Source organism: Paenibacillus aestuarii, assembly GCF_027789125.1.
Classification (GTDB): Bacteria; Bacillota; Bacilli; order Paenibacillales; family NBRC-103111; genus Paenibacillus_E; species Paenibacillus_E aestuarii.
Genome location: NZ_JAQFVF010000083.1, coordinates 1 through 57,671 on the forward strand (window position 1 = coordinate 1; position 57,671 = coordinate 57,671).

Consider the following 57,671-nt stretch of genomic DNA (forward strand, 5'->3'; position numbering starts at 1 on the left):
GTGACGCAAGTAATTTATTACTTCACTTTTACTAACATATCCCTTTTGTTTGCAATCTCCTGGTTGTACCTCAACCCCCAGTCTCTCATGAGATTAATAATGGGTTCTAAGGTACGACCGAACTCCGTCAACGAATATTCAACCTTTGGCGGAACCTCTTTATAAACCTCCCTGTGTACTACTCCACCATCTTCTAATTCACGAAGCTGAAGGGTCAACATTCGCTGTGTGATATCTGGCATTAACCTGCGAAATTCATTAAAGCGCCTTGTCTCCGACAGTAAATGATATAAAATAACGCCCTTCCATTTACCTCCAACCACCTCTAATGTGGTTTCTACTGGACATCCGCGGGGGTCAGGACAAGATGGATACTCAGTATTAATACTTTTCATTTGTATGCCTCCATTCAAGTCTTAGTATAAAAAAGTACACTATACAACAAAAATGTGCGTACTTACATAAAGTAGCTAACTGCATTATTATAACAGAAGTCGGAACATAAACGGTAACCAACTCCCATTTTTATACCGTTAAAAAAACTCTAAAGACTTAGACGAGAGGATGAAATGTACTATGGAAACAATGAAGGCCGTTGGATTGCATCGTTATTTGCCTATTGAAAACCCAGAAAGTTTGTTGGATCTAAAAATTGAAAAGCCAGTTGCTACTGGCCGAGATCTACTCGTTCGTGTAAAAGCTGTGGCCGTTAATCCAGTTGATTACAAGGTTCGATCACCTAAAGAAAAGGTTGAAGAAAACCCCAAAGTTTTAGGCTGGGACGTGGCGGGTATTGTTGAAGAAGTTGGCCCGGATTGCACGTTGTTCCGTCCAGGTGATGAGGTTTATTACGCTGGTGACATTACTCGGCAAGGGGGTAATAGTGAATTCCATCTTATTGACGAGAGAATTGTAGGGAAAAAGCCAAAATCTTTGGACTTTGCACAAGCTGCTGCCCTGCCGTTAACGACGCTGACTGCTTACGAGGCATTGTTTGAACGAATGAACATTAGTCGTGAACCCAACGAAAATAAGAATAAAGCGATTCTTATCATTGGAGCAGCAGGCGGAGTCGGATCTATAGCTGTCCAATTAGCAAAATGGGCTGGACTGACCGTTATTGGAACTGCCTCCAGACCTGATTCCGTTGCTTGGGCAAAAGAGCAAGGGGCTGACTACACCATCAACCACTTCGAGGAGTTCGTCCCCCAATTAAAGCAGTTAGGATATGAAACCGTTCCGTACATTCTTTGTCTTAACGCAACAGCTAAGCATTGGAAAAACATGGCGAACGCGATTGCACCTCAAGGAACCATTTGCTCAATCGTTGCAGACGGGCCGCTTGATATGCTCTCGCTAGTAAACAAAAGTGCAACCTTTGTTTGGGAGTGGATGTTTACAAGAGCCATGTTTCAAACGGAAGACATGATTCAACAACACATGCTCTTGAACGAAGTAGCTGATTTAATTGATAGTAAAAAGATAAAAACTACCCTGAGCGAACGACTTTCCCCTATCCATGCTGAGAATTTACGAAAAGCTCATTCATTGCTGGAAACGGGCAGAGTTATTGGTAAAATTGCCATTGAAAATTTTTAATGCACTCAAAAACGATATCAGAAATTCCAAACCCTACTAAAAGGAAGTGCTTATCATGAACCTGATTCAACTCTCAGAACATGTATATAAATGTGAATCTGTAGTCACTGAACCTATCCATATCCCTGTCAATACTTGGTTAATTAAAGATCATGATGATGTTTATATCATCGATACAGGTCTAGAAGGATTAGTAGATGCTCAAATGAGGGCAGCCACAGCTATTGGTACTCCCAAAGCCATTCTACTTACCCATGGCCACAGTGATCATATTCAAGGTGCTGCGAAGTGGTTAGAGAAGTTCAATATTCCTATATATGCCCATGAGAAAGAACTTATATATATCAATGGAGAAGCACCTTATCCGAACTTCAATACCCTTGAGAATACAGGGGTAGCCAATAGGGTTCTGCCATTAACAGAGCAAACACTTGCAAACCTGCCTATCCAATACTATCTAACACCTGGGCACTCTCCTGGGCATGTCATCTACCATCATGAAACGGACAATGTACTTCTAACAGGAGATCTCTTTATTACAAGTAAGGAGGATTTACATCCACCCATTAGAAGTTTTAGCATCGATATCAACGAGAACATCGATAGCGCCGTTATTATTGATGAAATCAAACCCGCACTACTCAGCTCATCACATGGACATGAACTTCTCTACAATGATGAATTGTATGCAAATCATGTGCTACGGTATCGAGACTAAAAAAGTCAATATATCCAATGAAGAGGGGATTCAGAATGATACATGAATGGCGTGAATATACAATAGCTCCAGGTAAATCTGCTGATTTACACAAGCGGTTTGAGGAAGTAACAGAGCCCCTATTTAAAAAACATGGGATAAAAGCGCTTGGATACTGGAATGTCGTAGTCGGTGAAAATCCAAAACTGGTTTATCTTTGTGAATTCGAAGATCTCTCCCATCGAGAACGAGCGTGGGCTTCCTTTTTTAGCGATCCCGAATGGATTGCCGGTCGTGCGGCGTCAGAGAAGAATGGGCCTCTAACACTAAAAGTCGTCAATTCTATTTTATCGCCGACGAAATATTCAGCGATACAATAATCGGAGCTGTTAACTCTAATCCCGATTTAAATGACTGAATAATCTGATAACTTAAAATGTCTTCCCTCTGACTGCTGCTGTGTGCAGCGGTTCGGGTGATCGATGAGGAAGACAGCCATCCTATGTTGAGATCATATAGCCTATTCAGTTTAAGCAACAGAAATTTTCCATGCTTGTTCTTTCAAAAATAAGGATTCGGTAAGCCGTTTCCTCAATTTGATATGCTTTCTTCGCCCTTGGTAAGCAGGCTAATGGCCTTCGCGATAGCTTCCCTTGTCTCGTTTGGCGTTTTCAATGCATCAGGATCGTACGATGGGCCAAAAGGATTTGTTGGCGTCCAGGCAGTAGCTAAGACCATGATAGCAGTTAAAAGAAAACCAGGGGTGAAGGTCATTCCTACCTGACCGGCGCTTTGCGCATTCATCAGCTGATTTATTTTCTTTTGTTGGACGGACGCACGGTCAGTTAAGTTAACGGCCTTCTGTTCTAACGCGTACCATGCCATTAATCGAAATAAATCGGGATTTGACATCGCAAAATCGAAAACCCTTGCTGCATAACCGGGAAGATCATCAGGTGTGAAGGGTTCTTCATAAACGCGTGTCAGGTTATTCAGAAGAACGGTTGTAAAGAGCGTCTCTTTATTTTCAAAATAAATATAGATCATATTCTTATTGCATCCGGCATTTTTGGCAATGCGATCAACACGTGCGCCCGCAATCCCATAGGAGGAGAACTCCTCCATAGCTGCCTCTAAAATCCGGGCTTTTGTTGCTTCTGCGTTTTTCAAAATTCGTCCCTCCATGTTCAAGCATCAGTATTTAAAATATATCATACGGTTAATATTATTGACAAACCATTTAGTTAGATGTAATTTATAACTAACTAGATGGTTATATACATCTGGAAACCTAATGGAAGGAGGAATTCTCGATGTCACAAGCTACCACAAAGAATACCTTTGTTACAGGAGGAAGTCGCGGCATTGGCCGAAGCACTGTACTAAGCCTTGCAAAACGCGGTGTTGATTTGATTTTCACATACAAGTCGAATCAGGAAGAAGCAGAAAAAGTCGTCTCCTTGGCGCATGACAGTGCGGGCTAGCATTATCACAGTCTCCATTGCTAGGTTCAAGCATTCTGGCGAATGGTCGCTTAATTCTATTTGCTTCAAATAACACTGTCTAGACACTTTACTTTAAAAGTTAATGGGTGACTTAGACTAGATACATTAAATTATAAAAGGAGGTAACTCTGATGAAACTTTCAGGGAACACGATACTAATCACTGGTGGAGGTTCTGGAATTGGTTTAGCTTTTGCAGAGCGGTTTATTAAAGCTGGCAATACGGTTATTGTCTGCGGACGACGCGAAAGTGTTCTGCAGGAGGCTAAGGAGAAGTTCCCAAGTCTCATTACTCGAGTCAGTGATCTTGGGCTTGAATCTGAGCGTACAGCGTTGTTTGACTGGGTGACCACGAATTATCCAGACGTCAACGTACTGGTGAACAATGCGGGGATTGGGGACCAGTTTCATGTGTTGAAAGAAAAAGAGAATTGGAGCTATTACAACAGTGAAATTGCGATCAACTTTGAAGCCCCTGTCCATCTTTCTCTGCTGTTCGCACCATTTTTTTCAACAAAACAAGATACGGCTATTGTGAATGTTACATCTGGGTTGGCTTTCACCCCCCTAGCAATTAGCCCAATTTATTCAGCAACAAAGGCGGCACTACATTCCTTTACGATGAGTCTAAGACACCAACTTTCCGATGCATCTGTAGAAGTCATTGAAGTGGCTCCGCCGGCAGTTCAAACGGCCTTCACCCGTAATAATGGAGAGCCTTTAGATGCTTTCGCGGATGGAATTTTCCAGGGATTTGAAGAAGGTAAACAGGAGATTGGCTATGGCTCTTCCATGAATCGCCTGCGCATGTCACGTGACGAAATCGACATATACGTAGAGAAAATGTATCAAGCGATGAAAGGTGCCATTGAATAATTTTGTTACAATAGGGGCTGCCTTATCAGCGGATTTAACCGCTCTAAGGACAGCCCCTTGAGGTTTCGTGCTTCCATGCTCCTATCCTTCAAAAATCTAAATATAAATCGGCTCTATACCGCCATTTGCGGATTCCTAAAGCCCGTAAGAGGGCGGGAACTAGGGGAATATACGACTTGAAAATGAGGACTGGATTAAGCTAACGAGCAGTCATGTTCAATAACATGTGTGTACAAATTAAATAGAGATTAGTAATATGGTGAGGATGTGTTTTGACCAAGTGAGACAAGAAATGGGGCGGAACTCGATGATTCAATCGATTATATAAGGGCGGCTAAGGATAATGGTTTAGTTGCAATAAGATGTAATTTATTATTTTATTAAGAAGACGAATTATCTCAAGCTGATATCATTATAGATGACTTAATTGAACTAAAGCATTAATATCATAATTTGCAAACGGTAGATGTTAGCGAACTGCAAATAGTGGTAAAACGGAGAATGGAATTAAGGTAAGTATGAAAAGGTATATTGATAAGACGGGAGCGCAGTATGTACACTAAATCCGGTCTTATTTTTGTAATCATCATTCAGATACCTTTTGGTATCCGCTCGTGTATATCTAAATCAAACGGAGAGGAGTGATGTGAGATGTCATATACATATATTGGGAAAATTACGCATTTAACGCGCTATCCGGTTAAGTCGATGGCGGGCGAGGCGATGAAGCGTGCACCGATTGCGCCCTACGGCTTGTACGGCGACCGAAGCCACGCGTTGATCGATAACGACAAGGAAGGCTGGGATAGCTTCATTACAGCGCGGCGGTATCCACAGATGCTGGGCTATACCGCTTCGCTGCCAGACAGCGGCGGAACGAAAGAAGCATTTCCAGAGGTGCAGATCGCTGCACCAGACGGACGTCTGCTGCATTGGACGGACGATTTGCTAGAAGAGCTCGGGGGATTCCCAAACCGCTCAATTTCACTGAAGCGGCATCGCCCGGACAGCAAGGAGCTGCTCGCTGTCGATGCCGGAGGGCTGCTGCTCATTACGGATCGCTCGTTGCGGAAGATCGAGGAGCGGATGGGCGCCCCGGTTGATCCGCGCCGATTCCGTGCGAACATCATGATTGAGCTGGATGAAGACGCTGCCGAAGATGAGTATGCATGGGTTGGATCGCGGCTCCATCTAGAGGACGGTACGGTATTGGAGGTCGTCGAGCCATGTGAGCGATGCATGCTCGTGACGCTCGATCCCGATACGCGTGAGCGAAACAACGCAGTGCTGCTGGCGGTGAAGGATGTGATGAACCTGCAGTTCGGTGTGTATGCATCCGTCATCCGTACGGGCGAAGTGGCGGTCGGGGACAAGCTGTACATGGAGAAAATCGATACCGCTTCATCATAATGTACGGCTAGGCAAATCCTGCCACGCTCGACGAGGGAGACAGGCTACTTCGGTAGCCTGTCTTTTTTAACATATGGTAATGGATTAAAAAACTATAGAAAAGGCAGCAGTTCTATAAATCGTTCAACGAACGGGACACTATAATTTAATCATTACATGATGGCAGCCGGAATACGATCGGCTGCCTATCTCTGTTGAAAAAAAGAAGAGGTCACCCTCTTCTTGACGATTTTGATATTAATTAAATTAAACTTCCACAAGCTCTGGTCTTTTGATTTGTAGAGGAGGAGGAATTAACCATCCTTTCTCCTTGCTCATCTTTAGTATTTTTAACCCAATCGCTGCTTTGGTTGTATGATACTTAGTGAATAGGGCTCCAATGTCTTCACGTGTTACCTTACCCATAATTTGACTACAAGCAATTAAACTAACTGAAGTAGCAGCACCAAGCATAGCAGCTATTTCTTGATCAGAGAATCTAACACCTACTGGGATATCTTCTAATTTGGTTTCAGGTCTATCGGGTAATGCTGGAGGAGGCATGATACCATTATCGATTAAAATAGAATCGCACTCGCTGATTTCAAGCTCAGCCTGGTTAATGATATCGCCAATTATTTTCTTGAGATCTTTATCACCTGCATGATATTGACATGCTCGGTTGGCAGAAACACAACCTTTTGCAGCCATCGAGAACTGCCATATATCATAGATCTCTCCGTAATGTAATGGTTCATCTTTTTGATTGCCGGATAAAATACCCATATAGTCGCAACTCCTACTTTTTAGATTTTATAGCGATCAAGTTTCTCAGTGAGTAAGTGACTTAGAATGATTACATTCTAACTCTGCTGAGAATAAATGATGGCACAAATGAAGCAAATATGCTTTGAACCCTTTCTTTGTCTCGTATTTTCACAACAGACACATTTCATGGTGTCGTTCACCTCCGAGTGTATTATGTCCGATGGTTAATTACGGATATTCATGGTACAAAAAATTGAATACGGATAGCCATGAGCGAATATAAAGAATCCCTTCAGACGCGAAGTCATTTACTCAGTTGCTGAATCGGTTGGTTCAGTAACAGCGGTGACCCATGGTGCTAGTTAAAAGAGGATTTTGAAACACTTGGCGATGGTCTACGATGCCTACCGCAATTGACGCAAGTTTGGAAGGGGATTTATCCCAACTGGGCGAAAGGTATTGTGAGCGGAGTACTCGGAAGAATGATATCGGAAGGAGACAATGAAGGAAGTATGGCTAGCGACCAAATCTATACGATTGGGCACGTCTCGCGGATCTGTGGGATCTCCATCCAAACGTTGAGATATTACGATAAACTCGGGTTAATTTGTCCCAGCCGGACAGATCCCTTCACCCAATATCGATCGATACTATTCGAATATGGATATACTATTAGTCAAAATCGTACAAGATTTAAAAAGCTACCGTTTCTCATTAGAGGAGATCGGGAACATTTTGAAACAGAAAGGGATCGAAGGGCTATCGGAAGCCTTGGAAGGTAAAAAGCTAGAGACACTGGCAGAAATCAAGCGGCTTCAAGTATCAGTAGCCTCCATGGAATGGCGACTGGAACATGGATAGTCTGAGAGGCTTAAACAAAAAGCTTAGCTATGAAGGGTTATTGATTGAATTGAAGCAAATGGTGGATCGTACTGTCGCTTTCGAAAGGAGGCTCCCGATCACCCATTCGTACGAACATTGCCAGCAGGCGCTTATATAACAGCAACTTACAGCGGCCCACCAACGAGAATTTTTGCTTATGTTGCGAACCCAAACATACCTTGCCACATTTCAATACTTCATGTCTTGCTATTCCTGCAACAATTAAATCAGTTTTCTAGGACCCATGTTGACTTTCTTGCGTAATTTGGAAAATAAGCATAAATGGATTAGTTAGATAACGAGATGCCAGAGAAAAACCAAGGCAAAGCATAAAGAGAAAATAAAATTAAGTATGAAATTATTTTTGATGTCTGTAATGATTTGGCGGCATGCCGACAAGCTTTTTAAACGCTTTTGAAAATGTGAATACATCAGGGTATCCGATGGATTGAGCGATTTCCGCCAAATTATTTTCCGTTTCGGTGAGCATGGATTTGGCTGTTTTCATTTTCAATTGCTGCAAATATTGGACAGGTGTAACGCCGAACGATTTACGAAATGATTTACTGAAATGGGTTCGGTCAACTCCTACATATTTTGATATTTCGTTAACTGTAATTCCTTCTGCAAAATGCATATTCATATAAGAAATTCCTTTTTCCAACCACGACTCCGAACCCTGATCTTTGTATCCTGGTTGGTCTGCCCTTTCAATTAACTCGCCTATAATGCCTAAAAATTCACTTGATTTCAACAAATCTGAACCAGGAGTTTCGCCCTTGCGTACCAAATGGAAAAATGCTTCCAGACTTTTTTCAATTTCCATGTCAAATGCATGTGCTAAGAAGGGATAACTGGGCCTAAGACCAATCTTATCCAAAACATCAAGAGCCAATTTGCCGTCGAAGGCAATCCAAGCGAGCTTAAGCGGCCAATCGGCTGATGTGTAATATTCATGAGTTAATTGAGGGAAAAGACAAAATAGATCGCCTCTATTTAAAATGTAGCTTTGACCTTCATGAAAGAAGAGCCCAGTCCCGTCCAGGACGAAGTGCAGGCTGTAATAGGTGGTGGTACGAGGACCGACGTGGTAGTTCGGTTTTGTATGATTTCTCCCTAGCCGGATTGGCCAAATGGCGTTTGCCTGTTCGAAGGCCGATGGCGTAAATAAATGAATTTCAATCAATTGGATGTCATCTGCCTGCCAATAAGGGTTAGTCAGCTCTTTAGTGCTCACCTTCATACATCCTCCATTGTTTGCAATTTCTTTATCCTAGTATAAGAATGCAAAGATGTAAAAACAAGAGATATACCGCAAAATGACAAATATTTATGCCGCTTTATGACATTTACCTCATATCTATTAACTGATATATTCAAATAACAGACAATTCATATATAAATAGTCGGTTTTGTCGTCCGGACAACTGGAGACATGTGTGATGCGCATATTAGGCATCGCCATGTCTTTTTGCATTTTTCTGAAGCGAAAAGTCATTTGCGAGAAGGGATGAGAGAGTTTGGGAACAGTTGAGTTTGGTTGGTTCATTCCCACAACAGGAGATGGCCCGCATATCGGTGTGAAACCAGAGAGGGAATCAACGTCAGAATATATGGTGAAAGTGGCACAAGAGGCGGAAAAAGCAGGCTATGAATTCGCCCTGATTCCGACGGGAGGCGATTGTTTAGATGCGTGGATTGTCGGTTCTTGGATCGCTTCACAAACGAAGAACTTCAAGTCGCTCGTGGCCATGCGGCCAGGGCTGATGTCTCCGATCCTAGCTGCCCGAATGGGGGCAACCTTGGATCGAGTCAGCCGCGGCCGAGCTCTCTTTAATATCGTTACCGGCCATTATCCCGACGACCTGCGCGCAACCGGAGATCTCGTTCATATCAGTCATGATGAGCGATATGATCGGACTCGGGAATTCGTTGAGATCGTAAAGAGTGTCTGGAACGATGAGGAACAAGCCGGCTTCAATTACAAAGGAGAATATTATGAAATCCAAGGCGGACTCAGCCGTCCTATGCCGCAGCAGCAGCCTTATCCGCCGCTTTACTTTGGTGGTAGCTCCCCTGCTGGAAAGCGCGTTGCAGCGGAGATGGCGGATGTGTATCTCATGTGGGCAGAACCTCTTTCTTGGATAAAAGAGCAAATCGTAGAGATGGAGGGGCACCTGCAGGAGTTGAAGCAGTCCAAAGGCATCCAGCGCAAATTACGCTACGGGTTAAGGGCGCAAATTGTGGTAAGAGAAACGGAGGAGGAAGCGTGGAAAGCGGCTTGGGATATTATCAGCAAGGCTGATCCGAAGCTGCGAAATTCAGCCGAAAAACTTCATGCTCGTACAGACGCCACCAACCAAAAGCGTCAGATGGATTTATGGAATCAGTCGAAAGAGCAGGATTATGTGATCGGGCCCAATTTATGGTCCGGCTTGTCGGCTATCCGTGGTGGTGGTGCGGTCGCATTTGTTGGCACTCCAGATCAAATTGCCGAGCGCATCCTGGAATTTGTCGATATTGGAATCAGTACGTTCATTTTATCGGGTTATCCTCATTTGGAGGAAGCTCGCAGGTCGGGGGAAGCAGTTCTACCGCTAGTCAAGAGCCGATTGCAGGCAAGAAACGCGGCTTATGGCGGATAAACGACACTCATTATTATTGGGGGCATAAAGATGGGAAAAAGATACCGAATTGCTGTCATCGGGGCAGGAGATATGGGCGGAAATCACGTGAGGGGATGGGTCGCAGCCGGACATCATGTCATTTCCGTAACGGACGTGGACCAACCGCGAGCTGAGCAGCTTGCGAAGCGTTATAATGTTCCGCATGTATATGCAGATTATCGTGAAGCGCTTGAGGATGCAACTGTGGACATCGTTTCCGTTTGCCTGCCGCTAAAGTTTCATGCTTCGGTCACTATCGATGCAGCGGCAAAAGGAAAACATGTATTTTGTGAAAAGCCACTTGCCAGTTCCTTTGTAGATGCACAAAATATGGAGGAAGCTGTCAAACGTGCGGGCGTGCAATTCGGCATCGGTTTTCAACGTAACCTTGCCAAAGGTGTTACGACGATTAAACAATGGGCGGAAGAGGGGAAATTCGGACATCCCCTTGTTTTCAGCTCCGATTTGATGCAGGAAGTTCGGCCTAAGATTGCCATGCATGACAAGAATGGCAATAAAGGCCCGTTTGTCGATGCTTGTTGCCATTACTTTTACATGTGGAATACGGTCTTTCAATCAAAACCGCAACGTCTGTATGCACGGGGCGGAATTTTCGGTAAGGACAGGCCCGAAATCGCTCACTTTAACGAGCTTGCAGTCGATACCGGCGTCGTCATCGTCGAATATGAATCGGGCGATATCGCGACGATGTCCGTTTCTTGGGGATTGGCGAAAAACACCCGAATGAAGAGTCGGCCGGATCGCATCTTTGGACCCAGCGGTGGCGCTGAGGGAGCATTCAATGAGTTTGGCAGCGAAGTCCATATCGATCTGTTCTCTGGAGACGGCAAAGAGACGATCGTGATCGAAAAAGAAGATCTCTTTGAGAGGCAATTGAGGTTATTTGCGGATGTGATTACGGAAGGACGTCCCGCACCGATCGGGTTTGCTGAAGGCAACGAACTGCTTGCGTTATCGTTCGCCGTTCTCGAGTCCATCGAAACAGGAAAAATTATCGAATTACATAGCAAAACCGGAGGTGGAGGAAGTCAGTGAACCGTTTTGCAGCGCATCTGGAAATGAACTTTGGAAATGAGCGTTCCTTCGGCGAACGGTGGCAAACAGCTGCCGCAAATCACTTTGCAGGCTGTGAATTTGTATGGAGGCTGCATGATGTGACCGAAGTCTTGGAACTTCAGGAAAAATATAAGATGCGAGTAGCCTGCTTGGGCGGAACGACGGGTTTCGCAAGCGGGGGCGAACGTCCTGTTCTAACTCGGCCGGAGGACCGGGAGTGGCTCGTGGAAGATGTTCAGAAGGCAATCGGCTACGCTCAGATGACAAGTAGTCCTTATCTTGTTTTTGTGCCTGGAAACCTGAACCCGGATTGGAGTTTGGAACGGCATAGGGAGGAAGCGTTACAATCATTTGCTGCAGTCGTTCCCTATTTAGAGAAGGCGGGAGTCACTGCAGTTCTGGAGCCGCTTAACAGCAAGGTGGATCATCCGGGAATTTATTGCGATACCTTTTCCGAAGCCGCCCGCTTGATAGAGCAAATTGGGAGTCCCAACGTCAAGATTTTGTATGACATCTACCATATGCAAATGATGGGGGAGCAGCTGGTAGACTCTATTGAGACACATCATTCATTGATTGGCCATTATCATGCGGCACGAGTACCTGGGCGGAACGAGCCTCTTGGCGGGGATGAGAGCTTGCAGGCGGCATTGCAGGCGATCGAGAAAACCGGGTATGAGGGATTTATCGGATTGGAATACAAGCCGACCGGACTTGCCGAGGAATCTTACAGGGAGCTTCGAGTGCAATATCCATCTTTTTTTCATGATTGAATGATGCTGATGCGTCTTAGTCTTATATCGCAATTGATGATCTCAATAAGGAGGATTGTTAGTTTTGAGAAAAATGATCATGAGTATAGCGGCACTAGCTTTGTTTAGTGGTGTTGCTCTTGCGGGCTGCTCCCAACGTACAGGAGTAGGCGTCAATACGCCCCCGGATAAAACCGCCAACAGTCAAACTATTGTGAGCGGTGTGGCAAAAAGCGGAGACGGGGAGAAAATTAAACTTTCCTTTTATAGCACCATTGCGTTGCCTTCGGCGCAGGAAGTCGTGAGAAGTATCACAAGCGACTTTATGAATGAAAACCCCAACATTCAAGTTGAGCTTCAATTTCCCGGTTCCGAATATGAAAATATGTTGAAAGTTAAAATGGGAGCAAACGATTTGCCGGATGTTTTTGATACGCATGGTTGGGCGGTCACCCGTTACGGCAAGTTTTTGGCCGACCTGAAAGACCAGCCTTGGGCTGAACATTTGACCGATACCATAAAGCCGGTTGTGACCGATAAGGACGGTAAAGTGTATGCCCTTGTTTTGAGTGAAGCGAAAGTGGGGATATCCTACAATGCGGAAATTCTAGAAAAGTATCAAATCAAACCTCCCAAGACTTATGACGAATTGATGGCAGCGGCTGAAACGATCAAAACCCAAAGTAAAGGGGATGTAACGCCGTTCTTTGTATCCGGTGTCGACGGCATGACCGGACAATTCCAGGATTTGTTTGCAGTCCCTCTCTTTCTCAGCCAAGAGAAAAACGACGCACAAAGTTTGCTGGACGGCAGCTTTGATTGGAACAAATATACCAAACTTGCGCAAATGATGCTGGACTTGAAAAAGAAAGGTTATATCAACGAGGATGTGAGTACTGCGAAAAAAAGTGACATTGCCCAGCGCATGGCTCAAGGAAAAATCGCTTTTGTAACGGGTGAGCCTACTTGGGCGGACGACGCCAGAAAGATCAATCCCAACATAAAAATCGGCTTGATCCCCGTTCCTTCCGTTCAGCCCGGCGACACACCGACATTTACGGGCGGGGAGCGTTATACGATGGGGGTATGGAAGGATGGCAAACACTTGGCGGAATCGAAGAAATTGCTTGCCTTCTTTGCAAAGCCTGATAATATGGCGAAGCTCGCCAATGTGACCAAGGTGCCTCCGGGTTTGAAAGGGATTGAAGCCAAGCATGAATTCTCGGATTTCTATAAGCAGTATGCCGATATTCGCGTTTTCCCATTTTTTGACCGGGTTTATCTCCCGAACGGCATGTGGGACGTCATGACCCGTGACGGTACTTCACTGATTTCCGAGAAAGTAACGACGAATCAATACACCGAAAAAATGAAACAGGAATACGAACGTCTTCGCAACAAATAAATAGCGGGATGGGGGAGGGGCTTCCTCCCTTGTCCCATACTTATGACTGGAGTGGCGGCAATGGAGAAAGCAAACACGAAACTGAAGCTGGACGATCAGGAATGGCGGCCTCGAACAACGCAGATCGGGCGATGGATCCAAAGCGGCATTTTGATGAATCTGCTGTATTTGCCGGCGCTCATTTTGTTCATCGTATTTATTTTTTATCCGTTTCTCAAAGGAATTCAAATATCATTCACCAATTGGAACGGATATGACCAGGATTACAAATGGATTGGTGCTCAAAACTATGCAAAATTATTGAAAGACCCGGATTTCGGGAGAGTCGTCTTAAATACGCTAATTTATGGCTTAGGAAGCACCTTGTTTCAGAATTTGCTCGGTTTGCTCTATGCCTTGTTTCTCAATATGAATATTCGCTTGCGCGGCGTAGTAAGAACGGTTGTCTACTTGCCGGTCATCATCAGTTCTTTGATTATGGGTTATATTTGGTATTTTTTCTTTCAGTTTCAGAATGGGGCGATTAATGACATCTTGCTCCTCTTCATGGATAAGCCTGTAAATTTACTGGGTAATCCCCAAATTAACGTTTGGATTATTACCTTTGTCAATACGTATCAATATCTCGGCATTGCTATGGTGCTGTTTTTGGCCGGCTTGCAGTCCATTCCGAAATCATATGTAGAAGCTGCCACGATTGACGGGGCTGGAGCATTTTCGCGTTTTATACACATTACCTGGCCGCTAATCGCACCGGCGTTTACGGTTAGCATCGTGCTGAATCTGATTGGAGGATTAAAGCTGTTCGACGTGATCGCGGCGTTGACGAACAGTGGTCCGGGATATGCTTCTGCATCGATGTCCACGTTTATGTATTTGCTCTATTTTGGAAGAGAGGACGCAGGGTACGCCGCTACCATAGGCATCGTGATGTTTGTCTTGATTTCCTTCACCAGCATCTTTACGCTCGTTTTGTTAAGAAGAAGAGAGGTCGAGGCATGAAAAGTAAAAAATACATCTTCCTCTCGCTGTTCATCTGTCTGATTCATATTTTACCTTTCTATATTTTATTAACTACATCGTTTAAAGCAATGGATGACTTAAGCTCTAAATGGATACTGCCGGGCTATGCGTATTTGGACAATTTCGCCAATGCATGGCAGAGAGCGAATCTGGGAATAGCCTTCAAGAACAATATGTTGATTACTGTGATTTCCATTGTCCTGGTTGTAATCTTGGGCTCCATCGCTGGATTTCCTTTGTCCAGACGGCAAACGATATGGAACAAGTTCGTTTATATTCTATTTGTTTCTGCTTTAATCGTACCGCCGTTAACTAGTCTGGTTCCGCTTTATAAATTCATGGTCGATCTTGGCGGGATGAACCAGTATTGGGGTATTATTCTTTTGCATACGACATTTCATTTGCCCATGACCATATTTCTATATACGGGCTTCATTTCGACAATTCCGAGGGAGCTGGACGAGGCGGCTATGATTGACGGTGCCGGAAGGCTATTACTGTTTTACCGGATTATTATGCCTCTATTGAAACCGATTACTGCATCGGTCGTCATTTTACACGGTGTATCGATATGGAACGATTTTCAGTTCTCGGTATTTTTCTTGCAGAAAACGGAGTTAATGACGATCACGGTATCGTTATCGAGATTCTTTGCAGAGGATGGGAATCAAGTCGGATGGGTGGCTGCTGGCGCGTTATTGGGCGCATTGCCGGTAATTGTGGCTTATTTGTTCTTGCAGAAGTATTTTATCTCAGGGCTTTCAGCAGGTGCAGTGAAAGGATGATATTTCAATCAAAGGCGGGAATCTCCATGAAGATCGGGTTTTATCATTCTTGTTTCGGTGAATGGCCGCTAGACAAAACATTCGCCTGGGCTAAACAAAACGGGTTTTACGGAATTGAACTGCACGGCGGGAACCGCTATAGATTCATTGATTGGAAAGCCTTATCAGAAGGTCGGAATACTTCGGAATTCATGAACCTGCAGGAGAAATACGAAATGCCGATTACGGGCATTATGCACGGGGCTCTTCCCTACCTTTCGCCTGATCCTGCGAAGAGGGAGCACGCAATCGAAACGCTCATCACATTGATCCGGGCTGCTGCGAATACAGGAGTGAAAATCGTTTCGACCTTCACCGGCAGAGATTCGGACAAGACGGTAGAGGAAAATCTGGATCTGTTCGGACAAGTGTTTCCAAGGATCGCAGAAATCGCCGAGAAACATGACGTGACAGTCGCATTTGAAAACTGCCCAATGTATGAATTCTGGCCGCCGGTGTACAACATTGCCGTCTCCCCGTATTTGTGGAATGAACTGTTCGCGAGGGTACCATCCAAAGCATTCGGTTTGAATATCGATCCATCCCATCTCGTATGGCAGGGCATCGACTACGTGCAGGCGGTATACGACTTCAAGGACCGTATCGTACTTGCCCAGGCCAAGGATACGGAAGTACTCCCGAACGTTCTCCGGACGCAGGGCATGCTGACCATGAAATGGTGGCGGCACCGTATTCCGGGGCAGGGAGACGTGGATTGGAATAAATTTATAACAGCTTTACATGAAATCGGTTATGACGGCGTTCTGAGCATCGAGCATGAAGATCCGATCTGGACGGGAACCGATAAGAAGGTGCAACAAGGACTACTGCTGGCGAAGCGCCATCTTGAACAATTCATTTGGGACGTTGAAGAACATAATAGTGTCCGATATTATTGATGGGATTTGTCGTCCGGATAACTGGAGACACGAGTGATGCACATTAGGAGCATCATCGTGTCTTTTTATGTTCCAAGGAAAGCTTCAATTTGAGTAGGGACGTTGGTTATGAGTTTATGCATCATTATTTGTTTGATGGTCTGGCCGGTGGCGCGATCAAAGGTTGAATTGACCTGAAGCAACTATATGAACAAGAGAGGCGGTAAAATATTGAAGACGAGATGGAACAAAAAAGCTTCAGTATTCTTAGGGAGCATATTCATTCTTTCGCAAATTTTTTACGGACTGCCCACTTCCGTGAACGGGAGCGGGACCAAAGACAGCACTGCGGTGGAAGTTACGTCATCGGCGTCTGCTTCCGAGGACAACAGTCTTCCTTTAGCGGATCCCGAAAGGATTGGTTTCGTAGGGCCATTGACCGGCGTTAGCGAGCCGCAATTGGAAGCACGGGCGAGAAGCTCATTTGATTTCGACTGGAAGTTTCAATTAGGCGGTGGAGAAAATCTCCAGAGTTCCGATGTGAACGATTCGGGCTGGAGAACCCTCAACCTTCCCCATGATTGGAGTATTGAAGGGGAGTACTCGGACCAAAATGCTACGGGCGCTGCCGGAGGCTATTTACCGTCCGGTGTAGGCTGGTACAGGAAGACATTTGAAGGATCGCTAGCCTGGGAAGGGAAAAAGGTTTCGATTGAATTCGACGGTGTTTATATGAACAGCGACGTTTGGCTTAACGGTCAAAAACTCGGCAACAGGCCGTACGGATACAGCAGCTTTGCCTACGACCTAACACCTTACTTGAAACCTGGGAAAAATGTAATAGCCGTTAGAGTAGACAACTCGAAAGCCCCAAGCGGCCGTTGGTATACAGGCGCGGGGATTTACAGACATACTTGGCTGACTGTAACGAATACTGAGCATATCGCGCATTGGGGGACGTATGTAACAACTCCGGAAATTACTGATAGCAGCGCTTTAGTAAACATTAAGACTACCGTGCAAAACGATAGATCTTCTTCTGCGAATGCTACAGTGTTATCGAAAATCATCGATGCCGCAGGCAACGAAGTGGGACGTGCTGAGTCAACCCTACAGCCCCAGTCTGCAGGAGGAAGCACTGAAGTTGAACAGAGCGTTTCGATTTCCAATCCGCATTTATGGTCAACCGATGATCCGTACCTTTATAGTGTAAAATCTTACTTGGAAGAAAATGGGGAAATCTTGGATGACTATTCCACTAGCTTTGGCGTGCGTTATTTAAAATTTGATGCGAATACCGGCTTTTCACTCAATGGAATTCCTATGAAAATTCAAGGTATGGCTCTTCATCATGATGCCGGACCCGTTGGAGCGGCAGTGCCCGACAAGGTACTGGAAAGGCGCCTCAAGCTTCTTAAAGAAATGGGTGTCAATGCCATTCGCACTAGTCATAATCCGATGGCTCCGGAATTTTACAGCCTGTGCGATCGTCTAGGTTTGATGGTATTGGATGAGGCCTTTGACGGGTGGGAAACGCCGAAAGCTTCTTACGACTACGGTCTTTATTTTAATGCATGGTGGGACAAGGATTTGGGGGACATGATTCGAAGAGACAGGAATCATCCCAGTGTGATTCTATGGAGTATAGGTAATGAAGTGGCGGGATCCACAGTGGCGACTGCGACAAAACTTCGGGATCTGGTTCACCAACTGGATCCTACTCGGCCTGTAACCCAAGCGGTTATAGGGGATAATACGATACGGGCGGTATCGGATGTAGCCGGCTTTAATAATGGTTCCAGTTTCACAACGGGAGCAGTTGACAGCTACCACCAGGCACATCCCAGCCAGCCGCTCCTTGCTACTGAGTATCCACATACTTACCAGACGAGGGGCGAATACCATACGCGCGGTCAAATCAATTTAACGCCGAACGAACTGTTTCCCGACGTGCCGCAACAATACGATTCTTCGTATGACATTGTTACTAACGGAGAGCTTTCGAATAGGGATGCTTGGCAATTTGTCAAAGACCGTCCCTATCTAATGGGCTTCTTTAAATGGACCGGTTTTGACTATATCGGAGAATCAAATTACAAGTGGCCTGCCCGGTTTCGGGGGAAAGGGGAGTTCGATTTGGCGGGATTCCCTAAGGATATCTACTACTTTTACAAGAGCCAGTGGACGAATGAGCCGGTTATTCATATTCTTCCTGATTGGACCCATCCGGGAATGGAAGGGAAGACACTGCCTGTGTGGGTGTATACCAATAGCGATAGCGTCGAGCTTTTCTTAAACGGCAAATCGCTTGGCGAAAAGCAAATGACGGACGCTATGTATCTGTCCTGGGACGTACCTTACACCCCGGGAGAGCTTAGAGCGGTAGGGAAGAAAAAAGCGAGCGACGGCAGCACGCAAACTTTAACGGATACGGTCGTAACTGCATCTAATCCCGCGAGAATTAACCTGTATGCGGATAACACATCCTTAGCTCCGGATGGCCGGGATGTAAGCCATCTTGCATTTGAGGTTACCGATGATAATGGCAATTTTGTACCGAACGACAATGATATGATTAAGTTTTCATTCGTCGGTCCTGTAACAAACATGGGGATGGAGAACGGTGATCCTCTTGACCTTACTCCACATAAGGTGAATTATCGGAAAGCTTTTAATGGCCTTGGGCTTGGAATTATGCAGTCTACACAAGAAACCGGCGATATTGAGGTCATTGCCGGAGGGATTTTAAGCAACAGTCGAGATAAGGATCAGCCTACGGTGACTATCGATGTGCAGAGAATTGCTTTAAGGGGGAGCCTGAAGGAAAGAAACCTGAAAATTTATTACACCACCGATGGATCTGAGCCCAGCAATCGATCACAGCCCTATACCGGAGCGATAACAGTCAATAAAGGCGCCATAGTACAAGCGGCAGTATTTGACGCTGATGCGAAATTATTGACGCTGGGTGACGATAAGACGTCATTGGTGCAGGCGATAACCGATGCACATAACCTTGACCCGAATGACTTTGCGTCAAGTGCATGGGCAGTCATACAAGCGTCGCTGCGGCAGGCTGCTAGTGTCAATGAAAATTCGAACGCCACTCAGGAATTGATCGATCAAGCGACTGAGGCTTTACAGTCAGCCATGGATACGAATCTAAGGTGGATACGAATTGAGGATTCGGAAACAACATTAACGGAAGGATCCCCACTCCATAAATTTTTCTATTACTCAACGAATAATTCGTGGGTAAACGACGGTCAACACACCTACGACAATCCGAAAAGAACAGCAAATGATTATGTAACTATTACGTTTATTGGTACTGAAATTGAACTATTTTCCGATAGCAGCAGAAATGAAGGACTTGCCAAGGTTTCTATTGACGGCGGAGCTGAAGTGGATGTAGACGAATATTACGATATAGCCGGCTCTCCCGGACTTACGGGAAGACTCGTCTATACGAGCCCGGACCTGCCGTACGGACCACACACCTTAAAAATAAGATGTGCTAATCAGTCGACGGGAAATTCAAATAATCGCAGTATCAATGTCGACTATGTTAAAGTTAGAAAGTTTGACCCGAATGATCAAACTCCGCCAGGGGAAGTAAGTAACTTGACGGCTGCTCCTGGAGATGGTCAGGTTACTTTGAATTGGACTGATCCTGCTGACCAAGATGTTAAAGGGATCAACATTTCAGAAGGAACCGGCAGCGTCAATTCTGTCCGTATACAGCCTGGACAACAGACAGTTACTATTACAGGTTTAACCAACGGGAGATCGTATAGTTTTAAAGTTTCCTCCGTGGACGCTTCAGGCAATGAATCAGCGGGCATAACGGTTCAAGCGACTCCTTATATCGATTCAACAGCACCCGTTACCATTGCATCTCTGGAGCCGCTGGAACCGAATGGATCGAACGGTTGGTACACTACAGACGTTACGATCACGCTGACGGCCTCCGACGATCTATCTGGCGTTGCCAATACACAATATAGCATTGACAACGGGCAGAATTGGATCAGTTTCATAAACCCTATTTCCATTACACAAGATGGCTTAAATACGATCGAGTACCGCAGTAAGGACAGGGTTGGAAATATAGAGGCGGCAAAAACGCTTATTTTACCGATCGATAAAACGGTCCCTACAGTTTCGTTCTCGGTATATGAAGGGAAGGAATACTGGATAGATCAAACAATAACGATTTCTTGTGAAGCAACCGACACAGGTTCGGGCATAGCAACCTCTACCTGCAAAAACATTGCGGCTCCTGCCTACTCGTTTACTCTCGGCGCTAATTCTGTTTCTGCATCGGCGACGGATGCAGCAGGAAATCCGAGCAGCGCCACGCTTCGTTTTGCAGTCAAAGTATCATTAGAAAGCTTGAAAGGCTTAGTCAATCAGTTCTTGTCGGATAATCACACTGGTATTGCGAATTCTTTGACGGAAAAGCTGGACAATGCGATGATGGAGGAGGGGCCCTCGCGGGAAGGAAAGCTTCGTGCATTCGCAAACGAAGTATCCGCCCAAAGTGGTAAAGCCTTGAAGGCCGAATATGCAGAAGCTCTCATCCGTTTGGCTGATTCATTAATCTCATCATGAAAATATAAATTATCGTAATATTGGTATTTTTCCCCCTTCAGGGAAAATAGGTAAGCTCCACTCACTGGCCTATTAACCTGGAGGGGATTTTTCATTCGGGTTCGAACGTTTCGGTTTGTTGAGATCCGTGTCCCTGAGTAAAGATTTAAAGTCTTTCATCTTCAATTGCTGCAATTAGGTAATTGGGGTCATATACCGAACGCTCTGCGAAATGATTTGCTGAATTGGGCAGGTCCACACCGACTTCTGAGAAGAGCAACACTCCTGCTCAATCGCTCTCGCTTGGGTGCTCGCCCAAAAGCCGTGGATTGTTCCGATACCTGGAACACGCAAATTAGACCGCTTAGAGGAAAATCTTGCAGCAGTTAATGTTGAATTGACTTCTGCAAAGAGAGCCGGTAAATAAGAGGGTAATAGGCCATACGCTGCGAAACGGCGATGCTTTTCTAGGAGGGATGGACTCGGAACGACTTTGGACGAAGACTTCATTCTGGTTAAAAGACCGGGGCTGCAGCCGCAACCTCCCAATAAATAATAAACAATATGTATTAATTTGTTTAATAATCAACAATTCGCTTTCTTTTAACCATTGAAAACTGCTTGGTTCCATTTATAATTTTAAACAGATGTTGATTAAACATAACGCGTTAAATAAATTGCCCCCTTTCATGCTAACGAAGTGAGTGATGCTCTTTTTGCCTTCGGTATCGCTACCTTAGTTGGTTCCAAGCTCGGCGGAATCAAAGACAAATGAAGTCAACGAGGTTTTCAAAGCAAGAAAAATTGCATTGCCGCTTGAGAGCCAAACACAAACTGAAGAAAATACTCAGTTTGATAAGGGGCTTGCTGTACAGGTAGAGATCTTTGGTGATCATACAACAATGCGTGAAAATGCTCCGAAAAACCAAAAACACATACAGGATTATCTTTCTTATTTCTGTTTTGGGGACTTCTGTACGCGCGGAGGACTGGGTTTGCAAACACGGGAACTATTGACACTCTGTATCGTAAGTAGTTTGGGTGGTGCAGAAGGTCAAGTGAAGGCGCACGTACTAGCTAACAAAATGTGGGCAATGACAAAGAAACCTTGATTACGGCTATCACCCACTGCCTCCCGTATATAGGCTTTCCGAGAACGCTGAACGCATTAGCATGCGTGAATGAAATTATTCCTGAAATTGAAGAAAAGAAATAAATATCACAGTGCAAAGGAGACAAAAAACATGTTTAACGAAACATACAAACTTTCAAATGGTTTAGAAATTCCAAAATTAGGTCTTGGTACTTGGCTTATTAAAGATGAGCAGGCATCACAGGCAGTGCGTGATGCGGTATTTATCGGATATCGCCATATTGATACTGCGCAGGCTTATATGAATGAAGCTAGTGTAGGTGAAGGAATTCGTTCTTGCGGTGTCGCAAGAGAAGAACTTTTCATCACGACAAAGGTTGCTGCAGAAGTAAAGAATTACGATGCTGTTACCCAGTCCATTAATGAGTCTTTAGCAAAAATGGGACTGGATTACATTGACCTATTGATTATCCACAGTCCACAGCCTTGGAAGGAGTTCCGTGCGGAGAACCGTTACTTCGAGGAAAACAAAGTAGCATGGAAAGCCATGGAGGAAGCTTATAAGACAGGCAAAGTAAAGGCAATCGGCCTTTCTAACTTCCTTCAGGATGATGTAGAGAATATTCTAGCAAGCTGTGAGATCAAGCCTATGGTCAATCAGATACTGGCACATGTGAGCAACACTCCTTTGGAGCTTATTGAATTCTGCCAGAAGAATGACATCCTGGTAGAGGCATATTCACCAATTGCACACGGTGCAGTCCTTGATCATGCAGAAGTTAAGGTAGTAGCTGATAAGTATGGAGTCTCTGTTGCTCAGCTTTGCCTACGTTATGATATACAGCTTGGTCTTGTAGTCATTCCTAAGACGGCAAATCCAGATCACATGAGAATCAATGCAGAACTTGATTTTGTTATCAGCGATGCAGATATGGAAACTTTAAAGAATGTAGATCACATCCAAAATTATGGTGAGCATAGCTTCTTCCCGGTATTCGGCGGAACATTAAAGTAAACAACAGATGAGGAATATAACAAATTAAAATAATAGTTGAGTATACGAAAAGCCCTTTTATACAGGGCTTTTTTTCGCTTTACGATGTGCTCTTATATAAAAAAAGAGTGAGTTTGATTTGATTGTTGTTACTTAAACGAATCCACATAAATTTGGCTGATCCAGCGATCGAATCGCTAATGGGCAGAGCGAGGTGAAGATGAAAAGCCATCCGCATGGGGAGTATCCTCCCAACATGCTGGAACTCCTAACCAACCATCAATCCCTTGCCATCGAGCGCTGATAAAATGCTCGATCAGTATTTTCATTAATTAATATACAAGTTAAAGGGTACGCTAAGTAGCAAAAGGAGCGTGCGAACATGAATATCATGGAAGTACTTAATGATGCGATAAAGCCGTTTCTCGATGGTGAAAAGCCCCCTTTGAACGTCGGGGAAGTCATGAATCTATGGTTTTATTTGACTGCAACGGAGCAGACAATGCGCGGCGAACAAGTCTCTTTTAATATTGTTCAAGACGAGGAGCTTAGGGATAAGCTGCAAGTTGTTATCAACGATGTGCATCGGCCGATATTTTTGGAGTTAACTGAGTTTTTAAAAGCAGAAGGTGTCCCGCTGCCGGAAGCATCGCCGGATAAACCGATAGGGGATTTCCGGAGTGGCCCGGAGGGCTCCAAATTATCGGATGAGGAAGTAGCTAACCTTCTCAGCTTCAATATTGTGCTCGGCATTAATTATGCTTGCCGTGGAATGACGGAGTCTGTCAGGCCGGATGTGGCTGCCATGTTTGCCAGGTTTCAGATGAAGAAGTTAACGTTCTCCCTCCTGTTAAAGGATATGATGATGAAAAAAGGGTGGTTAAAAGCACCTCCGTATTATAGGCCCTAGGTCGTTGGAGGCTAGGCTTATCGTCCGCATATTTGTGTCGTTAAATGTCCGATGAAACAAAAGTGCCTACATAATCCTTCATGAGAAAGCTTGAGCAATCAATTTTTAGGATTCACGGAATGGTTAGGAGCATGATCAAAGTCGTTACAGCACCAGATTATTTTGGAAGTAGAAACCTTAGCGAAGGCGCGGGGAGCGTTCTTTTTTTTAAACTACCCATGAAAGAACGATTTAACTTTGAAGCTCTTTGATGCAAAACGGCTGGCATACAGCTAAATTTAACACCGAAGGGGAACCAAACCATCTATATCGTATTCAAGGGATCGTTATATCGGGAACCTGGATAAAATAATTTACTCGAATAGTGGTAAATGTGAAAAGCGGCCTCTGAGAGCTATCTCTCGGAGACCGCTTTTTTATTTGGGCACAAACCATGTATCCTCATAATCATCGAAGAGTCGGCTTGCTCCCTGACGGAATGCTTTAGCTTCAGGATTATCGGCTGTTTCTCGTGACAGTGCTTGGATCCAGTACCAATAACCGCGTGACACCAGCAATCGCTCCAAGTACTCCGTGAAGCTATAGCGCGTGTTGACGGAAGCTTCTCCGAAATAATGAAAATAGACCGTTGATTCAGCAGGCTTCTGAGGCCTCACCTTAAACGCTGCGCATGCCTCCGTTACAAAATGATCAAATGGTTTCACCGCTTGGTATTTTGTATCCGGGCGGGGTTCCGGAAACCAGGTCGCCCCTTGCCAACTGCCAAATACCTGGCGAATCGGCAAGATGCGAATAGTCCCCCTATCGTTGCTTATGGGATTGGGTTCGTTCATATGCCACTCAATGGTGAGTCCATTCATTGCTTCGTAGAACGATTGGCAGCCTTCTGGAAGAACACCATGGCATTGTTCCTTGGCAAACTCCATATCCTCCAGGGGAGCAGGCGGATTGAACACAGCCTGGGTTACCCTAATTCGGGGGTCAGCTTGCAATTTGTCAACCATTGTCATGAAGCCTTCTTTCCATTTGCGCTGATGCATGCTAGGACCTCAGTTCATATTTTTCTTCTTTTATTTTGCCAATACCTTAATACACGTGCTTGCAGCTTGGCGAGTAAGGCCTTCGACACATTATCTTCAAAAAATGATTCCGCTTCATCGTCGGAATTATTGCCACGGGATCTCGCCCAATTCTCAAATAAATTATTATCAATTCTCGCTAAGAACAGGTTGTCAATTTCATCTTCATCCATGGAATCAAGCGTGTTATACTTTTCCTCTTCAGAAAGAATCGCGAAATATCTCCTTTCCGCCTTAATTAATTCCGTTCCATAATCCTCCAAGTCAAAAAGGAGCTGCTCACCGACATAGGTAACTATTCTATATTGTAGGTCAGCAGAAAATTTCTTAAACACGTCTTGCAATAACGTGGTATCATCTAATAAATTATTTAACACGTAAAAATTAATGGCAATGTGATCGTCCGAATAACCTAACATGTTAATTAGAGCTATGACTTCGTTTTCATCTAACGTCGACAGCGCCGTTTCACGGTCTTCGTCAAGCATACCAAGAAAGATGGTATCATAATTGAGCAGCATATACTTCTGCAGATCAGGGATAACCAAATTATAGGCTTGAGCAATTTCTTGGTTAGATGCGGTTGATAACTTGTCATCCAGATCTTCTTCATCATCTAATTCCCTATATTCATCCTTCTGATCGTCGGTGAGCGCTCCAGCAGGCTGATCAATCGTTTCACTCCAAGTCACTTCTGCGGCTCCTCTGTTATTTCCGTTCATATACCCCCAATCCATTGAAATTTCATTGGGGACGACAGAGGTGAAATCATTCGCCTGAACGTTATCATTTTGATACGAAACTTCCGTTTCGAGCCAGATCTTACCTCTTTGATCGACCGCCTCCTTAGCACTCTGCTCAGGACCGGCGGACATTAAACTATTTATTTGCGCTGGACCAGGTGCCAGATTCAGTTCTTCATCTCCCGGACCATCTAACCTGCCATTCCATAAATGCATGCGCACGGCATTATAGCCCGTCGAATCCGGATGTGCAAGTGTGTGCCCGCCATCATGCAGCTCCCTCCAGCCGATAGGCTCTACCCGGGGGGCATTTGCTCCCGGCCCAAGGGATGTACCCCGGATGTTTTCCACGGAAACTTTTCCCGCCCGACCGTTCTTGTCTTCATAGTTAGGAGCATCATGGTCTATTCTGCGCTGCAGCATCTGCGAAACAGCTCTATTTCCAATTGTGCGTTGCAATTGCATAATGTGCGATAACTGAGGATTGTTCGCAGCACCTGATCTTGAAGCGGGTTGCTGCTTCTCATCACCGTTGACAGGTGATTTCTTTTCGCTGGATTCGGGTGTATGGTTCAGCATAGAAAACTTCCAACCTTCCGTTGCTACATCTTTTTGTCATGATACGGATGATTCATTAATAGAAGACAGTACGGCTCATCTACATGTCACTCCAACTCTATGATAACATAGGTTTATCTAGTCAGATGAGGTGTGCACATGGTTTGCCATGCCGATAGGCCTCGCCACCCGATCTTGTAGTACAATAAATCTATTAAAATTGCAGATAGACTCATCAGGAGGATTATGACGGTTCAAGGGTATGTGCATGCATGGGAGCATTATCAAGACGAGCTTGCGTTGCTGGATCGAAAGCTGGAGCTACTCTACAAACGGCGTCAGAAGCTGACGCCGGATCCGCAAACAGATTCGTTTCGCGGAATGTTTGTGTCCGAAGACGAGTTCATTCGGTTAATTGGGATGCTAGGCAGGCTGGAAGAACCAGACGAAGAAGAACTTGATCTGCTGGCGGCGATTCAAGGGGCTGCTGCTGCGATCGAGGAGCGGCTTGCGCAGAGCAAACAAGAGGGCGTATTCATTCCGTTAAGCTACCTGTCATCGGTGTTCGGATTAACTGCGGTGGAGAAGCGTTTTGTGCTATTGGGACTGGCTGTAGAGCTGGATCGCAAATATGAACGGATTTTTGGTTTTTTGCAGGATGATCTGACGAATAAAAGACCGAATGTCAGCTTGGCCTTGCAAATTGCCTGCAGCCATCCGGAGGAGATGCGTGCAGCGAGAACGACATTTATGGCGCCTTCGGGCAGAATGGCTCGGTACTTGCTCACGCAGGAAGAATCGGGGGAACAATCGCTGCTCTCCAAACCGCTGATCCTCGATAAAAGAATCGTTACTTTCTTGCTGGATTCCGGCGAAATGGATCCAAAGCTTAAACCGATGGCCGAGATGGCTTATCCGGATGAGGAGCTGCCTGAGCTGCTCGTTCAGCAGGATTTCCAAATCAAGCTGCAGCGCTTCATTCGCGACGCGCTTGGGGAGCCGGCTGCACGGCGCAAGCGGCTTGCCTTTCATCTATGGGGCAATACGGGCGCAGGTAAGAAGCTGCAGGTGAAGCACGTATGCCGCCACTTCGGCAAGCCTGTGCTGTTTGTTGATCTAGCGAATGTGCTGCTGTATGCGGCGGCTCAGTTTGAAGAGCAGCTCGGGGCGCTGATTCGCGAAGCGATTTTGCATCAAGCGGTGTTGGTCTTCACACGGCTGGAGGCGCTCTATCCGGAGGAGCCGGATTTGCTCGCGCAGCAGCGGCTGGGGCAGTTCCATGACCTGCTTGACGGCTACGGCGGCATGGTCTTCTTGCTGGCAGGGAGCTTCAATCGGCTGAGTTGGAAGCCGAAGGAGCGGATCCTGCTGGAGCATGAGCTGCAGGTGCCGGACGAGAGCGAGCGCACGCGTATTTGGCAGGCTTTCGCGAATGAGCTCGAGATGGCGGCGGACGTGGACTGGCGCATCATGAGCGGCAAGTTTCGCTTCACGGCCGGGCAGATCCGCCGTGCGCTGACGCTGGCGCGCGGGTACTCCGCCTGGCAGCGCGAGCCCCAGGCAGCGGCTGCACAGCCGGCGATGCTGCGCAGCGATGCGCTCTACAAGGCGTGCCACCAGCAGGTACAGCACAATCTGGAGCGCAAGGCTTCGCGCATCGAGCCTCGTTACCGGTGGGAGGATATCATTCTCCCGCCGGAGCAGAAGGATCAGCTGCGCAACGCGTGCAATCAGGTCAAATACCGGGGCGTCGTCTACAGCGACTGGGGGTTTGAGAAGAAGCTGGCCTACGGCAAGGGGCTGAGCATGCTGTTTGCCGGGCCGCCGGGTACGGGCAAAACGATGTCTGCCCAAGTTGTAGCCGGCGATCTACAGCTGGAGCTGTACAAGGTCGATCTGTCGCAGGTGATCAGCAAATATATTGGCGAGACGGAGAAAAACTTGCACGAAATTTTTGCGGAGGCGCAGATGAGTAATGCCGTGCTGTTTTTTGACGAAACGGACGCGTTGTTCGGGAAGCGTTCCGAGGTCAAGGATTCGCATGACAAGTATGCGAACATCGAAACCGCCTACCTGCTGCAAAAGATGGAGGAATATCAGGGCATTACCGTTCTGGCGACAAACTTGTTGAACAATATCGATGAAGCCTTTTTACGCCGGATTAATTATGTGATCAAATTTCCCTTTCCTGACAGCGATTATCGGGAGAAAATTTGGCAGTCCATGTTTCCTCCGGCAGCACCGCTCAGTGACGATGTGGACTTTAAATATTTGGCCCAGGGCTATGAAATTGCCGGGGGCAATATTAAAAACGTCGTGCTTTCCTCCGCTTTTCTGGCGGCGGAAGCGGGCGAGCCGATCCGCATGCAGCACATTGTAAAATCGATTCGCCACGAGCTTCAGAAGTCAGGCAAAATTTTGGCGCGCCAGGAGTGGGAAGACTATTAAATATGACATGTCCAGCGCATTTGAGCTGGGCATTTCTTTAGTTTAGCCAAAAAAGTCCAATAGGCTATAGTCATCTACGCATTTTGCAATTATAATAGGAAATGAAACAAAATGTGACAAATTTCTTCGGTTTCAGCATACATATTTAGGCATTAAGAGTCAGGAAGTGATTCCTATTAGCGATTATTCGGTAATTGCTGATGTAAGCGCATCATTAGTCAAGCTGCTTAGAGAAAATATGACCCCAGATCCTATTCCTCAACCAGAGATGATTGGACTTGCATCGCCCGTTGATAAGGGAGATTTCTACTTATCTCTATTTTTGTACAATGTCCGTGAAAGTGGTGACAACCGCCAAACCCACATGATTGCCAGAGGAACGACGCAGATTCAGTATCCGCCGATGGCTGTTGATCTCAGTTACTTGCTGACGGTGCAATCGCCGGCCGAGCTGCAGTCTCGAGCATTGGACGAGCACCGGATTCTTGGCCGAGCGATGCAAGTGCTCTACGACCATTCGATTCTGCGAGGCTCGATGACCGTAGGCACATTAGCGGAGCGTGACGAAGAGGTTCGCATCGTCATGGAGCCCCTCAAGGGCGAGAGCCTGCTGAGCATGTGGAACTTTGCAGATACCCCTTATAGACTTTCCATCAGCTACTCGGTCGGACCTGTGAACATTGATTCGACCCGCATCAAAACGACCAAGAGAGTGTCGGAAACCGATTTTCGTATTCAAAGCTAGGAGGCTTGCGCGTTGTGGATAACATTCGTGTATCGCATTTTAAAACGCGCGTATCGCTGGTTGTAGGCGTGATAGACCCTATGACGGCGGGAGCGCCGCTTGGCAATTCGACGACGGTTCATTTGGAAGGCGCCCGTTCCAAAGCAATACGCAAAGCGAACGGTTCCTATATATTTAATGATCTCGTGCCTGGCGAATATCACTTATTTGTAAGGAACGAGAACTATTTTGATGAACAGAGGCACATCACTGTCGGAACCGGCAACATGATGGTTTTTATTCAACTGAATCCGCTGCCCTCCTATCCTTTTTCTCCGGGAGCAGGATTGATTCGTTTGATGCTGCGCGATGAGGCTGGCGCTCCGTGCCAAGAGGCTAAGCTTGCGGCCGTCATTACGAACGAAGCGTGCACTAGAGCGCGCGTCATGATGGAGCAAGCCGATAAAGGAACTGATGAAGTGCTGTTGGGTTCATTCACAGGAATTGTCACTGTTGGTGACAGTTATTTGCTGCGGGGAAGAGGCGCCAAAGCTGCTGACGAGCGGATTCGAATTGCAGAGGTGCAGGAATATCAGAAGCGGTTCCGATTGGAACAAAGGCTGGCCAAGTCCTTCGCTCGCGGTTCGCTGCTGCTGCCTGTACAGGAAAGTCGCGTGACAGAGCGTGGAGAGGCTGCCCTTGCTTTTCGGGGAGCTCGCGTACCAGCCTTTCAAGTGGATCTGACGATCACTTACGGGCAAGGTCTGAGGCATGAGATGAAGGGCATTGCCGTTACCGAAGGTACGGTTACGAACCTAGGCGTGATCCGGCTTGCCTGAACCAAATTAGTAGAATGGACACGTCCATCTTCTATACAATAATGATAAGCAGAAAGGAGAGAACTGGTTTCATGTCTTTGGCTGATGTTGAGCCATCTGACGGAACTGGGGAACAATGGCTGACTATTTATCACCTGGAGTCTATGTGGAAGAGTTTGATAGCGGAGCCCAACCGCTTGAAGGAGCAAGCACAAGTACGGCCGGGTTTATAGGTCTTGCGCAAAGAGGGGAAATTGAAGGCGTCCCGCAGCTCGTTACAAGCGTGGCGGATTTCCATCGTTTATTCGGCAGCTATTTGTCCGAGAACGAGTTTGGCGAGTACCGGTTTCTTTCGTATGCAGTTGAGCATTTCTTCTTAAACGGAGGAGCCCGCTGCTACGTTATGCGTGTAGCGCCGACTGACGCGAAAGTGGCGACGAACAAATCCGACAGCAACAAAGAATCTGCGATTCTAAGCATTGCTTCCAAAAATCCGGGAACTTGGGGGAACCAGGTTCGCATCGTGGTTGTTCCGGCGAGCAAAGCCAAAACGCAAATCTATGAAGTGCTCAGCGAGACACAATTCCGCGTGAAAAATAACGCCGGCTTCAACGTAGGCGACATCGTCGCTTTCGAAGCAGCAGGCCAAAAGCAGTACAGCAAGGTCGTCGCTTCGCAGGATAACATCATCGAGCTGGCTGAAGAGCTGGAAGGCGATGTTGTCGATGCAGGTTTGCTGCCTTCCAAAGTGCTGACAACTTGCGAATTTACGCTGCACGTATTCTATGGCGATGAAGCGGAAACGTATGAAAGAGTTTCTTTGAACATCTCCGCAGCCAATCATGTAGAGAAAATCGTTTCCCGTTCCAACATCATTACGGTGAAAGATTTGACTGTCGGCGCTGACCTTGGATCTATCGCTCCATTTGAAGTGCTATCCGGCGAGAACGAATCTGCAGGTAAATTCCAGATCGCGCTGTCTGGAGGAAGCAACGGTTCCATCGGCAACGTAACACCTGATATTTTTATGGGTGTGGATCGCGGTCCAGGCAAACGTACAGGTATCCAGTCCTTCATCGACAACGATGTGGTTAGCATTATGGCGATTCCGGGCGTAACGGAGCCGACAGTTCAGCTTTCACTAGTCGCTCATTGCGAAAACTTGGGCAGCCGCTTTGCGGTGCTGGATATCCCGCGTGAGAAAACAAAGGTGGCGGACGTGATGACGCACCGCAACATCTTTGACAGCAGCTATGCAGCGATGTACAATCCTTGGCTGCAAGTGTTCGATCCATTAGACAAACGTAACATTTACATACCGCCATCAGGCTCAGTCATTGGTATATACGCCCGTTCTGATCAATCCCGTGGCGTGCAGAAGGCTCCGGCCAATGAAGTCGTTCGCGGTGCTGTCGGACTGGATTGCCAGTACAACAAAGGTGAGCAAGACATCTTGAACCCGCAAGGTGTGAACTTGATTCGTGCATTCGCCGGTCAAGGCATCCGCGTATGGGGCGCTCGCACCACGTCGTCCAACGGATTGTGGAAATATGTGAACGTTAGACGTTTGTTCATCTTCCTCGAAGAATCCATCAAAAATGGAACGAACTGGGTTGTCTTCGAACCGAATGACGAACAGCTGTGGGCTCGTGTGCAGCGGACGATTGATGCGTTCTTGACGCGTGTCTGGAGAGATGGCGCTTTAATGGGCGGCAGTCCTTCCGAAGCGTTCTACATTAACATCGGACGCTCCACCATGACGCAGGACGATATTGACAATGGCCGTCTGATCTGTGTGATCGGGGTTTCGCCGGTGAAACCTGCCGAGTTCGTGATCTTCCGCATTACACAGAAAACAAGAGAAGAATAGTTGAAGCATTCATAGATTGACCTATGAGGAAAGGGGTATAACATGGCTGGCGAACGTAGGGATCCTTACCGCAATTTTAGATTTAGAGTTGAAGTAGAAGGAATTCAGCAAGCTGGATTCAGCGATGTATCCGGATTTGACGCGTCTTTATCGGTAATCGAGTACCGTGAAGGAAATGAAACGATCACGCCTCGTAAGCTTCCTGGTCTTGCGAAATACGGCAATATCTCATTGAAGTGGGGGGTTACAGACTCCATGGATATGTACAACTGGATGAACGAATCCATCCAAGGCAAAGTTTCCCGTAAAACGGTCACGATCATCGCGATCAACGAAGAAGGCTCCGACGTTGCGACTTGGCAAGTGATCGAAGCATGGCCGATGAAATACTCGGCGCCAAGCTTCAAAGGTACAGGTAACGAGATCGCCATCGAGAGTTTGGATCTTGCTCATGAGGGCATGACACGCACGAAGTAATAGAGGTAGAGAGCTGATGCCGGAGCAATGGTCACATTGCGCCCGGCTCAGCCATATTATCGCAAGGAGGTAAACAGCATGGCTTTCAAAACAGAATATGAATTCGAGCTTCCTAGAGGGTATGTGGACGAGAACGGTAACCTTCACAAAAGAGGCGTTATGCGTCTGGCCACGGCAGCGGACGAAATATTACCTATGCGCGACCAGCGTGTTCAGCAAAACCCTGGTTATTTAACGATTATTTTGTTGACTCGCGTCATTACAACCCTAGGAGATTTACGTGCGATTGATACACGTGTCGTCGAGAAGTTTTTCACAGCTGATCTTGCATTTTTGCAAAATTTTTATCGTCAAATCAACGAAATGGAAGTGCCACGGGTGCATACGAGCTGCCCGAAATGTGAGCACGAATTCGCTGTGGACGTGTCTTTTTTGGACGAGATGGCGTAACGGGCTATCCCATTGACAAGATCTATGAAGAGGTAGGCTTTATCGCTTACTATTTTCATTGGCCGCATGATGAAATTATGTCGATGGAACACCGTGAACGCCGTAAATGGTGCGAGGAAATATCCCGCATCAACCGTAATTTGAATGAAGAAGGCAAGAAACAGCCTGACAATCCGTTTGATGTGTTTCGGTAAGAGGTGACCAACCGGTGAAAGTATCCAAATCGCATCAGGTAGGCGGGGCTTTTCGCTTTTTGGTCGAACTTGATGGCTTAATTGTCGGCGGCTTTTCCGAGGTGTCCGGCATGAAGTCGGAGATCGAAGTGAAGCCATTCTGGGAAGGCGGCTTAAATACGCACCCGCACTACATGATTCAACATACGAAATATCCGAATATTATGCTGAAAAGAGGCATTACGAATTCCAGCGAGCTGTGGGATTGGTATAGCAGTGCTGTACAGGGCAAAATTAAACGGAAAAACGGCTCCATTCTTTTGCATAATGCCGAAGGCAAAGAGATGTGCCGTTGGGAGTTTACGAACGCGTTTCCGGTAAAATGGAACGGCCCGGATCTCAACGCTGCGAGCAGTAATGTCGCCATCGAGTCCGTTGAGCTTGTGCACGAGGGCTTGAAGACGATTTTCAAAAAGTAATCAACATGCCAAAATTCTGAAGGGGATTGTCTATGAATTCTCGACAAACGAATAACCCCCGAAGGAAAATCATGCAAGGTACGCTCCGTTTGCCAGCAGCCAAACCAAGCGCTGCAGCGGGGAAGTCGGCGCGCCAAGCGAAGTGGTTTGCCACAGGTATTTTGGGCAAGTATGGCTTTACGCGAAATAATTACTTAGGCATGCTTGCGCTTATTTTTAAGCAAAAAGGTTTGCTAAGCGAGAAAGATATGGCTTCTTTTCTGGGTGCAGATGAGCGGTCTTGGGTGCTGCAGCTTCAATTACAGATGGAAAGTTTAAATCATGCGGAAGCAGCGCCGTTGATCACGAAGAACTATACGATTCAGCAGCTGCAGCAGATTATAACGAACAGCGGGTACAGCCTGCCGAAGCAAGAGCATGTGCAAGCAAGTCAAACGCAAGAACGCGTGCAAGTAGATCAAAGGCAAGAGTATATGCAGACCGGTCAAGGACAAGAGCATGTGCAGGCGAGTCAAAGGCAAGAGCATGTGCAGGCAGGTCAAAGGCAAGAGCATGTGCAGGCAGGTCAAGGGCAAGAGCATGTGCAGGCGGGTCAAGGGCAAGAGCATGTGCAGGCGAGTCAAGGGCAAGGGCATGTGCAGGCGGGTCAAGGGCAAGAGCATGTGCAGGCGGGTCAAGGGCAAGAGCAAGTTCAAGTAGATCAAGGGCAAAAGCAAGTGCAAGTAGGGCAAGTGCAGCGTGCTGCCGATCTGACGCAGTTAGCGCCTGAGAATAAACTCTCCAATCAAAACAGGAAATCTTTAAGCACTCATTCTAGGAACTATAACGTCGCCAATAAAGGAAATTCACCGATCGTTCAGCGCTCAATCAGGCAGCTTGCTGCCTCGATGCGCATGCTGGCTCATACATATAGCAGCAAAGAAAGCCAGCCTAACGTCACGGTAAATGGACTCTTATATAACCAAGTTCGTACAGAAATTCAAAGGAAAACGTTGCATTTACTGCATAAAGCCGCTGGATCTTTCCCTCAAGGGGAGAGACAGGCCATTCAACCGCAGCAGCGCGTTTCACGAGCGGTATCCGAACAGCAGCAAAGTTTATTGCAAACCGCTAAGGTTTATTTGGATGAAATATCTCAAGGCATAGTAAAGTCAAAGTCATCTCATTTTTTACATACAAAAAATTCCAAGTCCCCTTTTCGCGATGAGTCTGCTGCTGATTTGCCGATTCCAGATCAAAAACTGGAAGCACTTAGGCAGTACACCATGCTCGCTGAAAACACGATTGTGGAAAGCGGTGCCTTACAAACTGCTCGATTTATGCAAAACTTGTTATTGAAGCACGCAGAACAGCAGCAAGAGGCTCCGTCAGAAGTATCACCAGTGTGCGAGCCGAAACAAGGACGATTGTCCAGCAAGCTACAGCCGACGGCCATCCAGGTCTCAAGTTTAACCTCGCGCATACCGGCTTCCATGAAAGCTGGAAGAGGAGCGCAAACTTCGGATAGCAGTGAGCCGTGGTATTCGAAGAAGAGCTCGACGCCAGTATGGCGGAAACAGGTGGAGTCATCCGAACCTGCTGAGCCGCAGCTTTTATATGCCAATCTGCAAGAGCAAGAAGCTGTTATTTCTGTTATTCGGAAAATAGAGCAAGAACAAGAGGACGCTATTGCAAAGATTCGCTTGCAAGAGATGAACCAGGTTCAGCAGACAGTTGAAAGACAGCTGGAGCAGCAGACGAAATCGCTACAACCGCAGGAGCAATTGCGGGAACAGTGGCAGGGGCAGTTGCAGGAACAACTGCAGGAGCAGTTGCAGGAACAACTGCAAGAGCAACTGCAAGAGCAATCTCAGAAGCGAGATGCTTTAATTGCTGAGCAAGTTGAGGCGAGTGTCGTTGCCATGCAGGCGCAGGTACAAGATCAGCAGCGAGTTGAACAGCTTGAAGACCAGCTCACGTACCAGCAAGTAACGAATATGCAGTTACAAGAGCAATTGACGGAGAACAGACAACAACCTGATCTGCATGTGTCCGATCAAGCAGCATCTAGGTCTCCGTTTCAAGTGCTGCCAGGGCCGGATCAACAGTCCGTGGAACAATCGCAATTGTCGATACAGAATCAAGTGCCGCAAAATAGCCAGTTGGCGAACATGCAAAACGATCAGCAACATACGGCTCCATCCAGCAGCTTGCAACGAAGTGATGTGGATGATCCAGATAGACCGGCAGTGCGAAGTCGACGTTGGGTAAATGAAGCATCGTCACTCACTAGTGATCAAATGGATCAGGTAAATGTTGGGGGTTTAACTGCACCGAATCGTTCTGTGGGTTCATTCAAGCACACAGTCCGCAAGCCCATGGATGGACGTACCGCTCCAACGCAAGTACATCGAAAGGCAACCAGCGTGCAAGATAACCTAGCCACAGCTGACAAAATACAAAGTAATGCCACATGGCTTCAGCAGCTCGTGCAAGCTCAAAGGCAGAGCTCTGGGCATGTGGAACAAAGTGGCAGTCCGACGTTGCTGCAACTGCTTGCTTCTCACGCGCTGCCCACGATGCCGAGCTTTCCTGCACAGCCAGGGGCAGTTAGTTTAAGCAGACGTAACCCAAGCAGCGGGAATCAAGCTCGCGCCAATATGCCGGCATTGCCACGCATAACGACACGGAGTGAACCGATGGGAATGACGAGTCAGCAGTTGCAGCACAAACAGCAGTCACTAACGGTGGCACAAAGAAGCAGTTTGAGTGAGCAGAGCGGGCGGAGTGAGCCAGTTTCGCAGAGAACATCTGCTGCTGGGATTGACGGAGCACCGTTTAGTCAGGCGAATATTGAGCGTGTTACGCAAAGGGATTTTAATATAGAAGGAAATCCGATCCCTGCTGTTCAGCTAAAGCAAAGCCAGTCCGATCCGATCGTGGAGGAGGCCGCCCAACCTGTTGCGGAAGGCAAACAAGCATCTGCAATCCGCGTACCTGCGGGTGATTGGGCAGCGGGTATTGCCGCCAGAGCAGCTGGGGCTAGCATCCGAACCATCGGGACTGTGCAAACGGAGCCATTTATAAAGTCGAAATTGCTCAGAGTCGATGATCAGCGAATCTTCCGTAAGTCATTGAATGATGGAGAAATCAGTGGAGCTGTTACTCACGCGCAACAAGCAGCAGTGCGCGCCGAACAGATGCGTTCTATGTGGACTCAAGAAGCCGAGACAGGTTTAACGCTTGCGGCCAAGCTATCAGCGCAGGCTGCACAGGACAGTGCGACATCAGTTGCTTTTAAGAATGCGGCAAGTCAGTCTGCTCATGTGGACTCAGATCATGCAGGTCAGGCGGTTGGCATCAGGTTGATGCAAGCAGTCAACCCGAGCGAAAGCTTGGCGAACGGCATGGGGAGCGCTCAAGCCAGAGATGCGCAACAGCAACATCAGCAAAGAAATGTCGGATACCCGCCTGTGGAAATCATTCGCAGATCGGGCGAAATCTCGCAAGTCGAGCGCGTGAGAGCACAGCAGGAGCAAATCCGCCGAAGGTTGGAAGGAGAAGCATGGGCTTCCGTCGCTTCTCTGACAACCAAGGCGGCCAATGCCCAAGCACAGCCTGCCAGCCAGTCAGAAGGCAGGCTGGCTAGCAGAACTCAGCCACTTGTAAATAGAAGGCTGATGGCGCAAGGGGATCAGCAGGAAACGGTCAGACCGTTGCGTCAGACAGGTCGTGTTCAAAACGAACGGACTTCGGAGACAGGTGGAGGGCAAGCGATAACCCCGGAACCGGCGCTTATACCGATAATGTCAATATCACCAATAACATCTATAGCATCGACTGCGACGATCGCATCACCATCCCGGATCCTGAGGTCAAATCGCAGAGAGCGGGATCGGGCAGTTGAGTCGATCCCGCTGACAGAGCGAACTCGAAGCGGAAGCGAGACGCTCAGCCAGCACATACACATATCGAACGCTGCCGAGCCGTTCATAAGTCGCGCTGCTGCGCGAGACATCCGCCACGGCGTCCCGAGCAGCGCAGCCGGACCAACGGCGCCAAGCAGCGAGGCGCCGGGCTGGCGTGCGGCGCAAGCCGAGCATGTGCAGCGACGAGGCATCGTCGCCGGCAGCGAGCGCGCGCCGCTCGGGGACAGCGATGGTTCGGGCACCGTGCCCGTGGAAGCCCACGGCTTCCACGAAGCTGCAGCGGAGCGAACCATCCTGAGACACACGCCGCCGGCAACAACCGGCGTGCAGATCGTTCGCCAGCCCGCCAGCGTCGGCATGACAACTCCAACGCTGGCGAGCAGCGCAGGAGCAGCGCTTAGCGCTCCTGCCCTCACGGCGGCTGCGCAAAGCGCCCAACTGCTCGCGCACCCCGGCGTTAGGCCGGTCTCAGCCGGCGCACAGCTCGCCATGCTGGAGCACAAGCAAACCCAAGCTCCAGCACAAGCACGAACATCAGCTTCGGCCGAAGGCATAGCGCTGCCATCAATCGTTCATCCCCTGGCGAATACGCCGCTGGAGATGAACTGGCTGCGCACTAGGGCGGACGCCGAGCAGCTGGAGCCGCAAGCACCGCCTGCCGAGCAGGCGGTGCCAGAGCTGACTAACGAGCAAGTACAGCAGCTGATCAGGCAGCTTCCACAGCTGGATATTGCCAAAATCGCCGACAAAGTGTTCCGCGAAATTGAGCGAAAGATGAAATTTGAGCGGCAGCGCAGAGGCCTCTAACATCTATATAACAGCAGAAAGGACTGACACCGATGGCGCTCAAGAAAGCGATGATTATCGTTCACAAGGGAAGCAAAACAGAAAACGTGCAAGTGATGTTCAATCCGGGTGAGTATACCCTCGACACGAATAACAGCTATTCTTGGAAAACAGTGCCGGGTCTGTCCATGCCCATCGCACAATTCGTGAGCGGGGGGACGACGACGTTAACGATGGATCTTTTTTTCGATACGTATGAAAAAGGGACGGACGTGCGTCAGCTGACAACGAAAATCTCCGGACTTCTGGACGTAGAGAAGGAAATTCACGCACCGCCTTTATGCCGCTTCGTTTGGGGGTCTTTGGACTTCAAGGGTGTTGTGGTCGGGGTGCATCAACAGTTCACGATGTTTTTGGATACCGGCGTACCGGTCCGCGCCAAGCTGAAAGTGACATTCAAGTCAACACTCAGCAAAAAGGACCAGCTGAAGCAAATTCCGCGCCATTCTGCCGACCGGACGAAGCTGAAAATGCTGAATCAGGGGGAGCAGCTGTGGATGCTCGCCGCCAACGAGTACGAAGATCCGACGCTGTGGCGGGAAATCGCCAAAGCCAATAAAATTGACAACCCTAGGAAAGTCGCCACGGGACGCCGCATTTCAGTTCCGAGGCTGGATTAACCACTATGGCCTTAGAACTAGATACGGCTTCATTTACCTATGACGACCTAGCCAAAAAATATAAAGATTTTTATGCCCCCTACTACCTCATCACTGTAGATGGAGCGAAAATAGCGGATACGATCGCCATCGATCAACTGCGTGTAGAAACGTCCATTGATGGAACGGCGGACTCGTTTTCTTTTCGAATCGCCGATGCGTACGATGTCACAAAAAACGATTTTCAATATTTATCGACGTTTGCCTTAGGCAAAGCGATTGATATCAGTTTAGGCTATGTCGATAAATTTACTCCGGTATTTTCGGGGAATATTACGTCAGTTGTGGTTGATTTCCCGGAAGACGGCGCTCCTGGACTCATCATTCGGGGGATGGATATCTCCTACTTGATGATGAAAGGGACTAAATCCCGTTCATGGAATAAAAAGAAATACAGCGACATCGTGGAAGAAATCGCCAAAACGTACGGTTTTAAAACGAATGTCGATGCCACAACAACGGTGTTCGAAGCTCTGTCGCAAAGTCAAATAAACGATTACCACTATATTCAAAACTTAGCGAATCTGGTTAATTATGACTTTTTCATTGTCGGTAAAAATTTATACTTCCGCAAACCGCTGACGGCGACAACCCCAGTGGTGACGCTGGAAATGGGGAAAACGCTCCGCAATTTAATGATCGATATGAATTTGGCCGAGCAGATCACAGGCGTAACGGTTCGCGCGTGGGATAATAAGGAACTGAAAATCATTGAAGGCAAGTCGGCTGCGATCGCTAAGCTGGGCTCTAACAGTAAGACGGGCAAAGACATTTTAGCTTCCAAAGGCGAATTTGTAGAACATATGTATACGAACGTCGCTTCTCAGGAAGAGGCGAAAAGCTATGCGAGCGCCATTCTGAATCGGCGGGCGATGAAGCTGATTAGCGGAACCGGAGAATGTATCGGCATTCCGGAAATTCGCGCAGGGCGCTACTTAAAGCTCAGCGGAGTGGGCAAGGTTCATGACCAGCCTTATTATATTACCGGAGCCACGCACATTTTTGATGACGAAGGCTACACAACTCGTTTTCAATTGGGAGGGAACGCCGTCTAATGATGAAAACTCCCGATATTACAATCGGCGGTATGGCCGATTTTGCCAGCCAAAAAATAGGCGGCGTCATGGTGGCTGTCGTCACGAACAATAACGACCCCGATAAGTTAGGGCGCGTCAAGCTGAAGCTTCCGATGCAGGAGACGGAGACCGAGACGGATTGGGTCCGCATCGCCACATTGATGGGCGGTAAAGAAATGGGCAGCTTGTTCATCCCGGAAGTCGGGGACGAGGTGTTAGTCGCTTTCCATCTTGGTGAGCTGCGGATGCCGTTTGTGATCGGAATGCTGTGGAATCCGAAGAACAAGCCGCCAACGCCGGCAGAGAAGAACGATCTGCGCATGATTAAGTCACGCTCGGGTCACGAGCTTTCTTTTAACGATAAAAGCGGTGACGAGAGCATCACAATTAAGACGAAAAAAGGCCAAATCATTGAACTCAAAGATAAAGATCAGAGCATTAACATAGCTGATAACAGCGGAAATAACAAAATTGTGATCAAGGGCGGCTCGGCGAATGAAATTTCGATCGTCAGCCAAACGAGCAAGATTACGTTGAACGCCAAAGGCGAGGTCAGCATCGAAAGCACAAAGGAAATTAAAATCAAATCGACGCAAATCAATATTGAGGCTTCCGCAACGATGGCTTTGAAAGCGGGGGCGACGCTTGATCTGAAGTCGGACGGCATTATTAACATTAAAGGCAGTTTGGTGAAAATCAATTAGCTATAGGAATGAGAGGGCGTGACGAGGTGTCGGAAGCATTTTTGGGACGAGGCTGGAAATTCCCCATTCAAGTCGATCCGGCGACAGGGCGAATCCGCATGTCCGAGTATGAGGAAGACATCGCCGAAGCGATCCGCGTTATTTTAGGAACGACGCAAGGCGAGCGGGTCATGCGCCCTAGCTTTGGCTGCGGGGTCCAGGGATTTAATTTTGAATTAACGGACGACACGACGCTCCATTTGCTGCAGAGCAATATTCAAGAGGCGATTCGCAACTGGGAGCCGAGAGTTCACGAGGTCGATGTTAAAGCGATCCCGGATTCGGATGATCCGGCCAAGGTCAAGATTCATATTTCGTATTTGGTCCGGACGACGAATAACTTATTTAATCAGGTGTACCCGTTCTATTTATTTGAAGGATCGAAGTAAAGAAAGGTTGGCTGCGTAAGCGATGACGATTCGTACAGAGAGGAGGTGGAGTTGTGGAGCCTCCAAAAATTGATGCCAGAGAGCTGCCTAACCTCATCGCGCAAATGAAGGAAATGGTGCCTTATTACACGCCGGAATGGCGGTTTACACCGGATGATCCGGATCCGGGCTCAGCGCTTTTTCTCATGTTCGCGAACATGTTCCATGACAACATTAAGCGCTTGAACCGGGTACCGACCAAGAACCTGATTTCCTTTCTTAATATGTTCGATGTAACGCTGCTTCCGGCCAGACCGGCCAGCGCTTACTTAACGTTTGTTTTGAATGAAGGCACGAAGGAGTCCGTGTTTATCTCGGCTGGGACGCAAGTCGGCGCTGAAGCGGAGACGGACATGATTTTGTACGAAACGGAGCGCAGCGCGCTGCTTTCACCGGCTGTGCTCACCGGATTGTTTGTGACAAGCCGTAAGTGGGATCGCATCGTGCCCATTGCGGACTCTTTTCTTGAAGCAAGCCGTCACGGCCAGGCAGCGCCTCAACCGCTGTTCCGTTTACAGGACGGCGGTAATGTGCAAGCGCACGCGCTGTATTTGGAACACAGCTCTCTCTTCACGGTGCGTAATCCAGCGTTTATTGAAATCGAGTTTCGCAACAGCACAAGGCGGTTTGATGAGATCAACATGGTGGGGCAGCTTGCCGACCCTGCACTCACCGAATGGCTGTATGCGACAGCGGATGGCTGGAAAGCATTCGATCACGCCGAGGCGCAGGGGAATCGGATCGTGCTGGAGAAGCGCATCATCGAGGAAATCGTACCGATAGAAGTCAACGGTATGGAAGGTCGCTGGATCCAGTGCCGTTTGAAGCCGGTCGAGCCCAACCGTCCTTCGCTGGCTGAGAGCCGGCTTTCGCTGGACCACATTTCGTTCAAAACGGACTATGTGGACACGTTGGAAACCGGCGGCATTACGCCGGATCAAATGTTTTATAACGATATCGATGCCGATCCGAGCGGGTTTTACCCGTTTGGCGGTCAGTTTGCTTTGTATGGCGCTTTTTATATCGGGAGTCAGGAGGTTTTTTCCAAAGTTGACGGCGATATTAAACTGAGCTTCGGCCTGCAGGCGATTGAAAACCGCTTTGGACCGGAGCAAGTCGAGCAGATTGACTGGAAAATGGTCATGAAAAAATCCCAGTTCGATAAGCAGCCTGTCATACATGTGACCGTCCTGCAGGTTGCCTGGGAATATTGGAACGGTACGACGTGGGTTCGGCTTGCTGTCGACAAACAGGCGGAGAGCTTGTTTTACTATCCGGACAGGCAAAAAGTGCACAAGGAGATCCAATTCCGCTGTCCGAACGATCTTGCGGCAACGTATGTGAACGGAAACGAGAATCGCTGGATTCGGGCAAGAATTTTGCATATTGAAAATGCGTACGAACCGCAAGCGGTCTACTTGTCACCGTGGATCGATGATGTCTCATTGACTTACCAGTATGAGGACCGGCTTTATGAAGCAGAACGTTGTGTGACGCTGAATAATACGTTTTTTGAGGATCGAACCCCGCATAGCCGTCAGCTGGAAGGCGGTTTCGAGCCATTTAAGCCGCTTCAAAGCAAGCATCCTGCTTTGTGGCTATCGTTTGATACGCCGCCGGTGAAAGGCCCGATTTCAGTCTTCATTTCGGTGAAGCAGCAGCGTTTTGCGGAAGAGGATATTCCGATGCTGGAATGGGAATATTTGCGTGCCGGCCTCGTGCCGGGCAGTCCGTCCGAATGGACCCCTTTGCACGTGATCGATGAGACGAACGGCATGACGCAGAGTGGAACGGTCCAATTTGTGGGACCCTCCGATTTCGCCAGCGCAGCCTATTTTGGTCAAGAAGGCTACTGGATTCGCACCGTCAATCGTGACGACAAGTACGAGGACCTCAGCGGACGCATCCCAATTCCGACGATCAACGGCATCTATCTCAATACGGTGCGTGTCCTCCAGCAGGAGACCATTAAGGGTGAGGTGCCGGAGGTCAAGGGCCTTGAGGAACTCGAATATCAGCTGAGCAGACACGGCATCGTGGGTGAAGAAGTGTGGGTCGATGAGACGAATCATCTATCGGAAGAGGCGATTCTTGAGTACGAGCAAGCCGGAACGCCGCTCATAGATATTCGTCGGGATTCCGAGGGACACATGCTGCAGGCATGGGTGCGCTGGACGCCTGTTCGCGATTTAACGGCATCGGGACATAAGGACCGCCATTATGTGATTGACCGTACCTTCGGGCGGATTCGTGTCGGTGATGGGGTACATGGCATGCATCCGCCGAAGGGCGGCTTGGAGCAATTGAAGGTCAATTATTCTGTTACGGCAGGGCAAATCGGCAACGTCCCGGCTCGTCAGATCAATCAGATCCAGGATTCCATCGCTTTTGTCGGCGAGGTGTACAATCCGGAACAGGCGTCGGGCGGATGCCAGGCGGAGCGGATAGAGTCTGCCTTAGCGCGCGGGCCGGAGCTGTTGAAGCACCGGAATCGCGCCGTCTCGGCCAAAGATTATGAGTGGCTCGCCCGCGAAGCTTACCCGAATACGGCCAAGGTGACTTGCATTGCGAACCGCAACGTGTACATGGAGAAGGAAGTCGGCTCGATGACGCTCGTCATTTTGCCGAAGGAAGGCAGACAGGGCAGCTCCTCATTCCCGGAATTGAAAAAGCAAGTGGAGCGGTACATTATGGAGCGTGCGTCCAGTCTGGTTGCTTTTCCGGAGCGCCTGCAAGTGATTGAACCGGTGTATATGGAAATATCGGTTTCGGCTGTGGTTGCCGTAGAGAGCATGGACGCCGTCGTGCAGACGGAAATTCAGGCGCTGGACAAGCTGAACCGCTTCCTGGACCCGTTAACCGGTAATTTTGATCAAAAAGGCTGGTCGATCGGACAACAGATTCACCAATCCGTGTTTTTTGCCCTATTGAAAACGATCCGGGCTGTCAGCCACGTAGAGAAACTGTATATGACCGTCTACAAGATTGAGGACGGGGAGCGCACGGAGCTCGATGTCAATCGGCTGCCGGCCCTGCCGCATGGCATCATTGTGAGCGGTAAGCATCACGTGGTTGTGAACGCGTTGAAGAATAAATAAAGATTAGGAGGTGAGCACAAGTGCTGCCAATCCCGAATTTGGATGACCGCATGTTTGAACAGATGGTACTGGAAGCCAGGAAGTCGATTCCGAAGCTGTATCCGGAGTGGACCGACGAGAATGAGCACGATCCGGGGATTACGCTGCTGGAGCTGATGTCCTGGATGACTGAGATGCAGCAGTATTACTTGAACCGGGTTACGGAGCGCAGTGAACGCAAGTTTTTGAAGCTGCTTGGCATTCGCCAGCGCGATGCGGTGTCTGCGGTTTGCGAAGCATCGTTCTCCGGGGTGCAGCAGCCGCTTGTGCTCCCGCAAGGAACGCCGCTGCAGGCGATGGAGCAGCGATTCGAGACGCTGCAATCCGTGCAGCTCGTGCCTGGGGGGCTGGAGAAGGTGATCGTCCGCACGGAAACGGCCGCCGGCGATTTCACCTCCAATAACCATGCACAGATTGCGTATTATGCGTTCGGGCCAATGCCCCGCAAGGGTGCGCATCTGTATTTGGGCTTTGATCGGGCGCTTCCGGCTAATACGGAAATATCACTGTATTTCAAAATGTTCGAACGTTATCCCGTGGCAATCGGCAAGCCCGATCCGGCAGCTTCGCAATCTTCGAGCGCTATGATTGCCTCAGCGAAGGTGGGATGGACGTTTGCCGGAGCGGATCAGGACGGACAGAGCGAAAGCTGGCTGCCGATCGAAGAGGTTGGCGATGGGACTGCGCATTTGTCGCAAAGCGGCGAAATCAAGCTGCGTATTTCTTCAGAGATGAAACCGATCGCCTTATATCCGGCGGATGACCGCAGCCGGTACTGGCTGTGCTGTACACTGGAGGAGGACGGTTACGAACTGTCGCCAAAGATTGAGAAGATCAGCCTCAACGTCGTCCAGGCCGCAGAGCAGGAAACCTTCAGCGAGGTGACGTCGTGGGCGAGCACCGGCGAGCCCGACCAAAGCTTCGAGGTGAGCTCGCACCTCGCCTTTAACGGCCTGCACACCGTACAAGTGCAGGACGAGCAAGGGCGTTGGCGCGACTGGCACACCGTCGCATCGCTGCAATCGTGCGGGCCTGACGACCGCTGCTGCGAGCTGCAGCAGGATTCGGCCCGCCGGACGACCCGCCTACGCTTCGGCGACGGCGCGCACGGCCTGATCCCGCCGCAAGGCACGCAGCGGGTGCGGCTGATTGCTTACCCGGCAGCGTTCGACCATGCCCGATATATCGGGAGCAGCAAAGGTCTGCCATGGCAAAGCTTTGAAGTCAGTCGCGGGATCGTTTACAAGCCAGGCAGCATGCTGCTGCAGGTCGGCTATCGCCCGCGTGGCGAAGACAGCGTCGTGTGGGAGGATTGGCAGGCTGTGGATGACTTCGACAACTCGAAGTCCACGGACCGCCATTACGTCTACGACGCTGCAGCTGGCACGATCCGCTTCGGCAACAATGAAGCGGGATTGACGCCGCCGAAGTCCGTCGAACCGAACATTCGGTTCATTCGGCTGCAGGCCGGCGGCGGTGCGCGAGGCAACGTGAAGGAGGGTCTGGTGACCGGCTTCACGGACATCGCGGGAGTGAGCGTCACGAACGCGTTCCCGGCGCAAGGCGGCCAGGAAGCGGAGACGCTCGACCAGGCGAAGCTGCGCGTGCTGCGCGAGCTCGCAGCGCCGACGAGAGCGGTGACCGCCGAGGACTACGAGGCGATCGCCAAGGCGACGCCGGGTCTGCGAGTGGCGCGGGTCAAAGCGATCCCGCTGTACAAGCCCGGCATGCGGGATTACCCCAAGGTCAAAGCGCCTGCGCAGATGACCGTCGCCGTCGTTCCGTACAGCGAGAGCGATCAGCCGAAGGCGAGCGCAGGGTTTCTGCAGACGATTCAGCAGCACTTGGAGCGCTATCGGCTGTTGACCACTGAACTGCACGTGATTCCGGCCGCCTATATCAAAGTTACGGTGCATGCGGTCGTGGTGATGGAGCCCAAATACAAAAATGACCAGCGGCAAATCGTCCAGCAGTTGAGAATGCTTTTGCAGCCGATGGATCATGGTCAAGGCGCAGAGGGTTGGCGCTTCGGCAGGTCCGTGTACAAGGGGGACATTTACGGTGTCATTTCTCGGTTAAGAGGCGTTCTGTATGTACAGGACATATGGCTGGATGCGGAAGGAACCGGCTTTCACAAAGATCAGGTCGGCGACATTCATATTGCGCCTTATGCGTTGGTCTATTCCGGCAATCATGAGGTGGAGACGATTAGCCAGACCGATCTATAACAAAAGAAACGAGGTGACGAACGATGCAGGAGGGGCAAACTTTTTTTTCACTTAATAAAAGGATGGATTGGGAGCACGGCTTGGCTTTGAATGTGAACATGCAGGAGCACGGCTACTCGATCCGGCAAACCGAGAAATACAGCATACACCGCATCGTTCGTACCGAAGAAATCGAGGGTACCCACCGGATTCAAGACATGACCGTCGGTCCCGGGCGGAAGCTGATTGTACTCGATGAATCTGCGAATTTATGGATTTATGAAGATGAGAGCCGACATGTGGAGCGGCTGTTCCGTCAGGGCCATCATCTGTTCAGCGCGCAAGCGAAGCTTGCCTCGATGGGCGACCTGCTGATCGTTGGCGATGCGAACCGGAATAGCGAGCGCCGCCTGGCGGTGTATGCCATATCCAATGGACAAACGATGTGGGCGGCTCAGGAATGGGACGGCTTGGAGCTGTTCCCGCTGGCGCTCGCCACGAAAGTTGGATCTGTCCATACGCTGTATAGTGTCATCCCACTGGATATTAGTGTTGGTCTGAATGGAAATCCCGAGGTTCCCGAGGGCGGCAGAATCGGCATCGTCGTTTGGAATGCGGCCGGCGAGGTGACGCAAGTGTACGAAGCGCTTCGTTTCGATGAAGCTGTCGACGTCGGCGCGCTGCACGCCCGCTTTGATCTGGCTGCGGCAGACGGCACGTTGGCGTTGCTGGATACGAAGCTGCGTGCCGTCACGGTGTTTCATGAAGACGGGCGGGAACCGCTTTATTTTACATTGGCGCCAGAAGGACGGTTTGCGGGCATTTCCATTGACACGAATCATAATCTCTATATAGGGGATAGCGGATACGCGCAGCAGGAAGGTGTCGTGGAACGGTTTATTTTGAAATATCGCGCAAATGGCGAAGCCTTGGATAAAGTAACGAGCTTCCGTGGCCGGACGGATAAGCTGCTGCACGACGCGCGAGGCCGGCTCTATGTGTTTGACCGGATCAGCGGGCAGATCAGCTTACTGGATTTGGATGCGAGAACGATGCTGTTTGACGATACACAGCTGCCTGAGGCGATTTATTTCTCCGCAGAGCTGGATACGACCGAGACGGAGATGGAATGGCACAAAATCCGGCTGGACGCTTATATTCCGGAGGAAACGCAGATTCGCTTCTCTTACTTTGCTTCAGATGACAGCGAAGGGATGATCGACGGGGATTATGTCTCGTATACCGACTATTTAACAGACCCGAATGTTACCATTAGGGAAAAATTGGAAGCCACACAGCACTTATGGTCGGAGCCGATACTGAATCCGAAGGATGCGCTGCTGATGGATGCCCGAGGACGTTATTTATGGTTTAAAATCGAGCTGCTCGGCAGCGAAATGATGTCGCCTTTTATCCGTAAGTTAAGGGTGTATTATCCAAGATCGTCGCTGATTGCTTACTTGCCGCCGATTTATCAGCAAGATGAGACGCATAGTCCGTTTCTGGAACGGTTTCTGGCGATGTTCAGCACGTTCTTTGATGATATGGAAGATAAGATCGATCATATCTCTGCTTATTTTGACCCCGACGCCGTATCCGGCCCGTATTTGGAATGGCTCGGCCGTTGGCTGGCGATTACGGATCATGAAGCATGGGGCGAGACGAAGCTGCGAACGCTGATCAAACAAGCGCCTGAGCTGTATAAATTGCGCGGAACGCGTGAGGGCTTGATGCGCATGGTGCATATTTACACCGGCACGGAGCCGTTCATCTTGGAGTCGTTTCAGTTTAAGCAAATGCAGGAGACGTCCGAGCTGCGGCAGCTGTTTGCCAAGCTGTACGGCGACAATCCGTACTGCTTCTGCCTCATGCTGAAGCCGGAATTCGTGCGCACCGATACGCAGCGGTTGACGATCGAGCAGATCATTGAAGATCAGAAACCGGCCTATACGGAGTGCAAGCTGATCGTTCTTCAGCCGTGGATGTACGCCGATATGCATACGTATCTAGGCATTAATACTTTCTTGTCTGAGCCTACGTTATTGACGCTCGATCAGGGCGCTTCCATGCCGTACAACACGCTGCTGATCGATGTGGATCGTGATAAACGGATGGATATCCATACGCGATTGGAATTGGATTCCGAGATTGAATAAGCGAAATGAGCCTTGGAAGGTGAGGGGATCGATATGAAAAAAACACGTTATTACCCGTTTGAACGGAATCGGTATTTTTATGGCAAGCTGCTGACGGTGCGTGATTTTGAGTCGGAGCAAAAATATTTCAACGATAAGCGCCGCATGATGAACCGCCTGCTTCACGGCTACGGCGTGCTGACCGGGCTTCAGGTTATCGCTGTTGACGATAAGTCCGTCTCCGTGGAGATGGGCGCTGCCATTGATGCCCTCGGTCGCGAAATTGTTGTGCCTTCGCCAATGACGCTGAAGCTGTCGATGATGGACGGCTTTACCAACAATGAATATGCAAAGAACGTTTACCTCTGCATTGCCTATGATGAGAAAGACAAAGAGCCGGTCCACACTGTCGCTAATTCATCGGTTCGTTCCGATGAAATCAACGACTATAACCGTGTGCTGGAAAGCTACCGCTTGTTTATCCGTGAGGACGCTCCTGATCCGGCGTCGCTGCCTCTGGCAGGCATAACGGACCAAACGGTCGTCATCTATCAAGACGCGCATGTGCGCGTGCTGCAAACGACCCCTCGCTACGTCAATCCAGGCCAGCTGTTTGAGATGAAGTTGCGCTTCGAGAAAACGCTCAAAGCCGGCAGATTGTCGTTCAGCTATGAAATGGCATCTGAGCGGATTGAGGCTATTCATGGAGCGACGATTATGTTTCAGGAGCCGCAGGAGCAGCTGGAGAGCGAATACGAGATCAAGGTGCTGCTTCGTGCGGATAGTACGGTGAACGTCAAAGGAACGGTCGGCGTCAAAGAAGAGTCGGCCATCCTGAAGCTTGATGACTGTCAGTTGGATTTGCAAGAGCAAGCATTCGGCGAAATCCAGATCATTAAGGAGCCTGTGCGCGAACGGCTGATGAGCGACTTCGTGAAGCAATCACTGGAAGCTTCGCTGGAGTCTCCTTCGGAGCCTTGTATTTATTTGGCGAAAATCTGTTTAATCCAAATGGGACCAACGTATGTTATTGAGCGAGTCGAGCAAGTTCCTTTCGGGGAGTATGTGTTCAACTCCTCGGTCATGTATAGGCTGGCGCATTCGGCTGAATATCGCGATGAAACAGCAGGTCAATTCGTGACGAAATCGAAAGTGAAGACATTGGCGCCTGGCCGGCCGCCGGAGTTTAAAGTGAATTATAACCCGGCGATGAGCGAATTGGCGTTTGATGTAGGGATTCCGGTTGGCGGTGGCGGCGGCATTGGCGGGATCGTCAGCGGAGTTGTCGACATTCCGATTGAGCCGTTTACGAAGATCAATGTGTCGCCTTTCGGGAAACCGTCGAAAAGCTTCTTCTCGGGTGAAATTGCGCATGGCCTCGGTGAGGGAAATGTGCTCATTCTGACAAGCCTGGAGGAAACCAGCGTTGATTCGATTTCCGACATGCTGGCGAACGGCGAGCGGGTGTACGGAGGCTCTTCCGACGTGTTCAAGGGCAGCGAGTTCGAGCCGGAGGCGCCGGAAGTGAAGATCGGAACGATCGCATATCCGCAGAAGGGTACATTCCGGATCGGTGTGAAGCTGCAGCAGCCTTCTGAGCCGTTCGACGTGCGCGTTCGCTGGTGGGCGTACAGCGCCGAAACGGCCAGCTCGGGAAGCAGCAGCGGTGGCGGCGATAGGCTGGACGAGGCGCTGTCCGCTTTGCGCGAAGCGGCTTCGGCAGGAAGCGACGCGGAGTAACCAATGGTCCTCCTTGCGTCAAGATAGATTGAGAAGGGTGATCTCTGTATGGAGCAGAGATCATCTTTTTTTAATGTGACCTGGGCAACGGCAATTCCCGCTGAAATAAACAAAAACCCCATCGAGAGACTTTTTTAAAGTGTCTCTTGATAGGGTTAATAATTTCATAGATAAGCGTGACGCCTTCATTATTTCAGCGAGCTCACCTGCAGCAGGTGAGCTTCTTTATGCGCAGTAAAATGCGTGAAGGTGAACAGGAAGTCCCCCTGATAATAGCTGTTCGTAAACTTGCCTTCACCAGCCCCGGCTTCGAGCTCCATTACGATGTAACCGGCATCGTTCGGTTCTCCGCGTTTTTTCACGGTTTCGATGGCCGGCTGCAGCAGCTCGAGCGGTTTCGAGCCCCAGATGCTGAGTGAAGTGACGACCGCTTCTTTGGGATTGTTTTTCGAAGGCTCGACAAGCAAGGACATCTGGTAAGCGGGATAGCTCATCAGCAGTTTAACCGGTCCATCCGGAAGCGGCGCTCCTGGCGCTGCTGGAGAAGCAGGTGATGCAGGCGAGGCAGCGGGCTCAGCCGTCACATCCGGAGGAGGCGTGTCCTGCCCGGCCAGCAAGATGCTGCTATCTTGCAGCGTCACCTCAGCGGGCTTGCCCAGCAAATCCTCGACTTTTTTGCTCGATAAGCCGATGAAGCTCTGCAGTTTCACCTGGCCGCCTTCGAAGAAGCTGCGCAGCAAGGGCGCACCGTCGGCATCGAAGATCGTGCCTATACCGTCATACGCGCCGGCTTTAAAGTCACCTTTATAAAGCAGCTTGCCGGTCGCGTCATAAGCCTCACCCGCACCGTTCAGGGAGCCGCTTACAAACGTCCCCTTCAAGCGTTGAATGCCGGCTTCATTAAATAGCGTGCCTTCACCGCCATACATACCGGCTAAATATTGACCTTTGTACTGGATTAGTCCGTTCGTATAATATTCCGTGCCATCGCCGGAATAGCTGCCGTTCTTGAAGCCCCCTTCATAGATGAGCAGCCCCTTAGCGTTAAACAGCTTGCCTGTACCGTTATACTGCCCAGCTGCGAACTCGCCTTCGTAGACGGCTAAGCCGCCAGGAGCGAACAGCTTGCCTGCACCATTATACAGTCCGCCGTTAAAGGAGCCTTCATAGAGCAGCTCCTCGTCCTGCGTGAACAATTTGCCGGTGCCGCCGAACTTGCCGGATTGGAACTCGCCGATATACAGGACCTTCTGCTTCTCATTATAAAGCGTGCCTGCGCCATTGTAAGCGTCTCCGGCAAAAGCGCCTTTATACATCAGTTTGCCGTGCTCGTCGTAAAGGGTACCGCTGCCGGATTTTTGCCCTTTTTCAAAATCGCCCTCGTACGCCAGCGTACCGTTAGGATAATACAGCTTGCCTTTCCCGTTAAACTGCCCGTCTACAAGATCGCCGACATAGCGGGTATCCTTCTGCTCGCTGACAACTTTGCCGTTGCCGGAGAAGGTGCTCAGCTTCGGTGAATGCTCCTGGACGACGGGAACACGGTTCAGCCATTTATTCACGATTTGCGGCGGACGGATAAAGATGAAAAACAGGAGGACGAGGATGAACAGGACGATAAAAAGCAGCAGCCGTTTCGAAACGTAGTACGAGCCGATCAGCACGTAGTTCTTGAGCGATGTTTCGCGCGTCTGTAACATCTTTCTGAGCACTTGCTGGAACTTGGCAATCGCCATCTGCGGCAATCTTCCGACGGTTGTGATGGCTTTCATAACATGGCCGATGAATGGTGCGACGACGGGCTTCAGCACCTTTTCAACGGTTTTAACCGGCTGTAAATCCAAAGCTCTCACTCCTAAGGGGATATAGGTCGAACTGGGTTGAGGTTACATGTGCAGGCTCTTTAGGGTACTTGGATCGTCATTTGTCCGGGCTGCTGAATTTGAATGATGCCGCCCCAGTTGCACATGCATTTGGAAGTGTTGTTCAAGGCTGGCATATTGGCAACAAGCACGGTCGGGGATCCGGGCACCCACGGCGCACTCGTGACAGGGATGCAGGGCATCGGCGTCATTACGCCGAAGGCGGCGGCGGTTGCCGCAGCTACGGTAGGGTTAGCCATGGAATTGCACATGCCGAACGGCAGAATGTTGACCATCGGCTTATTATCCATAATGTTGGCAATCGGCATGGCGGTCATCACTTTATTCGCAGGAAGCACCATCAGCGAGCTCGGGGCGGCACCGAACGAACATTGCAGCATAGCACCGCCGCAGACTATATTTCCCATCGAAAGGTTCCTCCCTATTCAAATGTATCGTTGATTCGACAATTTTTAGGCTGAATCTATTGATTTTATACTACTAGAAAACGATTTATCGAGCAATCCATTCCTGAGTTCGTGTTCATTCGCTATTTTTCTCCAAAAGATGGGTGCGGGGGAACTAGAGATATTGTACTATAAAGATAGAGGTATTTGAGCGGAGGGATTAGGCTGTGTTTATGGCAAAAGGAGCGCATATCGGACTTGCTGTGCTTGTGACTTCATCATCCTTATGGGCATACGGGGTGCAGGCAGAAGCGGCTGTCGTGAAATCGCTGAATATGAAAGAAGCTGCGGATCGGGGCTTACAAATAAGTGCTGCGCTGCGGGACGCCAAGACGGATATTCGGAAGAAGAATCTGGAGCTGGCTCAGGCGCAGAAGGCGGTCAAAAGTGAGGAAGCGAAAGCTTCCGGACTGTTTGCTAAGCCGCACAATTTAAGCCAGGATTTGAACGTGAAGATGAAAGTGCCGGAGGCGCGCAAGCAGCTCTATGTGGCGGAGCAAACGCTGAGGCAGCTGACTAATAGTGTCCGCTTTGACGTGCAGAAGGCCTACTTAACGGCCTATCAGGATGCGGATGCGGAGGAAGCGGCGCGCAAGAAGGCGGATGCGGCACAAGCAGCGGTCGATACGGTCCTAAAGAAGCGGAAATACGGCCTCGCCGACGCTGCCGAGCAGGACAAGGCGGATCAGGCGCTGGAAAAAGCGCGGTCCGACTATAAGCAGGCCCAGATTACGGCGAAAGCCAGCCGGCTGGCGTTAGGGAAAATGACCGGGCTGGATATGGAAAACGCGGTGCAGCTCAGTTTTGATCCCGATTATGCCGATCTGAGCCAGATGCAGCTGCCGGCCTACATCGCCAGTGCGGAGAAGACGACCTTAAGCTTGCTGCAGGCAGCGGAGGACCGCAAGTTGGCCGACGAGAAGCTGAAGACGACCCGAGATTTGTACAGCGCCAAGTTCGGAGCCGGACGCATGAAAGTGATGGATAGCATGTACAAAACGCAGGATATCGATATGGATGCGTTCATGGCTAGTTATGAGGAAACGCTGGCCAGAGTAAAGAAGGATTGGGAGGGCTATTTCCTGCTGCTCGGCTTTATCCCGGTGCCCAAATCGCTGCTGCAAGGAGAATACGACGGGCTGCGGTATTTAGACGATCTGGCGAATGCGCTGCCGGTTGCCACCATGGATCAGAACAAGGCGCTGCTGCAGGAAAAAGAAAGCCGGAACGCGGTCATCTCAGCGGTGCGGCAATCGTATTTGGAAGCGAAGGGCGCGGAAGAAGGCTATGCGCAGGCTTTGCGCGATAAGGATCTCGCCGTGTCCAATCTGGACAAAGCGAACCAGAAGCTGAAGCTGAGCCTCATCAGGTCCGACGAGCTTCAGCCTTATCAAGATGCGTTGACACAAGCAGACCGACAGATCGTATCCGCACAAATAGGCTACAAAATGGCGCTGGGCAAGCTGGACGTTGACACTGGCGGGGCTGTTGTAAAGACGCTGAAGCCTGGCATCATCCCCTATCGCGAGCTGGATGACGGTCTTGCGGCTGTCAAGCCGCAGAGGCAGAAAGCGGCGAAAGGCTCTTGGATGCTGACGCCTGCCGTAGGACCGCTGCTGAGCGATTTCAGCGTGTCGATCAATAAGAAGCTCGGCGCGACGGAGTACACAGTGCTTACAAAAGCAGGCAAACCGATCGGAAAACGAACGAAAATAAATAAGCCTTTGCGCAATTTAACATTGAAGTTGAGCCAAGCTGAGGAGCTTAAAATTGCTCTTTATAATAAAGGAACACTGCTAGGTGTATTCCCGCTGGAAGGCAATGGGAGCTCGGGACTGATCGTTGACGCCGGCGCCGAAGCGAGTGCCGGGGGTAATGGTGCAGATGGCGCTGCCGGAGCGGATGGCACTGGAGACGCTGGAAACGCCGGGGGTTCAGGCGGCTCCAGTGGCTCTGGCGGGTCTGCGGACGGCAGTAACCCGGGTAATGGCGCCACGGATGCCGAGGACAAAGGGCTGGGCACAGTGCTGATCGGCACGTATCTGGTGAATCTGGATGCGCTGACGCCAGCCGCCTTTCAAGCGGCATCAGCAACGATGGCCGAAAGCGGTCAGGGCATCTTATATAAACCGGATGCGCCAGGGGCGGCTTGGGTGGATATGAATCAAGTGCTTGATGCGGATGCGCTGGCGAATCCTGCTAGCTCTGCGGTCCTCACGGCTGAGGCGGCCAAGTCGTTAAAGGTCACGGTTGAAATCAGCGCGCCTGGAACGATCGCCTCGAAGCAAACGGCGGAGGCGTTGCAGCAGCAGATCGATACGCTGAATAAGGATATCGAGAAGCTGGAGGCAGACAAAGCTGCTGCGGTCGCCGCCATGAAGGTGAGCGACATCGCCGACTTGGCCGTTCAGCTGAAGGATGCGCAGGCCCGGCTCGCGATGCTGCAGGCGCTGCAGCATGGCGACAGCCAGGCAGCGCTGAAGCAGATGGCGCTGGTCAACAACCCGGACGCGCTGATCGCAGCGCTGGCCGGTGATGAGGCTGGCGGGGGAAGCGCGCCGCCGCCGGACAGTGCGGCCAGCGCAGAGCAGCTGGCCGGGCAAGCGGAGCTCCAGCAAGCGAAGCTGGAGCAGGCCATCGCCGCCGGCGAGCCGCATGCGACTGCAGCTGCGCTGCAGTCGCTGCTGGCGACGCAGGCGCAGCTTGCGGATGCGCAGACGAGCGCATCCGAGGGGCTCGCTTCGCTGCAAAGCGCGAAGCAGCAGCTCGAAGCTGCGCTGGCCGCAGCGCAGCATGATCCGGAGCGGGCGGCGGAGCTTGCCCGCTCGGTGGCAGCGACCAGCGAAGCGCTGCAGTCGCTGCACAAAGACGAGCTGTTCGCGCAGCTGGACGCCGCACAGGATCTGCTGGCTGCGCTGCCAGCAGACCCGGTGGTTCAACAGCCGCTTGAACAGCAGATCACGAAGCTGCTGGGCGAGCTGCAGCAGCAGGAGAAGGCCAAATACAGCGCCGAGGAACTGCAGGCGCTGGCGGACATGGCCGCCGGGCTGTCGGCATCGCCGGAGGCGGGCATCCAGCCGGTCCCGGTGGAGAACGTGCTGTCTCCTAATATTTTCATTAAATTCGATGCGCCACCTGTTATAATAAATGGACAGGCCTATTTACCTATAAGATCCGTCTCCGAATCGTTCGGGGCGGCTGTGGATTGGGACCAAGACGGCTTGACCGTCACGGTGAGCACGGAGTTTTCAACGATTACAAGTACCATTGGACAAGATACAGCTTATGTCGATGGCGAGCCGACCCGGATTGACGGGCCGTCCTTATTGCTGGCCGGCAGGACTTATGTGCCGCTTAGATTCATAGCTGAGTCTTTAGGGCTTCAAGTTGATTGGCATGCCGGTACGCAGATCATTCAGATTTCGAAATAAAGAGGAGTTAACGTGCGATGAAGAAATCGATAACGGCATTGCTGCTCGTCCTGCTGCTGCTGGGCTGTGCCGGAACTTATCTTGGTACCAACAAGGACAGCTTGAAGCTGTGGCCCTTTCATCTGACTATGCCCTTCGACGGTTTATCGAAGGCTGTCTCTGATGTGCACAATAACGTGTTCGTCATCGATAATGCGAAGAAAACCTTACATAAGCTGGATAGCGAAGGCGTCCTGCAATTTTCCATCACCAGCGACACCGGGAAGAACGGTGAATTGTATCGGTTTAACGATATGGCCGTGGATGATGCAGGCTATATTTATACGATCCGCACCCTGCTCGACCCGTATGGCATTGAAGTGAAATCGGAGCAGATCGTCCGTTACAAGCCTGACGGTCAATTCGACCGCAGTTTGTTCAATGTCGATTACAACGATGCGACGAGCAAAAGATACCGGATTGGCTCCTTGCGCAACGTGCAGGTACGTGAGGGCGCGGTCTACTATTTCAACGATGAAGTGCAGCAGTTAGCACTATATAAAATACCGACTGGAGATTCGGCGGCTGATCCGGAGCTTGTGAGCAGAGTGAAGCTGCCGGCCAATAAGTACGTGGCAGAAGCGGACGGCTATAAGCTGGGCGAGATGTACTATTCCACGCGCAGCGGAGAAATTTACAAAGTGCAGCTTGACGGCCAGTCCCAGCTAGTCTATCCGCTTGCTGGCTTGGATCGCACAAGGCGTAATTTTCCGGAGAGTATGCATATCGATAATAACGGCCGCCTCGTGTTCATTGACTTTAATAACAGGGCGATTACGCGATTCGATCCGAAGCAGCCATTCGTCGTGGAGACGATTATGAATGAGGAGAAAGCGAAGGCCAGCGGCGTTGAGCTTGCGTTTGACGCGACGACGATTAGCGTAGACCAGGACGGCAGCCTCATTATCGTGGAATCAGCACAGATGAACCGGCTGCTGAAGAACGGCACGTTGACGCCGACGCAAACGGAAGCGACGTATAACAAGGATGCGCAGCACCGTTTTCACATCGCTTGGTTCATTGCCATTATCAGTGGGCTGCTTGTGCTTTATGCGCTGAAGCTGCTTTTCGTCAACGTCCTGCAGCGCAGGCTTCCGCTCATGATGAAGCAAATTCTTATTTTGGTGCCCGTGATTGCGGCAGCTATGATCTTGCTGTCAACCGTAATTTACAATAGTTTCTCGCAAAAAATGGAAGAAGAGACGTTCAGTGAACTCGTGCTGCTTGCCCGCAATGGACAAAAT

46 protein-coding genes and 2 pseudogenes (1 of these 48 running past the window's edge) are annotated in these 57,671 nt (G+C 49.3%); 40 read left to right on the top strand and 8 right to left on the bottom strand.

What is annotated here, in order from left to right:
* Positions 1 to 17: 17 nt before the first annotated feature.
* Positions 18 to 395 (bottom strand): winged helix-turn-helix transcriptional regulator, encoded by a 378-nt coding sequence (locus O9139_RS27915; RefSeq protein ID WP_270884816.1) that lies wholly within the window; start codon positions 393 to 395, stop codon positions 18 to 20.
* A gap of 181 nt (positions 396 to 576) precedes the next feature.
* On the opposite strand from O9139_RS27915, the gene O9139_RS27920 reads away from it, so the two are divergent.
* The 3 genes from O9139_RS27920 to O9139_RS27930 are packed head-to-tail and all read left to right on the top strand — an operon-like array spanning position 577 to position 2,676.
* A complete protein-coding gene (locus tag O9139_RS27920; RefSeq protein ID WP_270884815.1) occupies positions 577 to 1,599 on the top strand; it encodes a zinc-binding alcohol dehydrogenase family protein in 1,023 nt (340 codons plus the stop codon).
* A gap of 55 nt (positions 1,600 to 1,654) precedes the next feature.
* Positions 1,655 to 2,317 carry an MBL fold metallo-hydrolase gene (locus tag O9139_RS27925; RefSeq protein WP_270884814.1) on the top strand — a complete coding sequence of 221 codons (663 nt, stop codon included), beginning with the start codon at positions 1,655 to 1,657 and terminating at the stop codon, positions 2,315 to 2,317.
* 35 nt (positions 2,318 to 2,352) lie between these two features.
* Positions 2,353 to 2,676: an NIPSNAP family protein gene (locus O9139_RS27930; RefSeq protein WP_270885028.1), complete on the top strand. Its 324-nt coding sequence runs from the start codon at positions 2,353 to 2,355 to the stop codon at positions 2,674 to 2,676.
* 211 nt (positions 2,677 to 2,887) lie between these two features.
* On the opposite strand, the gene O9139_RS27935 is transcribed toward O9139_RS27930, so the two are convergent.
* Positions 2,888 to 3,466 (bottom strand): TetR/AcrR family transcriptional regulator, encoded by a 579-nt coding sequence (locus O9139_RS27935; RefSeq protein WP_270885029.1) that lies wholly within the window; start codon positions 3,464 to 3,466, stop codon positions 2,888 to 2,890.
* Positions 3,467 to 3,609: 143 nt separating this feature from the next.
* Between O9139_RS27935 and O9139_RS27940 the strand changes: the two genes are divergently transcribed.
* The 3 genes from O9139_RS27940 to O9139_RS27950 all read left to right on the top strand — a co-directional run bounded on the left by O9139_RS27940 (position 3,610) and on the right by O9139_RS27950 (position 6,086).
* The gene (locus O9139_RS27940; protein ID WP_270885030.1) at positions 3,610 to 3,780 is read left to right on the top strand and encodes an SDR family NAD(P)-dependent oxidoreductase; all 171 of its coding nucleotides are present in this window, start codon (positions 3,610 to 3,612) and stop codon (positions 3,778 to 3,780) included.
* Positions 3,781 to 3,932: 152 nt separating this feature from the next.
* Complete coding sequence (locus O9139_RS27945; RefSeq protein WP_270885031.1) at positions 3,933 to 4,676, top strand: SDR family oxidoreductase; 744 nt, start codon at positions 3,933 to 3,935, stop codon at positions 4,674 to 4,676.
* Between the two features lie 651 nt (positions 4,677 to 5,327).
* On the top strand, positions 5,328 to 6,086 hold the full coding sequence (locus tag O9139_RS27950; RefSeq protein ID WP_270885032.1) for an MOSC domain-containing protein: 759 nt from the start codon (positions 5,328 to 5,330) through the stop codon (positions 6,084 to 6,086).
* Between the two features lie 246 nt (positions 6,087 to 6,332).
* On the opposite strand, the gene O9139_RS27955 is transcribed toward O9139_RS27950, so the two are convergent.
* Positions 6,333 to 6,851 carry a DUF3231 family protein gene (locus tag O9139_RS27955; RefSeq protein ID WP_270885033.1) on the bottom strand — a complete coding sequence of 173 codons (519 nt, stop codon included), beginning with the start codon at positions 6,849 to 6,851 and terminating at the stop codon, positions 6,333 to 6,335.
* 494 nt (positions 6,852 to 7,345) lie between these two features.
* On the opposite strand from O9139_RS27955, the pseudogene O9139_RS33480 reads away from it, so the two are divergent.
* From O9139_RS33480 to O9139_RS27960, 3 genes and pseudogenes are all read left to right on the top strand, one after another.
* Positions 7,346 to 7,447, top strand: a pseudogene (locus tag O9139_RS33480) (MerR family DNA-binding transcriptional regulator); the annotation flags it as partial.
* 25 nt (positions 7,448 to 7,472) lie between these two features.
* Positions 7,473 to 7,565 (top strand): annotated as a pseudogene (locus O9139_RS33485) (hypothetical protein); the annotation flags it as partial.
* A gap of 3 nt (positions 7,566 to 7,568) precedes the next feature.
* Positions 7,569 to 7,694, top strand: coding sequence for a hypothetical protein (locus O9139_RS27960; protein WP_270885034.1), 126 nt, complete (start codon positions 7,569 to 7,571; stop codon positions 7,692 to 7,694).
* 379 nt (positions 7,695 to 8,073) lie between these two features.
* Here O9139_RS27960 and O9139_RS27965 read toward each other — a convergent pair whose 3' ends face one another.
* Positions 8,074 to 8,952 carry a helix-turn-helix transcriptional regulator gene (locus O9139_RS27965; protein WP_270885035.1) on the bottom strand — a complete coding sequence of 293 codons (879 nt, stop codon included), beginning with the start codon at positions 8,950 to 8,952 and terminating at the stop codon, positions 8,074 to 8,076.
* Between the two features lie 283 nt (positions 8,953 to 9,235).
* Between O9139_RS27965 and O9139_RS27970 the strand changes: the two genes are divergently transcribed.
* The 12 genes from O9139_RS27970 to O9139_RS28025 all read left to right on the top strand — a co-directional run bounded on the left by O9139_RS27970 (position 9,236) and on the right by O9139_RS28025 (position 23,930).
* Entirely contained in the window at positions 9,236 to 10,360 is a 1,125-nt protein-coding gene (locus O9139_RS27970) for an LLM class flavin-dependent oxidoreductase (RefSeq protein ID WP_270885036.1), read from the top strand.
* 30 nt (positions 10,361 to 10,390) lie between these two features.
* On the top strand, positions 10,391 to 11,437 hold the full coding sequence (locus tag O9139_RS27975) for a Gfo/Idh/MocA family protein (RefSeq protein ID WP_270885037.1): 1,047 nt from the start codon (positions 10,391 to 10,393) through the stop codon (positions 11,435 to 11,437).
* The gene (locus O9139_RS27980) at positions 11,434 to 12,231 is read left to right on the top strand and encodes a hydroxypyruvate isomerase family protein (RefSeq protein WP_270885038.1); all 798 of its coding nucleotides are present in this window, start codon (positions 11,434 to 11,436) and stop codon (positions 12,229 to 12,231) included. Before O9139_RS27975 ends, O9139_RS27980 begins: the two co-directional genes overlap by 4 nt.
* Positions 12,232 to 12,304: 73 nt before the next feature.
* Positions 12,305 to 13,615 carry an ABC transporter substrate-binding protein gene (locus tag O9139_RS27985; RefSeq protein ID WP_270885109.1) on the top strand — a complete coding sequence of 437 codons (1,311 nt, stop codon included), beginning with the start codon at positions 12,305 to 12,307 and terminating at the stop codon, positions 13,613 to 13,615.
* Between the two features lie 60 nt (positions 13,616 to 13,675).
* Entirely contained in the window at positions 13,676 to 14,617 is a 942-nt protein-coding gene (locus tag O9139_RS27990) for a carbohydrate ABC transporter permease (RefSeq protein ID WP_377525239.1), read from the top strand.
* Positions 14,614 to 15,423 (top strand): carbohydrate ABC transporter permease, encoded by an 810-nt coding sequence (locus tag O9139_RS27995; protein ID WP_270885039.1) that lies wholly within the window; start codon positions 14,614 to 14,616, stop codon positions 15,421 to 15,423. Before O9139_RS27990 ends, O9139_RS27995 begins: the two co-directional genes overlap by 4 nt.
* Positions 15,420 to 16,361, top strand: a complete 942-nt coding sequence (locus tag O9139_RS28000; RefSeq protein ID WP_270885040.1) for a sugar phosphate isomerase/epimerase family protein — start codon at positions 15,420 to 15,422, stop codon at positions 16,359 to 16,361. The genes O9139_RS27995 and O9139_RS28000 overlap by 4 nt, the downstream gene beginning before the upstream one ends.
* Before the next feature lie 210 nt (positions 16,362 to 16,571).
* Positions 16,572 to 20,954, top strand: coding sequence for a glycoside hydrolase family 2 TIM barrel-domain containing protein (locus O9139_RS28005; RefSeq protein WP_270885041.1), 4,383 nt, complete (start codon positions 16,572 to 16,574; stop codon positions 20,952 to 20,954).
* A 286-nt stretch (positions 20,955 to 21,240) separates the two neighbouring features.
* Positions 21,241 to 21,360, top strand: a complete 120-nt coding sequence (locus tag O9139_RS28010; RefSeq protein WP_456299771.1) for a hypothetical protein — start codon at positions 21,241 to 21,243, stop codon at positions 21,358 to 21,360.
* 313 nt (positions 21,361 to 21,673) lie between these two features.
* Positions 21,674 to 22,045 carry a carboxymuconolactone decarboxylase family protein gene (locus O9139_RS28015; protein WP_270885042.1) on the top strand — a complete coding sequence of 124 codons (372 nt, stop codon included), beginning with the start codon at positions 21,674 to 21,676 and terminating at the stop codon, positions 22,043 to 22,045.
* Positions 22,046 to 22,177: 132 nt separating this feature from the next.
* A complete protein-coding gene (locus tag O9139_RS28020; RefSeq protein WP_270885043.1) occupies positions 22,178 to 23,041 on the top strand; it encodes an aldo/keto reductase in 864 nt (287 codons plus the stop codon).
* 361 nt (positions 23,042 to 23,402) lie between these two features.
* Positions 23,403 to 23,930 (top strand): DUF3231 family protein, encoded by a 528-nt coding sequence (locus tag O9139_RS28025; RefSeq protein ID WP_270885044.1) that lies wholly within the window; start codon positions 23,403 to 23,405, stop codon positions 23,928 to 23,930.
* Positions 23,931 to 24,346: 416 nt separating this feature from the next.
* Here the strand turns inward: O9139_RS28025 and O9139_RS28030 are convergent, their stop codons facing one another.
* Positions 24,347 to 24,970 carry a hypothetical protein gene (locus O9139_RS28030; protein WP_270885045.1) on the bottom strand — a complete coding sequence of 208 codons (624 nt, stop codon included), beginning with the start codon at positions 24,968 to 24,970 and terminating at the stop codon, positions 24,347 to 24,349.
* A gap of 14 nt (positions 24,971 to 24,984) precedes the next feature.
* Positions 24,985 to 26,331 (bottom strand): hypothetical protein, encoded by a 1,347-nt coding sequence (locus tag O9139_RS28035; protein WP_270885046.1) that lies wholly within the window; start codon positions 26,329 to 26,331, stop codon positions 24,985 to 24,987.
* 225 nt (positions 26,332 to 26,556) lie between these two features.
* Between O9139_RS28035 and O9139_RS28040 the strand changes: the two genes are divergently transcribed.
* From O9139_RS28040 to O9139_RS28115, 17 genes are all read left to right on the top strand, one after another.
* Positions 26,557 to 28,758, top strand: a complete 2,202-nt coding sequence (locus O9139_RS28040; RefSeq protein ID WP_270885047.1) for an AAA family ATPase — start codon at positions 26,557 to 26,559, stop codon at positions 28,756 to 28,758.
* Between the two features lie 166 nt (positions 28,759 to 28,924).
* Positions 28,925 to 29,503 carry a DUF4255 domain-containing protein gene (locus tag O9139_RS28045; protein WP_270885048.1) on the top strand — a complete coding sequence of 193 codons (579 nt, stop codon included), beginning with the start codon at positions 28,925 to 28,927 and terminating at the stop codon, positions 29,501 to 29,503.
* Positions 29,504 to 29,517: 14 nt separating this feature from the next.
* Positions 29,518 to 30,321 (top strand): hypothetical protein, encoded by an 804-nt coding sequence (locus tag O9139_RS28050; protein WP_270885049.1) that lies wholly within the window; start codon positions 29,518 to 29,520, stop codon positions 30,319 to 30,321.
* A 115-nt stretch (positions 30,322 to 30,436) separates the two neighbouring features.
* The gene (locus O9139_RS28055; RefSeq protein ID WP_270885050.1) at positions 30,437 to 32,170 is read left to right on the top strand and encodes a phage tail sheath family protein; all 1,734 of its coding nucleotides are present in this window, start codon (positions 30,437 to 30,439) and stop codon (positions 32,168 to 32,170) included.
* A gap of 42 nt (positions 32,171 to 32,212) precedes the next feature.
* Positions 32,213 to 32,647: a phage tail protein gene (locus tag O9139_RS28060; RefSeq protein WP_270885051.1), complete on the top strand. Its 435-nt coding sequence runs from the start codon at positions 32,213 to 32,215 to the stop codon at positions 32,645 to 32,647.
* Positions 32,648 to 32,725: 78 nt separating this feature from the next.
* Complete coding sequence (locus O9139_RS28065; protein ID WP_270885052.1) at positions 32,726 to 33,097, top strand: phage tail assembly protein; 372 nt, start codon at positions 32,726 to 32,728, stop codon at positions 33,095 to 33,097.
* Positions 33,098 to 33,117: 20 nt separating this feature from the next.
* Complete coding sequence (locus O9139_RS33225; RefSeq protein WP_333742975.1) at positions 33,118 to 33,291, top strand: DUF6760 family protein; 174 nt, start codon at positions 33,118 to 33,120, stop codon at positions 33,289 to 33,291.
* A gap of 14 nt (positions 33,292 to 33,305) precedes the next feature.
* Entirely contained in the window at positions 33,306 to 33,749 is a 444-nt protein-coding gene (locus O9139_RS28070) for a phage tail protein (protein ID WP_270885053.1), read from the top strand.
* Between the two features lie 32 nt (positions 33,750 to 33,781).
* On the top strand, positions 33,782 to 38,464 hold the full coding sequence (locus tag O9139_RS28075) for a hypothetical protein (protein ID WP_270885054.1): 4,683 nt from the start codon (positions 33,782 to 33,784) through the stop codon (positions 38,462 to 38,464).
* 32 nt (positions 38,465 to 38,496) lie between these two features.
* Complete coding sequence (locus O9139_RS28080) at positions 38,497 to 39,123, top strand: CIS tube protein (protein ID WP_270885055.1); 627 nt, start codon at positions 38,497 to 38,499, stop codon at positions 39,121 to 39,123.
* Between the two features lie 5 nt (positions 39,124 to 39,128).
* A complete protein-coding gene (locus tag O9139_RS28085; RefSeq protein WP_270885056.1) occupies positions 39,129 to 40,217 on the top strand; it encodes a phage late control D family protein in 1,089 nt (362 codons plus the stop codon).
* Positions 40,217 to 40,942, top strand: a complete 726-nt coding sequence (locus O9139_RS28090; RefSeq protein ID WP_270885057.1) for a phage baseplate assembly protein V — start codon at positions 40,217 to 40,219, stop codon at positions 40,940 to 40,942. Before O9139_RS28085 ends, O9139_RS28090 begins: the two co-directional genes overlap by 1 nt.
* A gap of 26 nt (positions 40,943 to 40,968) precedes the next feature.
* Positions 40,969 to 41,370, top strand: coding sequence for a GPW/gp25 family protein (locus tag O9139_RS28095; protein ID WP_270885058.1), 402 nt, complete (start codon positions 40,969 to 40,971; stop codon positions 41,368 to 41,370).
* A gap of 53 nt (positions 41,371 to 41,423) precedes the next feature.
* Positions 41,424 to 44,507: a baseplate J/gp47 family protein gene (locus tag O9139_RS28100; RefSeq protein WP_270885059.1), complete on the top strand. Its 3,084-nt coding sequence runs from the start codon at positions 41,424 to 41,426 to the stop codon at positions 44,505 to 44,507.
* Between the two features lie 20 nt (positions 44,508 to 44,527).
* Positions 44,528 to 46,774: a putative baseplate assembly protein gene (locus O9139_RS28105; protein WP_270885060.1), complete on the top strand. Its 2,247-nt coding sequence runs from the start codon at positions 44,528 to 44,530 to the stop codon at positions 46,772 to 46,774.
* A 23-nt stretch (positions 46,775 to 46,797) separates the two neighbouring features.
* The gene (locus O9139_RS28110; protein WP_270885061.1) at positions 46,798 to 48,909 is read left to right on the top strand and encodes a phage tail protein; all 2,112 of its coding nucleotides are present in this window, start codon (positions 46,798 to 46,800) and stop codon (positions 48,907 to 48,909) included.
* Between the two features lie 33 nt (positions 48,910 to 48,942).
* Complete coding sequence (locus tag O9139_RS28115; protein ID WP_270885062.1) at positions 48,943 to 50,628, top strand: hypothetical protein; 1,686 nt, start codon at positions 48,943 to 48,945, stop codon at positions 50,626 to 50,628.
* 188 nt (positions 50,629 to 50,816) lie between these two features.
* On the opposite strand, the gene O9139_RS28120 is transcribed toward O9139_RS28115, so the two are convergent.
* Entirely contained in the window at positions 50,817 to 52,472 is a 1,656-nt protein-coding gene (locus tag O9139_RS28120; protein ID WP_270885063.1) for an MORN repeat-containing protein, read from the bottom strand.
* Between the two features lie 59 nt (positions 52,473 to 52,531).
* On the bottom strand, positions 52,532 to 52,918 hold the full coding sequence (locus tag O9139_RS28125; RefSeq protein WP_270885064.1) for a DUF4280 domain-containing protein: 387 nt from the start codon (positions 52,916 to 52,918) through the stop codon (positions 52,532 to 52,534).
* A gap of 212 nt (positions 52,919 to 53,130) precedes the next feature.
* Here O9139_RS28125 and O9139_RS28130 point away from each other — a divergent pair, with 212 nt between their 5' ends.
* Positions 53,131 to 56,388, top strand: coding sequence for a stalk domain-containing protein (locus O9139_RS28130; protein ID WP_270885111.1), 3,258 nt, complete (start codon positions 53,131 to 53,133; stop codon positions 56,386 to 56,388).
* Positions 56,389 to 56,405: 17 nt separating this feature from the next.
* Positions 56,406 to 57,671, top strand: the beginning of a protein-coding gene (locus O9139_RS28135; RefSeq protein ID WP_270885065.1) for an adenylate/guanylate cyclase domain-containing protein. 1,500 nt of this gene lie beyond the right edge of the window; the window shows 1,266 of its 2,766 coding nt (coding positions 1–1,266); it begins with the start codon at positions 56,406 to 56,408; the stop codon falls past the right edge of the window.

Coding starts and splice junctions, on each gene's coding strand:
- O9139_RS28065 (WP_270885052.1), top strand. CDS start 32,726: ATGGCTTTCAAAACAGAATATGAATTCGAGCTTCCTAGAGGGTATGTG.
- O9139_RS28080 (WP_270885055.1), top strand. CDS start 38,497: ATGGCGCTCAAGAAAGCGATGATTATCGTTCACAAGGGAAGCAAAACA.
- O9139_RS28000 (WP_270885040.1), top strand. CDS start 15,420: ATGATATTTCAATCAAAGGCGGGAATCTCCATGAAGATCGGGTTTTAT.
- O9139_RS28115 (WP_270885062.1), top strand. CDS start 48,943: ATGAAAAAAACACGTTATTACCCGTTTGAACGGAATCGGTATTTTTAT.
- O9139_RS27950 (WP_270885032.1), top strand. CDS start 5,328: ATGTCATATACATATATTGGGAAAATTACGCATTTAACGCGCTATCCG.
- O9139_RS28040 (WP_270885047.1), top strand. CDS start 26,557: ATGACGGTTCAAGGGTATGTGCATGCATGGGAGCATTATCAAGACGAG.
- O9139_RS28130 (WP_270885111.1), top strand. CDS start 53,131: ATGGCAAAAGGAGCGCATATCGGACTTGCTGTGCTTGTGACTTCATCA.
- O9139_RS27930 (WP_270885028.1), top strand. CDS start 2,353: ATGATACATGAATGGCGTGAATATACAATAGCTCCAGGTAAATCTGCT.
- O9139_RS27995 (WP_270885039.1), top strand. CDS start 14,614: ATGAAAAGTAAAAAATACATCTTCCTCTCGCTGTTCATCTGTCTGATT.
- O9139_RS27945 (WP_270885031.1), top strand. CDS start 3,933: ATGAAACTTTCAGGGAACACGATACTAATCACTGGTGGAGGTTCTGGA.
- O9139_RS27925 (WP_270884814.1), top strand. CDS start 1,655: ATGAACCTGATTCAACTCTCAGAACATGTATATAAATGTGAATCTGTA.
- O9139_RS28075 (WP_270885054.1), top strand. CDS start 33,782: ATGAATTCTCGACAAACGAATAACCCCCGAAGGAAAATCATGCAAGGT.
- O9139_RS28055 (WP_270885050.1), top strand. CDS start 30,437: ATGGCTGACTATTTATCACCTGGAGTCTATGTGGAAGAGTTTGATAGC.
- O9139_RS28060 (WP_270885051.1), top strand. CDS start 32,213: ATGGCTGGCGAACGTAGGGATCCTTACCGCAATTTTAGATTTAGAGTT.
- O9139_RS27915 (WP_270884816.1), bottom strand. CDS start 395: ATGAAAAGTATTAATACTGAGTATCCATCTTGTCCTGACCCCCGCGGA.
- O9139_RS27920 (WP_270884815.1), top strand. CDS start 577: ATGGAAACAATGAAGGCCGTTGGATTGCATCGTTATTTGCCTATTGAA.
- O9139_RS27955 (WP_270885033.1), bottom strand. CDS start 6,851: ATGGGTATTTTATCCGGCAATCAAAAAGATGAACCATTACATTACGGA.
- O9139_RS28125 (WP_270885064.1), bottom strand. CDS start 52,918: ATGGGAAATATAGTCTGCGGCGGTGCTATGCTGCAATGTTCGTTCGGT.
- O9139_RS28020 (WP_270885043.1), top strand. CDS start 22,178: ATGTTTAACGAAACATACAAACTTTCAAATGGTTTAGAAATTCCAAAA.
- O9139_RS27940 (WP_270885030.1), top strand. CDS start 3,610: ATGTCACAAGCTACCACAAAGAATACCTTTGTTACAGGAGGAAGTCGC.
- O9139_RS27985 (WP_270885109.1), top strand. CDS start 12,305: ATGATCATGAGTATAGCGGCACTAGCTTTGTTTAGTGGTGTTGCTCTT.
- O9139_RS28090 (WP_270885057.1), top strand. CDS start 40,217: ATGATGAAAACTCCCGATATTACAATCGGCGGTATGGCCGATTTTGCC.
- O9139_RS27975 (WP_270885037.1), top strand. CDS start 10,391: ATGGGAAAAAGATACCGAATTGCTGTCATCGGGGCAGGAGATATGGGC.
- O9139_RS28085 (WP_270885056.1), top strand. CDS start 39,129: ATGGCCTTAGAACTAGATACGGCTTCATTTACCTATGACGACCTAGCC.
- O9139_RS28030 (WP_270885045.1), bottom strand. CDS start 24,970: ATGCATCAGCGCAAATGGAAAGAAGGCTTCATGACAATGGTTGACAAA.
- O9139_RS28035 (WP_270885046.1), bottom strand. CDS start 26,331: ATGCTGAACCATACACCCGAATCCAGCGAAAAGAAATCACCTGTCAAC.
- O9139_RS27990 (WP_377525239.1), top strand. CDS start 13,676: ATGGAGAAAGCAAACACGAAACTGAAGCTGGACGATCAGGAATGGCGG.
- O9139_RS28025 (WP_270885044.1), top strand. CDS start 23,403: ATGAATATCATGGAAGTACTTAATGATGCGATAAAGCCGTTTCTCGAT.
- O9139_RS28110 (WP_270885061.1), top strand. CDS start 46,798: ATGCAGGAGGGGCAAACTTTTTTTTCACTTAATAAAAGGATGGATTGG.